Raw genomic sequence first — 54,979 nt, 5'->3', positions numbered from 1 at the left:
GGACCTGCCGACGCTGCAGGACGGTCGTGAGCGTGGACAGCTCTGGGTGGTGGATGGCGCCGGCGGCGGCATTGCCGGCTACCTGCTGGCCGGCGACCTGGCAGGCGAGTTCCATGTCCTGCAGATGGATGTGGATCCAGCGCACGCGCGTCGTGGCCATGGCCGTGCATTGCTGCGGCATGCCTTGGCGCAGGCCAGGGCCACCGGCTTTGCTGCAGCGGTGCTGACCACCTTGAGCGATGTGCCGTGGAATGCAGCCTTCTATGCCAGCGAAGGATTCGTTGAAGTGCCGGAGGCGGAGTGGAACGATGGCCTGCGCGCCGTCATGGCCGAAGAGGCCGCGCTCGGGTTTCCGATGCACCTGCGGGTGGCGATGCGGCGGGTCTGGTAGGTGCCGACCCTGGTCGGCACATCCACGCATGGCGTGGATCTACCCGATCGGCACGCTCACCCCACCGGCAACAGGATCGACACGCACAGCCCGCCATCACCGCGGTTCTGCAGCGACACCCGCCCACCGTGCGCCTCCACGATCTCGCGGGTCAGTGCCAGTCCCAACCCGGTACCGTTGCGCTTGGTCGAATAGAACGGCATCAGTGCGTTCTGCAGCACCTGCTCGTTCATGCCCTTGCCACGGTCCAGCACATCCAGGCGCAGCCATTGCGGCAACCGCGTCAGCTGCACCTGCACGTCATCATTGGGCGGATCGGCTTCGGCACAGGCTTCATGCGCGTTCTTCAGCAGGTTCAACAGCGCCTGCCCGAACTGCGCGATGTCGATCCGGCTGCTCAGTTCCTCGTCCGGTTCACGTTCCATGCTGAACGGAATCTGCTGGCGCAGGCTGGACAGGAAGGGCGCCCAGTGCACGGTCTGCAGTTGCGGTTGCGGCAGCTTGGCGAAGCGCGCATAGCCACGGATGAATCCTTCCAGGTGGCGCGCGCGGTCTTCGATGGTGGTGAAGATCTCCGGCAGCCGATCGAAGCGCTCGCGCTGCACCAGCACGCCACCGGAGTGGGCCAGCGAGGCGATCGGTGCCAGTGAGTTGTTGAGCTCGTGGCTGATCACCCGGATCACCTTCTTCCACGTCTGCACTTCCTGGCGGCGCAGTTCGGCGGTCAGCAGCCGCACCAGCAACAGGTCGTGCGGGCGGCCGTTGAGCTGGAACGCGCGGCGCGAGAGATGGTAGACCTGCTCGTCATCCTCGTCGCCGTCCTCGCCCTCGGCATGCACCGCGAACAGGCTGTCACCGCCACGGGCGATGGCATCGCGCAGTTCCACCGGCACCTGTTCCAGTACGTCCTCCAGGCGCTGGCCTTCCAGCTTCCAGCCGCCATGCAGCAGCTTGCGTGCCGCCAGATTGGAGAACACCACGCGGGCGATGCCATCACCGCCCGAGGCGATCAGCAGCATCGCCACCGGCGTGTTCTGCACCATCGTGTCCAGCAGCAGTTCACGCTGCACCAGGCCCTGCCGCTGCTCACGCAGTACATCGCCCAGTTCGCGGTGCGCCTGCACCAGGTCACCCAGTTCGTCGTTGCCCGGCCAGTACACACCGAAGTTGTACTCACCGTCGCGGTAGCTGCTGGTGGTGCCGGCCAAGGCGCGCATCAATGAACGTACCGGCGCGGTGGCACGGCGCAGGGTCCACCACATCAGCGACAGCAGGATCAGCGCCGACACCGTGGTCACCACCCAGCCGTGGTCCATCCAGTAGGCCAGCAGCCACGGCAACGCGGCGGCCAGCGCCAGCACCGGCAGCAGGCGCAGGAACAGGCGGAAGGTGAACGAGCGCCGTTTCATTCGCGTGGGATGCCGTGCCGGTCCATGCGCCGGTACAGTGCCTGGCGGCTCAGGCCGAGTTCGGCGGCGGCCTGGGCGATGACGCCGTGGTTGCGCGCCAGCACATCCTCGATGCGCGCACGGTCAGGATCATTGCCGGCACTGGCTGCCGGTCGCGGCGCAGGTGCGGCGCGCGGCAGGTTCAGGTCGGCCACTTCGATGCGGTTGCCGGTCGCCAGCAGCTCGGCCCGCTGGATCACGTTGCGCAGTTCGCGCACGTTGCCGGGCCAGGGGTGCCGTTGCAAGGCCGCGGTGGCGGCGCTGGAAAGTGGCTTGCCGGCGGTCAGGAAGCGCTCGGCCAGGGGCACGATGTCGCCCGGGCGCTCGGCCAATGGTGGCAGGACCAGTTCCACCGTATTGAGGCGGTAGTACAGGTCTTCGCGGAAGGTGCCGTCGCGGATCATCGCCGGCAGGTCGGCATTGGTCGCGCTGACCACGCGGACTTTGACCTGGCGCTCGCGATTGGAGCCAAGGCGCTCGAAGCGCCCTGTTTCCAGCACACGCAGGAGCTTCATCTGGCCGCCCAGCGACAGGTTGCCGATCTCGTCCAGGAACAGCGTTCCGCCGTCGGCGGCTTCGAACTTGCCCTCGCGTGCCTTGTTGGCGCCGGTATATGCGCCGGCCTCGGCACCGAACAGTTCGGCCTCGATCAGTTCCGAGGGCAGGGCGCCGCAGTTGACTGTGATGAACGGGCCCTTGGCCACCAGCGAGTTGGCCTGGATGATCTGCGCGATCTTCTCCTTGCCAGCGCCGTTGGGGCCGGTGATCAGCACCGGCAGTTCGGAGCGCGCGACCTGGCAGGCCAGCGCGATGATGCGCTCGCTGGCCGGATCGGCGAAGACCGCACCACACAGCTCGTACTTTTCTTCCAGCGCATTGCGCTGGCGCAGCTCACGGCTGCGGCGGCGGTCCAGCTCGCGCCGCGCCTCGGACAGCTCGAGCAGGTTGTTGACCGTGGTCAGCAGCTTGCGGTCGTCCCAGGGCTTGGCCAGGTAGTCGGCGGCGCCGGCCTTGACCAGGTCCACCGCACTGCTCAGGTGGGTCCAGGCGGTGAGCAGGATCACCGGCAGGTCCGGGTGGCGCGCGCGGATCTGTGCGAACAGGTCTTCGCCTTCTTCGCCGGAGGTGGTGTCCTCGCTGAAATTCATGTCCTGGATCACCAGGTCGACCGGCTGCGACTCGAGCAGGGCCAGCCCTTCGGCCGGGCTCTGCGCCTGCAGGGTGTCGATGTCATGCAGGGAGAACAGCACGTCCAGCGCGGTGCCCACGCTGGCGTTGTCGTCGATGATCAGGATCGAAGGCATCAAGCAGTTCTGCAGAAAGGGATGGGCGGCGCCGATGGAGCCGTGTTCGTATCCATACGCCGGGAGAGCCCGGCGCCACCCATCAAGCATAGCCAAAGCCGTGGCGACGAGGGCGGGCTGGTTTCAGCGCCGCGCTGGTGGAGGCGGTGGTGCCGGCGGTGGCGGAGCGACCAGCGCCAGCCGCCACGAGGCGGCGTCCACCGGGACGGTGAGCTCGCGTTTGTCGCGGCGCAGCAACAGGTACGCAGTCGGGGCAGTGGAATGCCGCAGCGCATCGGCAAGATGCTCGATCCGCCGCACAGCCGTATCGTCCAGGCGCAGGATGCGGTCGCCGCTGCGCATGCCGAAGCGGGCTTCCGGACGCGCGGCGTCCACCCGTACCTGGCCCTCGGTCGAGCGCAGCGCCAGGCGGGTATCATCCTGGCGCCATTCCAGCGTCTGCGAGCTGCCACCGTCGGCCAGCGCCGGCAGTGGCAGCAGTGCCATCAACAGCACCCGGCAGGCACGCATCTCACGCGCCCCGCGTGGCAACTGCGGGCGGGACCGCCGCCGCGCGCCGGGCCGGTCCGAACACCGCGACCTGGCCCAGCACCCACAGCAGCAGCGCGCCCAGCGGCAGGTAGTACAGGGGCATGCGTGGCAGCTCGTACAGGTTCATCAGTGCCAGATTGATCGCGTAGGCTGCCAGCATGCCCAGCACGATCCCCAGCGAGGCCAGCAGGAAGTTCTCGGTCTGGAAGTAGCGCAGGATCTGCCCGCGGGTGGCACCGAGTGCGCGGCGGATGCCGATCTGCTTGCTGCGCTGCTGCACCCAGAAGCTGGCCAGGCCGATGATGCCCAATGCGGTGACCACCAGCAGCGAGATGCTGACGGTGATCAGCAGGCCAACCATCGCGCGGTCGTTCTTGAAGAAGTCCTTGCGCTGGTCTTCATAGGTCAGCTTGTCGCGCATCAGCCGGTTGGGATCGTTGCGTTCCAGCGCGGCGGCACCGGCATCGAGGACCTCCTGGCGGCGCTCTGGCGAAGTGCGCAGCACATAGGTGCCACCTTCATCGAAGGTGCGCCGCATGGGCAGCAGCATCGAGTTGGTCCAGTTGTCATTCCAGCCATTGGGCGTGCTGAGCGTGTCGACGATGCCGACCACATGCAGCGGCTGCTTGCCCATGTAGTAGGTCTTGCCCAGCGCACTGCCGCTGGGTTCCATCTTGGCGGCGGTGGCCTGGGTGAAGATCACCGGAATCGCCTTTTCCTTGGCGCCGCCCTTGCTGGCGTCTTCGAAGTTCTGGTATTCGTCGGGCAGGAAATCGCGGCCTGCGATCAGGTTGATGCCCATCGTGGCCAGCCCGTTCTCGGACAGGGTGTACATCGAGGCGTTGGTGGTCGGCCGTTCCTGGTCGACCTCGCGCGAGATGCTGCTGCTGGAGGAGCCGTTGCGGAAGGGAACCTGGTTGATGATGGTGACGTTGCTGACGCCAGGAATTGCGCGCAGCGATGCCAGGTCCTCGCGGGTGCGGGCCATGGCATCGGTCTGCTTGCCGATGCCGCTGACGCGCAGCATCACCAGTTCGTTCTCGGCGATGCCGCTGGGCATGCTGATCTTCTCCACGCGCTGGCTGACCAGGAACAGCGCGTTGCAGACGATGGCGCAGGTCAGTGCGACTTCCAGCACGATCAGGGCAGCGGCAGTCTTGTGCCGGCGCAGCGTGCTGATGATGGGGCGGATGTCCATGGGAGTCCTCGTTCGGGTGCTTACTGCGACTTGAGCTGGATGGCCGGAGTGACCTGCATGGCGCGCCAGGCAGGCAGGAAACCGGCGGCAAGGCTGGCGAACAGGGTCAAGCCCAGCGCAAGCAGCAGCATGTTGCCGTCCAGGTGGGCCAGCTTTGCGTACTCCACCGGTTGCTGGCGCACCGCGAACAGGCCGAGCAGGGCCAGGCCGATGCCCAGCACGCCACCGACCACGCCGACCGCACCTGCTTCCACCAGGCATTGCAGGAAGATCTGGCCGCGGCTGGCACCGAGCGCGCGGCGTACGCCGATCTCACCGCTGCGACGCAGGAACTTGGCCAGCAGCAGGCCCACCGTGTTGACCAGGCAGACACCCAGGAAGCCCAACGCCAGCCACAGCTGCAGGCGCACGTCGCTGGGCACCGCGCCGTTGAAGTCCAGCCATTCCATCACGGTGCGCAGGCGCACGTTCGGCGGATGCTTGAAGCGGCCGGCCTCGCGCTGCTGGGTCGAGTAGTTCTCCAGGTAACGACGGTAGTCGCCAGCCTTGGCCGGGTCCATCTCCACCCAGTACTGCAGCCACGCGCACGGTGCGTTGAGCGAGTAGCTGTTGCCGTCCGGATTCTCGCCGAAGCAGTTCATGTTGCCGTTGCTGCCCAGTTTCAGGTCGAAGGAGGTGGAAATCGGCAGCAGCAGGTCCTCGTTCTTGCCGTAGCTGCCGGTGGTCAGGTCGTAGAAGTGCGGCTCCGGGCTCCACTCCTTCATCACGCCGACGATGCGATAGCTCTGGCCTTCCATGCGCAGGTCGCGGCCCACGCTGTTGGCGCCCTGGTACAGCTTGTCATTGAGCGCCTTGGAGATGACCACCACGCGCGCACGGCCTTCATCGTCCTCGCGCGTCCAAGGGCGGCCGTACTGCATGGGCACCTCGAACATCGGAAAGAAGTCGGCCGAGGTCCAGCGGGTGTCGATGCTGAAGGGCTTGAGGGTGCTGTTGTCCGGTTCGATGGTGCCGCCGCCGCCGCTCATCAGCGCCTGGCGCTCGCCCTTGGCTTCGCGCAGCAGGGCTTCACCGTCGAAGCGGGTCAGCTGGGTTTCCGGTTCCTCGCCGGCGACGTAGGCGCCGGTCGCGGCGTCGAGCTGGACGTAGAACAGGCGGTCGCTCTTGCCGGGAATCGGGTCACCGGACAGCACGTGGAACACGGTCAGGGTGGTCATCGAGGCGCCGATGCCGAGCGCGATGGCAACCACCATCAGCGCGGTCAGGACCTTGTTGCGGCGGAAGCTGCGCACCGCCAGTCGGGCGTAGTAGGCGAACATGGTGGGGCCCTCACTCGTTGACGGCGACGATGTGGCGCGGCGGCGTGGCCAGCACCGGCTCGCGCACCAGGTCGGTCACCTGGCCATCGACGATATGCACGTTGCGCTGCGCGCGCGCGGCCAGTTCCGGATCGTGGGTGACCATCACGATGGTGGTGCCGGCAGCGTTGATCTCCTCCAGCAGCTCCATCACGCCGCGGGCCATCTGCGTGTCCAGGTTGCCGGTCGGTTCGTCGGCCAGCAGCAGGCGCGGGCTGCCTGCCAGGGCACGTGCGATCGCCGCGCGCTGCTGCTGGCCGCCGGACAGCTCGTTCGGGTAGTGCTTCATGCGCGAGCCGAGGCCGACCTGGGTCAGCGCCTTCTCGATGCGTTCGCGGCGCTCGTTGGCGCTCATCTTGCGATAGCGCAGCGGCACGTCGACGTTGTCGAACAGGTTCAGGTCGGGGATCAGGTTGAAGCCCTGGAAGATGAAGCCGATCTTCTGGTTGCGCAGGCGGCTGCGGGCGTCATCGCCCAGCGTGCTCACATCCTGCCCGTCCAGCATGTAGGTACCGCTGGTGAAGGTTTCCAGCAGGCCGGCGATGTTGAGGAAGGTGGTCTTGCCGGAACCGGACGGACCGGTGACGGCGACGAACTCGCCTTCCTTGACCTGCAGTTCCAGCGAGCGCAACGCGTGGGTTTCCACCTGTTCGGTGCGGAAGACCTTGGCGACCGAACGCATTTCGAGCATGTACATGGGGTGTCCTCTCTCCAGGATTCAGGTATCAGTTGACGGAGACGCGTTCGGCGTCCTTGAACAGGTCGCTGCCGGAGACCACGATGCGGTCGCCCGGCTGCACACCCGACTTGATTTCCACTTCGCCCAGGCTGCTGACGCCCAGTTCCACCGGGCGGCGCACGGCGGTGCGGCCATCCATCACGTAGGCCATGCCGTTGCCCTGTTCGACGAACGGGCCGCGCTCGACCTTCAGCACGTTCTTGCGGGTATCGAGCAGCACGCGCACCGACATCCGCTGGCTCTGGCGCAGGCCTTCCGGCTGCGCGCTGGCGAAGCGCACGCGGGCGTTGACCTCGCCGTTGACCACTTCCGGCGACACCGCGCTGATCTCGCCCGGGAACGGCTGGCCGTTGCCACCGGTCAGCTGGGCGGGCATGCCGATCGCCAGGTCGCGGGCGAAGCTCTCCGGCACCTTGATCTCGACCTCGAACTTGGACAGGTCGACTACGCCCAGCACCGGCGCGTTGGCGGCCAGGTTGGTGGACTGCACGGCCTGCACCTGGCCGACCTGGCCATCGAAGGGCGCGCGCAGGGTCAGCGCATCGACCTGGCGCTGCACTTCGGCCACCACCGCTTTCTGGCGGTCGGCCAGCAGGCGCTTGTTGCGGGCATCCAGGTCGGCGCCCTGGCTCTGCAGGCGCGCATCGGTGGTGGCATTGGCCAGGGCGATGTCGGCTTTCTTCAGCGAATCCTTGGCCTTGGCCAGGTCGATCTGCGGTACCGCACCGCCGTCGTAACCGCGCTGGTAGCGCTGCAGGTCGCGGTCGGCGGCCTGCCGCTCGATGGTGGCCTGGTCGGTTTCCTTGCGCGACTTGGCGCGGGCCAGGGTGGCGTCCAGCGCGGCGCGGCTGGCCTCGGCTTCCAGGCCGGCCAGCGTTGCCTGTTCCTGGGCCAGCTTGCTGCGCAGTTCCGGACTGTCGATGATCGCCAGCTCCTGGCCCTTCTTGACCACGTCACCGGCGACGACCTTCAGGTCCACGGTACCGGCCGAGATCGCGTACAGGATCGGGCTGTTGGCGGCGATCACGCGGCCGTCGGCAGCGATGTCACGGACCAGGTCGCCCCGCTTCACCTCGGCGATGCGCACGCGGCTGCTGTCGAAGGAGCGACTGGCGTTGGACCAGGCGTGCACGGCCCAGCCGATGCCGGCGAGTAGCACGATGGCGCCCAGTGCCGGCCAGCGGTAGCGGTGCCAGCTTGCGCGGGTGGTGCCGGCCGGGGCGGAGGAAACGATCTGGTCCTGTGCGGAAGTGTCGCGGATCATCGGGTGCGTGCCTGACGGTGGTAGCCAGTACCAAGCAGGTTGCGTGCCAACTTTATTTCCTTTTGGTTCAACAGGTTGGATGAGGAGGCGAAGTGTCCGGGTGTCCGCGGACACCTTTCCGGACACTTTCATTAAGCGGACAGGAGGGCGACGCCGGACGCGCGGGCTAGAATGCGCTGATCGTCTTCAAGGAAACGCGTGACATGTGTGGAATCGTGGGTGCGATCGCTGATCGCGACGTGGTGCCGGTACTGATCGAGGGGCTGAAGCGTCTTGAATACCGTGGTTACGATTCCTCGGGTATTGCGGTAGTCGACCAGGGTGAGCGCCGCGATGTACGCCGCGTGCGTCGTACCGGCCGCGTGTCGGAAATGGCCATGGCGGCCGAGGCCGAGGGCTTCAATGCGGTGCTGGGCATCGGCCACACCCGCTGGGCCACCCACGGCGGTGTCACCGAGGCCAATGCACATCCGCACATCAGCCACGGTGTGGCCCTGGTGCACAACGGCATCATCGAGAACCACGAAGAGCAGCGCGAGAAGCTGCGCGCGCTGGGCTACACGTTTGAATCGCAGACCGATACCGAAGTCATCGCGCACCTGATCCATCATCATCTGAAGGATGGCGACGATCTGCTGGTGGCACTGCAGCACACGGTGAAGGAACTGACCGGTGCCTATGCGCTGGCCGTGGTCAGCCGCGCCGAGCCGGAGCGCTTCGTCTGCGCGCGCATGGGGTGCCCGCTGCTGATCGGCCTGGGCGAGGGCGAGAATTTCGTCGCCTCCGACGTCTCGGCGGTGATCTCGGCCACCCGCAAGGTGATCTTCCTGGAAGAGGGCGACACCGCCGAGATCCGTCGCGATGGCGTGCGCATCTTCGACGAGCATGACCAGCCGGTCGAGCGCGATGTGCACCTGTCCGACGTGTCGCTGGCCTCGCTGGAGCTGGGTCCGTACCGCCATTTCATGCAGAAGGAAATCCACGAACAGCCGCGTGCGCTGGGCGACACCATCGAAGCGGCTATCGACGCCGGTGGCTTCCCGGCCGAGCTGTTCGGCAAGAACGCCGAGGCGGTGCTGTCGGGCATCGAAGGCGTGCAGATCATTGCCTGCGGCACCAGCTACTACGCCGGCCTGACCGCGCGCTACTGGATCGAAGCCATCGCCGGCCTGCCGTGCAGCGTGGAAATCGCCAGCGAGTACCGCTATCGCGCGGCCTACGCGAACCCCAAGCATCTGATCGTGACCATCTCGCAGTCCGGCGAAACGCTGGATACGATGGAAGCGCTGAAGTACGCCAAATCGTTGGGCCACCAGCACACGCTGTCGATCTGCAACGTGCCGGAAAGTGCGATTCCGCGCGCCAGCGAACTGGTCTGCTACACCCGCGCCGGTGCCGAGATCGGCGTGGCCTCGACCAAGGCCTTCACTACCCAGTTGGCGGCACTGTTCCAGCTGACCGTGGTGCTGGGCAAGCTGCATGGCCGCATCGACGCGGCGCAGGAAGCGGACTACCTGGAACAGCTGCGCTTCCTGCCGGGCAGCGTGCAGCACGCGCTGAACATGGAACCGCAGATCGCCGCCTGGGCCGAGCGTTTCGCGCGCAAGAGCAGCGCATTGTTCCTGGGCCGCGGCCTGCATTACCCGATCGCGCTGGAAGGCGCGCTCAAGCTCAAGGAAATCTCCTACATCCACGCCGAGGCCTACCCGGCCGGTGAGCTGAAGCATGGTCCGCTGGCGCTGGTGGACGAGGACATGCCGGTGGTGGTGATCGCGCCGAACGACAGCCTGCTGGAGAAGGTGAAGTCGAACATGCAGGAAGTGCGTGCGCGTGGTGGCGAGCTGTTCGTGTTCGCCGACCAGGACAGCAACTTCAACGCGTCCGAAGGCGTACATGTGATCCGCACGCCGCGCCATGCGGGCGTGCTCAGCCCGATTGTGCATACCATCCCGGTGCAGCTGCTGGCCTACCACACCGCGCTGGCGCGCGGCACCGACGTGGACAAGCCGCGCAACCTGGCCAAGAGCGTGACGGTGGAGTAAGGCATTCCCGGATCTGTGGGATGCTGCATGCGAAAGGGGCCTGCGAGGCCCCTTTCGTTTGTGCCGGACGCAGTACGAAGTGGGACAGCCGCCGGGCGTTCTGTCCGTCGTCGGCAGCAGGCAATCATTCTTTAATGCGCGAAGCCGCCTGTATTCAGCGGCGGTTTCAGCCACGGTGCCATTCTCTGGATCGTCAGTTGGTTCCCACGACGAACTGTCCTATCGATGCCGGTAGTGACCGAGGGTCGCAGTCGTAGAATCGATCTGGCCGAGGTTCGGGTAGAGCGATTGAACCCGCCTCGTTCGCGTTGCAGCACATCGTCTGCCGAGTCATTCCAAGCGGCAGCCGGGTGCGCCAGACGTGCGCTGAAAGGTCTGTTCCCGGGGAGGGGGCGTATCGGAAGAGCACACTTTTTTGACTTCAGTGACCTGCACCAGGAAACAAGAATGAACGTCCGCGAACTCCTGCAATCCAAGAAAGAAGCTGTCATCACCATCGATGCCGAAGACACGATCGGTGCCGCCGCCCACAAGATGAGCGCGAACAGGATCGCTGCGCTGGTGGTGATGAAGGACGATGCCCCGGTCGGCATCATTTCCGAGAAGGACATCGTGCGCACCTTGGCCGACGACGGCCCGCAGGCCGGCCGCCGGGTGATTTCCAGCCTGCCGTCCACCGGTCTGGAGGGCATTGCGCCGGACGCCACGCTGAAACAGGCCATGTCGTTGATGACGTACTCGCGGCGCCGTCACCTGATGGTCACTGAAGGCACCCGCCTGGTCGGCATCCTCAGCCTGGGCGATATCGTGAAGAACCTGCTGGGCGAGCTGGAACTGGAAAAGGCAGTGCTGCAGGACATCTACATGGCCGCCCACTGAGGGCCGCAGCGCTGGAAGCAGAGAAGCCGGGCATAGCCCGGCTTCTTCGTTCACGGCGCCGGTGATATCAGAAAGTAACCTTCACCGAATCGGCGCTGTAGTTCGCCGGCCCGTGATAGACCACTTCGATGTTGTTGCCATCGGGGTCAAGCACGAAGGCGCCGTAGTAGCCCGGGTGGTAGGGGCGTTCGCCTGGCGCGCCATTGTCGGTACCGCCGGCGGCGATCGCGGCAGTGTGGAAGGCGTCAACAGTTGCGCTGTCGCGGGCCTGGAAGGCGAGATGGTGGCGGCCGGTCAACTGGCCGGCGGCGGCACGGCTGCTGGCGCTGGAAATGAACAGCTCGTCGGCCCAGAAGAAGTCCGGCCCTTCGCCGCCCAGTGGGATGCCGATCGTATCGAACACTGCCTGGTAGAAGCGGCGGCTGGCGGCCAGGTCACGCACCACCAGCTGGATGTGGTCGATCAGGCGGCCACGGTGCAGTTCCATCGTTTCCATACGAACCTCAAAAAGGGGACGGAGTCGGTAGCGCCGGGCCGTGCCCGGCGAGCGCGCAGCGCGGCCTGCTCAAGGCCGCCGGGCATGGCCCGGCGCTACCGGAATTGTGCCCCTTTCCGGGTCAGACGTTGGCGATGATCTCGACCCAGTAGCCGTCCGGGTCCTTGATGAAGGCCAGGTTCTTCATGCGGCCGTCGGTCAGGCGCTTCTGGAAGGTTACCCCGAGGTCCTCGAAGCGCTGGCAGGCCGCCTCGATGTCCGGCACCGACACGCAGATGTGGCCGAAGCCGCGCGGGTCGCTGTTGCCGTCGTGGTAGACCGCGCCGTCCTGGCTCTCGGTGCCGTGGTTGTGGGTCAGTTCCAGCACGCCCGGCAGGCCGGCCATCCACAGGCGGCGCTGGCTGTCATCTTCCGGAACCGCCACGCCAGCTGGGACGTAGGCCAGGAAGTACAGGCTGAACTGGGCTTCGGGAAAGTCGCGCTTGTCGATCAGCTGGTAGCCGAGCACGCGGGTGTAGAAGTCCAGCGAGGCGGTGATGTCCTTCACCCGCAGCATGGTGTGGTTGAACACGAAGCCGGTGGTTTCGGCCGGGGCCTGGGCGGCGACGCCGGGGACATCGCGCAGGGCGGGAATGGTCATGGGGGGAGGTCCTTCAGACAGGGCCGTTGCCGGCCGGATGGGGGCATTCTACCGGCCAGCACCTGACGGCACCGCGACGTACAATGGCCGGATCGCACCGTTCCGTCCTGACAACGATTGCCCGCCATGTCACAGCGTGAATGGGTGGCCGCCGCCATCCGCAAGATTGAAGCCGATTTCAACCGCTCCGCCGATACCCACCTGATCCCGCTGGCGCTGCCCGGGTTCGAGGGCATCGATGTGTACCTGAAGGATGAGTCGAGCCATCCCACCGGCAGCCTCAAGCACCGGCTGGCGCGCTCGCTGTTCCTGTATGCACTGGCCAATGGCTGGCTGCGCGAAGGGCGACCGGTGATCGAGGCGTCCAGCGGCTCGACGGCGGTGTCCGAAGCCTATTTCGCGCGCCTGCTCGGCCTGCCGTTCATTGCAGTGATCCCGGCCACCACCTCGCCTGAAAAGATCGCCGCGATCGAGTTCCAGGGCGGCCGCTGCCACCTGGTCGAACGCGCCTGCGACCTCAACTGTGATTCGGAAAAGCTGGCCCGTGAAACCGGTGGCCACTTCATGGACCAGTTCACCTACGCTGAGCGCGCGACCGACTGGCGTGCCAACAACAACATCGCCGAGTCCATCTTCAAGCAGATGGCCGAAGAGCCCAGCCCGGTTCCGGAATGGATCGTGTGCAGCCCCGGCACCGGCGGTACCGCCGCCACCCTGGGCCGCTATGTCAGCTACCGCCGCCACGACACCCGCATCCTGTGCGCGGACCCGGAAGTGTCGGTGTTCTTCGACGGCTACCGGGCCGCCGTGGCCGGTGAACAGGACTGGCGCGACCTGACCTGCAGTGGTGGCTCGCGCGTGGAAGGCATCGGCCGGCCACGGGTGGAGCCGAGCTTCATCCCGACCAGCGTCGATGCGATGGTCAAGGTACCCGACGCACTGAGCCTGGCCGCGATGCGCCATGTCAGCCGCCAGCTCGGCCGCCGTGTCGGCGGCTCGACCGGCACCAACTTCATCGGCGTGCTGCAGGCGGCGCAATGGATGCGCGAGGCGGGCCACCAGGGCAGCATCGTCAGCATCCTGTGCGACAGCGGCGAACGCTATGCGCAGAGCTATTACGACCCGGCGTGGTACCTGCGCCAGGGTATCGATGTCGACGGCGCCGATGCGCAGCTGGCCGCTGCGGTGGCCGGGCAGGGCTTGCCCGAGCTGCCATGGTGCAGCCTGGAAGCGCTGTAGCACGGACGACCCTCTCGCCGGGCCATGCCGGCGAAAGCGACGGTGTCTCAGTACCCCGCCGCGGTGAAGGCGTCGAGCACCGCGTCGCGCAGTGCATCGGGCAGCGCCTCGATGTCCATCGCACGATCATCCAGGTGCAGGGTGGGATCCAGGATGCTGGCGCGGCCCTGGGCCAATGCCTGCAACCACAGCAGCACGCAGATCACGAACTCGCGCTCATGGCCCAGCTGCAGCTGGCTGGCGCCGCGCTCGACCACTTCGAACGGGTACCACTCCTGGCTTTCATTGAACGTGCCGCCCTGCTGCAGCACCGCCTGCAACTGCTGCAGGTGGCGCGGGGCGTCGTCGCCGGCATCGCACAGCGCGGCGATCCAGGCCAGTTCGGCCGCGCTGGCAGACAGTGCCAGCGACCGCGCCGGTGAGGCGGATGCAACTGCAGCCAGACCATCCATGTAGGGCCTCGTTCGGTACGTGCCGCTGCGGACTCCCCCGCACCCAGAGCTTCGGGGGGCGTGCGTAAGGCCGATGTGAATGCCGTGCCCCCTTGTCAGCGATGCCTGGCAGCGCCATATCTACCGGGCTGCCCGCCTGCCGGGCCCGTACCCTGGAGACCTGCCGTGACCGTTGCCAACCCCCTGCTCGATTTTTCCGGCCTGCCGCGCTTCGAGGCGATCCGCCCCGAGCACGTGGCGCCGGCGCTGGATGTGCTGCTGGCCGAGGCCGAAGCCGCCGTCAGCGCAGCCGAGCAGGTGCAGCCGGTCACCTGGCAGACCTTCGTGACCCCGCTGGACGATGCCACCGAGCGCCTGTGGCGCGCCTGGGGCCTGGTCGGCCACCTGCAGGGCGTGGTCAACACCCCGGAGCTGCGCGAGGCCTACAACAGCAACCTGCCGCGGGTGACCCGCTTCGCCAGTGCGCTGGGGCAGAACCTGGCGCTTTACCGGCAGTACCAGGCGCTGGCCGCCAGCCCGGAGGCGGCGCATTTCGATGAAGCCCAGCGCAAGGTGCTGGACAACACCCTGCGCGACTTCCGCCTCGGCGGCGCCGAGCTGGCGCCCGAGGCCCAGCAGCGTTTTGCTGCGATCAAGGAAGAACTGTCGGCGCTGTCGGCGAAGTTCTCGCAGAACGTGCTCGACGCTACCGATGCCTGGTCGCTGATCATCGAAGACGAAGCGCGGCTGAAGGGCCTGCCGGAAGACGTGAAGGCCACCGCGCATGCCGCAGCACAGAAGGACGGCAAGGCCGGCTGGAAACTGACCCTGCAGATGCCGTGCTACCTGCCGGTGCAGACCTGGGGCGAGGACCGCGACCTGCGCGAGATCCTGTACCGCGCCAGCGCCCAGCGTGCGTCCGAATTCGGCGATGACGCACTGGACAACAGCGGCAACATCGACCGCATCCTTGCCCTGCGCGCCGAACTGGCTGCGTTGCTCGGCTTCGATTCGTACGGCCATTACTCGGTGGCGACCAAGATGGCGCAGGACCCGGCCGAAGTGCTCGGTTTCCTGCGTGACCTGGCCGCGCGTGCCAAGCCGTTCGCGGCCAGGGACCGCGCCGAGCTGGAGCAGTTCGCGCGCGAACTGCTCGGCATCGACAGCCTGCAGGCCTGGGACCTGGCCTTCGCCGCCGACCGCCTGAAGCAGGCGCGTTACAGCTATTCCGAGCAGGAGGTGAAGCAGTATTTCACCGAGCCGAAGGTACTGGGTGGCCTGTTCTCGGTGATCGAGCAGCTGTACGGCCTGCGCGTGCAGGAGGACAGCGCGCCGGTGTGGCACGAGGATGCGCGCTTCTTCCGGTTGGTCGATGCGCAGGGCGCGCTGGTTGGCCAGTTCTACCTGGACCTGTACGCCCGCGAGGGCAAGCGCGGCGGGGCGTGGATGGATGATTGCCGCAACCGTCGCGTGCGCACCGACGGCAGCGTGCAGACGCCGCTGGTCTACCTGGTGTGCAACTTCGGCCGCGGTGCCAACGGCAAGCCGGCCACCTTCAGCCACAACGAAGTGACCACGCTGTTCCATGAGATGGGCCACGGCCTGCACCAGCTGCTGACCCGCATCGGCGAGCTGGGCGTGGCTGGCATCAACGGCGTGGAATGGGATGCGGTGGAGCTGCCCAGCCAGTTCATGGAGAACTTCTGCTGGGAATGGGACCACCTGCAGGCGATGACCGCGCACGTGGACAGTGGCGAGCCGCTGCCGCGCGCGCTGTACGAGCGCATGCTGGCCGCGCGCAACTTCCACAGCGGCATGGCCACCGTCCGCCAGCTGGAGTTCGGCCTGTTCGACATGCTGCTGCACAGCCAGTTCGAACCAGCGCAGGACAGCGTGCTGGCGCTGCTCGACCGCGTGCGCGCGGAAGTGGCGGTGAACCACCCGCCGGCCTGGAACCGCTTCCCGCACCAGTTCAGCCACATCTTTGCGGGCGGTTACGCCGCGGGTTACTACAGCTACAAGTGGGCCGAGGTACTCAGCGCCGACGCCTATGCCGCCTTCGAGGAAGCGCCGCAGGCACTGGCTGAAACCGGCGCACGCTTCCGTGATGAGATCCTGTCGCGCGGTGGCAGCCGCCCGGCGGCGGACAACTTCAAGGCCTTCCGCGGCCGTGCGCCGCAGATCGATGCGCTGCTGCGCCACTCGGGCATGGCGTAAACGCAAAAAAACGCGGTGCATCCCGGTAGCGCCGGGCCATGCCCGGCGAGCGCGCAGCGCGGCGCGGCAAGAAGAGCCGCCGGGCATGGCCCGGCGCTACCGCACAGCGGTCATTCGGCGTAGATCATCTTCCGGGTCATGCCGCCGTCGACGATGAAATCCTGGCCGGTGCTGAAACCGGACAGTGATGACAGCAGGTACACGGCCAACGCACCGATGTCCTCCGGCTGGCCGACGCGGCCGACCGGGTGTTGCGCATGGTCGGTGGCCGAATACTCCGGTGCGTGTCGGCGTGAGGGTGCCTGCCACTCGCAGGTGCCGATCCAGCCGGGACTGATGCTGTTCACCCGCACCGCCGGGCCGCTGCTGATCGCCAGCGCATGGGTGAACGCCACCAGTCCGCCCTTGGCTGCGGCATAGGCTTCGCTGTGTGCTTCGGATTGCCAGGCGCGGGTCGAAGCGATGTTGATGATCGCACCGGCGGCGCTGGCGGTCAGCGCCGGCAACGCATGCTTGCTGCACAGGAACGCGCCGTGCAGCGAAGACAGCCGGCGCTGCCACTCGTCCCAGTCCATGTCCTGCAGCAGCGTGCCGTGCGGGCTGGCAATCCCCGCGTTGTTGACCAGGCCGTCGATGCGGCCGAAACGCTGCAGGGCCACGGCGATGAAGGCGCGCACGCTGGCTTCGTCGGCGATGTCCAGACGCTGGAACGCGGCATCCTCACCACGCTGCCATTCCGCCAGGCACGCCTCGCCGGCCTCCACGTCGAGGTCGCCGATCAGCACGCGGCCACCGGCGCCGAGCACGGCCTGCGCGATGCCACGGCCGATGCCGTTGGCGCCGCCGGTGACCAGCACCACCTTGCCCGACAGCGGCGCGGCCGGCCAAGCGGCAATCGGCGGCACCGTGCTCACGACAGGTCTTCGCCACGCAGGCGGCGATGCCAGCCGTCCACGCCGATGCGGTCCAGGGTCTGGATGTTGCGCTCGACGATCACGTCCGGATCCGGATAGACGTCCACCGCGCGCGCCACGCTGTCTTCGCGCAGCAGGTGCAGGGTGGGGAAGGGCGCGCGATTGGTGTAGTTGCTGGCGTCGTCCGCGGCCACGCCGTCGAACTGGTAGTCGGGGTGGAAGCTGGCCACCTGCAGGATGCCCTGCAGGTCCAGCGCCTCGATCGCCGCGTCGGCGTTGTCGAGGAAGTCGTTGTAGTCGAGGAAATCGGTCAGCACCTGCGGATGCACGATCAGCGTGGTATCGATCTGCTCGGCCGGCGTATCGCGCAGCAGGACCAGTTCCTCGGCCAGCTGCTCAACCAGGGCTTCCGTCGTGGTCGCATCGCTGAGCACGATGCGGACCTGGTCCTTCACGTAGACGGCCTTGGCGAACGGGCACAGGTTCAGGCCGATGACGATGCGTTCCAGCCACAGGCGGGTGGCGGCGATCGGGTCCTCGGTGGGCAGTTGGGCGTCGGTCATGGCGGGCACGTCGGCTGGCGGGGCGGACATTGTAGGCGCGTCGCTTGCAACGCGCCGTCGTACCGCAGGTGCCGGCGCCGGGCCATGCCCGGCGGCCAGATCAATCGCGGAAATTGTTGAACTGCAGCGGCAGTTCGAACTTGCCGGCCTTGAGCACGGCGATGGCGTCCTGCAGGTCATCGCGCTTCTTGCCCTGCACGCGCAGCTTGTCGCCATTGATCTGGCTTTCAACCTTCAGCTTGGCCTCCTTCAGCGCAGCGGCGATCTTCTTGGCGATCTTCTGCTCGATGCCCTGCTTGACGGTGATCTTCTGCCGGGCCTGGGCCAGGTTGGTCTCGATGTCGCCGAATTCGAGGCTGAGCACATCGATGCCGCGCGCGGCCAGGCGTGCACGCAGGATGTCGTTCATCTGCTTGAGCTGGAACTCGGTCGGCGCGAACTGGTTGATCACATCGCCATCGCGTTCGAACTTGGCATCCACGCCCTTGAAATCGAAGCGGGTGGCCAGTTCGCGGTTGGCCTGGTCGATGGCGTTGGTCAGTTCGTGGGTGTCGACTTCAGACACGACGTCGAAGGAAGGCATGGGCGATGCTCCGCAGGATTCAGTGGCAGCCATTCTATCGCGAGGGCCCCATGCCCGCCCTTTGTAGAGCCGAGCCCACGCTCGGCGGCTTTGTGAAGGGCAGCCGAGCGTGGGCTCGGCTCTACAGAAAGCGACGACCGGGCGATAATGGGCCATGAACGTGCAACGCTCCCCCTCGCGCGCAGTGGCCTGGATGGTCGCTGCGGTCGCCTGCTTCTCGCTGATGGATGCTGGCATGAAGCAGCTGTCGGCCAGCTACCCCACCCTGGAAGTAACCTTCCTGCGCGGCGCGGCCTCGTTGCCGTTCGTGCTGGTCTGGGTGCTGGCCAGCGCCGGGCCGCGTTCGCTGGTGCCGCGCCGCTGGGGGCTGCACCTGCTGCGTGGTGCGCTGGGCATGGCGATGATCGGCTGCTTCGTGTTCGCCCTGCGCGACCTGCCGCTGTCCACTGCCTACACCATCTATTTCGTTGCCCCGCTGCTGATCGCCGCATTGTCGGTGCCGCTGCTGGGCGAGCGGGTCGGGCCACGGCGCTGGGTCGCCATCGGGATTGGCCTGGTCGGTGTGCTGGTGGTGCTGCGGCCGGGCGTCGATGGCTTCATCTCGGTGCCGGGGCTGATGGTGCTGGCCGCGGCCACCGCCTATGCCGTAGCCGCGATCACGGTCAGCCTGTTGACCCGCACAGATACCTCGCAGTCGATGGTGGTCTGGTTCCTGGTGATCATGGCCATCGGTGCCGGGCTGCTGGCCCTTCCCGGCTGGGTGCCACTGCAGCTGGCACATGCGCCGCTGATCGGTGGCATGGGCCTGGCCGGGGCGCTGGGCCAGATCGCCCTGACCAGGGCCTTCCAGCTGGGCGAGGCCTCGATGATCGCGCCGTTGGAGTACAGCGGGCTGGTCTGGGTGATCGGTTGGGACCTGGCCTTCTGGGGCCAGCTGCCCGATGGCTATACCTGGGTGGGCGCGGCGATCATCGTGGCTTCGGGGCTTTACCTGCTGCACCGCGAGCGGGTGAACCGGCAGGAGCCGCCGAAGCCGTTGGATCATCCCTGAACCGGTTTGGCCGGGAAGCGGGGTCAGAGCCCCTGCGGGGATCCGACCCCGGAACCCGCGCCGGAGCAGGTACGTTAGAACCAAAAGGAATAACATTCTGGCCCATGGCGCGGGCGCGCGACCGCCTGCGCTGGTAGGCTGCACGCCCCCTTCCGTCACCCAGCCGGTGAGCCACGCCCGTGATCGAGTTCCAGCGCCTGCACAAATCCTATGCCGTTGCCGGCCGCGAGATCAGCGCGCTGCAACCGTTGGACCTGACCATCGAGGCCGGTGAGGTTTTCGGCATCATCGGCCATTCCGGCGCCGGCAAGTCGACCCTGATCCGCATGATCAACCGCCTGGAAGAACCCAGCGGTGGCCGGCTGCTGATCGGTGGTGAGGATGTCACCGCGCTGGACGCGGACGGCCTGCGCGCGCTGCGCCGGCGCATCGGCATGATCTTCCAGCATTTCAATCTGCTGTCGTCGCGCACGGTGGCGGGCAATGTCGCCTTCCCGCTGGAACTGGCCGGCACGCCGAAGGCGGAAACCGACGCGCGCGTGGCCGAGCTGCTGCAGACCGTGGGCCTGGAAGCGCATGCGCAGAAGTATCCGGCGCAGCTGTCCGGTGGCCAGAAGCAGCGCGTCGGTATCGCCCGCGCGCTGGCGACCCGTCCGCAGATCCTGCTGTGCGACGAGGCCACCAGTGCGCTCGACCCGCAGACCACTGCTTCGGTGCTGTCGCTGCTGTCGAAGATCAATCGCGAGCTCGGCCTGACCATCGTGCTGATCACCCACGAGATGGACGTGATCCGCCGTGTCTGCGACCGCGTTGCGGTGCTCGATGCCGGCCAGATGGTCGAAACCGGTCCGGTCACCCGGGTGTTCCTGCACCCGCAGCATCCGACCACGCGCCGGTTCGTCAGCGAGTCGGAGCATGTGGACGAGGGCGCGCTGCACCGTGATTTCGATGCCGTTGGCGGCCGTATCGTGCGCCTGACCTTCCTCGGTGGCGACACCTACGAACCCCTGCTCGGCAGCGTCGCGCGGCAGACCGGGGTCGACTACAACATCCTGTCCGGGCGTATCGACCGGATCAAGGACACCCCGTATGGCCAGCTGGTGGTCGCCCTGGTGGGCGGCGACCAGTCCGCCGCGCAGGCTGCCTTCGTGGCCGCCGGCGTGCACGTCGAGGAGCTGCGTCGATGATCATTGCTGCTGCTGGCGGCTTCTTCCGTCACCTGGATGCGGGCAAGTGGGCCGACATCGGCCAGGCCACCATCGACACCCTGCTGATGCTGCTCGGTTCGCTGCCGCTGACCCTGGCCATCGGCCTGCCGCTGGGCGTGCTGCTGTACCTGTTCGGCGCGCCACAGATGAAGCGGAGGCCGTTCGCCTATGGCGCGCTGGCACTGGTGGTGAACCTGCTGCGCTCGGTGCCCTTCATCATCCTGATGATCGTGCTGATTCCGGTCACGTTGTTCCTGATGGGAACCTCGCTGGGCGTGCGCGGCGCGATCGTACCGCTGGTGATCGGCGCAGCGCCGTTCTATGCGCGCCTGGTCGAGACCGCGCTGCGCGAAGTGGATCGAGGCGTCATCGAGGCGACCCAGGCGATGGGCGCCACCACCTGGCAGCTGGTGACCCGCGTGCTGCTGCCGGAAGCGCGCCCCGGCCTGATCGCCGGTGCCACCGTCACCACCGTGGCCCTGATCGGCTTCACTGCGATGGGCGGTGCGATCGGTTCCGGTGGCCTCGGCGACCTGGCGTTCCGCGATGGCTACCAGCGTTCGCACACCGACGTGGCCCTGGTCACCGTGGTCCTGCTGCTGGTCCTGGTGCAGCTGCTGCAGATGCTCGGCGACCGCCTGGTCGCGCATTACAGCCGCAAGTAACCCGGTGCCGGGCGTCGCCCGGCGTCGTTCGGGTAGCGCCGGGCCATGCCCGGCGGCGGCATGACGCAATCGATCCATTGAAAACCTGAATCACCGAACCGGGACTGGCAGCACATCCAGTTGCTTGGTATATTCCGTGTGACGTAATACGTTTTGCGGAATGATCCGGTCCTTCCGTTGCAAGCACACCCGCGCCTTGTTTGAAGGCCACTGCGTGCGCGCCTGGCTGCCGATTCGACGGGCAGCGGAACGCAAGCTGCAGATGCTTGACTCGGCACAGACGCTGGCGTTCCTGCGCAGTCCGCCCGGCAACCGGTTGGAGGCACTGGCTGGCGACCGCAAAGGGCAGCACAGCCTGCGAATCAACGATCAGTGGCGGCTGTGTTTCATCTGGACCGACAGCGGTCCGCAATCCGTGGAAATCGTTGACTACCACTGAGGCATTCGCCATGAAGCCAACCAACAATCGCATGCGGGCCATCCATCCCGGCGAGATCCTGCGAGAGGAGTTCCTTTCCCCGCTGGCTCTGAGCGTGAATGCACTGGCGAGGGAACTGGATGTTCCGGCCACCCGCCTGCATGCCATCGTCCATGGCGAACGTGCGATCACCGCCGACACTGCTGCCCGGCTGGCGCGCCATTTCGGAGGTGATGCCGCATCGTGGCTGGCGCTGCAGGCGACTTACGACTTGAAGACGCTGCCCACGCTTGGCGAGATCGAGCGCCGCGTGCAGCCGCGGGCGGCGTAAGGCACGTCACGTCCGCCGGGCATGGCCCGGTATCGTTCAGGTAGCGCTGGGCCATGCCCGGCGACGCTTTCTCAGCGCACGTTCGGGACTTCGTAGCCCAGCTTGCCGACCTGGTCGACGTGCTGCGGCACGCGCTTGAGCTTGTCGGTGTTCACGCCGTACTCGTCGCGCAGGCGCTCGGCCAGCTCCTTGTACAGGGCTTTGTCCATGTCCGGCGTGCGCGAGAAGATCCACGCCATCTCGCGGCCCGGGTAGCCGATCAGTGCCCACGAATAGTCCGGGGCGACGTCCAGCACCCGGGAGTGGGTCGGCACCACGCGGTAGAACCAGGTGCGCCAGCCGTGGTTGCCGCTGTCCGGGTCGACGCTGGCGCGTGCGCGGATCTCCTGCAGGGGTTCGCCGAAGCCGTCGCGGTAGCGGTAGGTGATGCCGACCTTGTGCTCGTCGCGCAACTCGTACTCGTTGACGCTGGCGACGTGCCCGCGTTCGATGAAGTTCGGCACGCGGCCGATCACGTACCAGGTGCCCATGAAGCGCTTGAGGTCGATCGGGGCATCCGGATCGGCGCGCGGGGCGCTGGCACGGGGTGATGGCGGCTCACCGACCGCCATGGCGGGGCCCGCCAGGGACAGGGCCAGCAACACGGCGCAGAGCGGGCGGATCGAAGTCATGCGGGAGCGGGCTCAGGAGGGCTTTGCCTGAGCATGGTCGACTGAGCGTGCGCGATCCGTCAATGGTGTCGCAATCTGTGAGAAGGGGCTTGCCCAAGCTGTGTTGCATTGTCTACCGGAGAAGGCCCATGAACACACGTTCCGTCCGTCACCCTGCAACTGAACGCATCATCGAACGCGCCGACCCGCGCCTGCTGCGTGGCGTGCGGCAACTGGTGCTGGCCGGACTGGCGCTGGTACTGGTCTGGCCAGCGGCACGTGGCAGCAGCGCGTGGTTGGGCTGGCTGCCGATGTGGCTGATCGGCATGCCGCTCGCGGCCTGGTGGGCGCTGTTGCGCTTCCCGCTGCCGCGCCTGTCGCGGCTGCCGAAGGTGCGGCGTACCGGTGGACAGGCGCGTCGCCGGCGCGGCCCGGCGGCCACGGCCTGACCTTCGACACGGGGGAGGCCGCGGCATTCCGTGCTAGCGTTCCACGGCTTATGACTGCCTGGAGCTGCAATGTCACGACTCGCTTCCGCCTGCCTGTTGGCCGGCATGATGACCGCTGCCTCGGTGGGGACCGCCGTGGCCGCTGAAGATACCGACCGCTACGCCTGGCTGGAGGACGTCACCGGCGACAAGCCGCTGTCCTGGGTCAAGGAACAGAATGCCAAGTCCGAGGCGCGCCTGGCGCAGACCCCGGCCTTCAAGCAGATGGAGACCCGCATCCGCGAGGTGCTCGACTCCGATGCCAAGATTCCGGGCGTGCAGAAGATCGGCGACTACTACTACAACTTCTGGAAAGACCAGCAGCACGAGCGCGGCCTGTGGCGGCGCACCACCCTGGCCGAGTACCGCAAGGCGTCGCCGCAGTGGGAGACCGTGCTCGACCTGGATGCGCTGAACAAGGCCGAGGGTGAGAACTGGGTCTGGCACGGCGCCGATTGCCTGCGCCCGGATTACAGCCGTTGCCTGATCGCGCTGTCGCGCGGCGGCGCCGACGCCGACGTCACCCGCGAGTTCGACCTGGCCAACAAGACCTGGATCAAGGACGGCTTCTTCCGTCCGGAGTCGAAGGGGGGCCTCAACTGGGTCGACCGCGACACCGTGTTCGTCTACACCGACTTCGGTGCCGGCACGATGACCACGTCCGGCTATCCGCGCGTGGCCAAGCTGTGGAAGCGCGGCACGCCGATGGCCTCGGCCACCGTGGTGTACGAAGGCAAGCCGGAAGACATGTACATCGCGGCGATGCACGATGACACCCCGGGCTTCGAGCGCAACCTGGTCAGCCGCACGCTGGCGTTCTACAACAACGAGCTTTACCTGCGTGGCGACGACGGCACGCTGACCAAGATCGACGCCCCGAACTCGGCCGAGAAGGGCCTGCACAAGCAGTGGCTGACCCTGGAACTGCGCGATCCGTGGACCGTGGGCGGCAAGACCTATGCCTCCGGTTCGCTGCTGGCCACCCAGCTGGACGACTTCCTGGCCGGCAAGCGCGACTTCGAGGTGCTGTTCACCCCGACCGCGACCACCTCGCTGGCCAGCGCCACCTGGACCAAGAGCCATCTTGTGCTGAACGTGCTGGACGACGTCAAGAACCGCCTGTCGGTGCTGACCCCGGGCGCAGATGGCTGGAAGACCAGCCGCTTCGTCGGCGCCCCTGCCTTCGGCACGCTGGGCGTGGCTGCAGTGGACAGCAATGACAGCGACGCGGTGTGGCTGACCGCCACCGACTACTTGACCCCGACCACGCTGGCGCTGGCCGAGATCGGCCAGGCCCCGGAAACGCTGAAGACCATGCCGGCCTTCTTCGACGCCAAAGGCAAGGTGATCGAGCAGCACTTCGCCACCAGCAAGGACGGCACCCGCGTGCCGTACTTCGTGGTGCACGACAGGGCGATGAAGCTCGATGGTTCCAATCCGACGCTGCTGTACGGCTACGGTGGCTTCGAGATCTCGCTGACCCCGAGCTATTCCGGTGGCATGGGCCGCGCCTGGCTGGAGAAGGGCGGCGTGTACGTGGTGGCCAACATCCGTGGTGGCGGCGAGTACGGCCCGCGCTGGCACCAGGCGGCGCTGAAGCAGAACCGCCACAAGGCCTACGAAGACATGGCCGCGGTGGCGCGGGACCTGGTCAAGCGCAAGATCACCAGCGCCAAGCACCTGGGCGTGCAGGGCGGCAGCAACGGTGGCCTGCTGACCGGCAACATGCTGACCCAGTACCCGGAGCTGTTCGGTGCGGTGGTGGTGCAGGTGCCGTTGCTGGACATGAAGCGCTACAGCCACCTGTTGGCGGGTGCCTCATGGATGGCCGAGTACGGCAACCCGGATACCAGTGACTGGGAGTTCATCAAGACCTTCTCGCCGTACCACCTGTTCAACGCGAAGAAGAACTACCCGCCGGTGCTGTTCACGACCTCGACCCGCGACGACCGCGTGCACCCGGGGCATGCCCGCAAGATGGCGGCGAAGATGATCGACGCCGGCAAGGACGTGACCTACTACGAGAACATCGAAGGGGGGCACGGCGGCGCCGCCAACAACGCGCAGGCCGCGCACATGTCGGCGCTGGCCTACAGCTTCCTGTGGGAGCGGTTGGGCGGCAAGTAAGCAGAACGGAAAACGCCGCCCCAGGGCGGCGTTTTCCGTTATCGGGTAGCGCCGGGCCATGCCCGGCGCGCGCGTAGCGCGGCAGGATGCCGCCGGGCATGGCCCGGCGCTACCGGAAATGCTTCAACCCACGCGCGATCCGCGCCACCGCCTCCTGCAATCGCGGCACCTCCTGGGTATAGGCCAGGCGCACGTGCTGGTTGGCACGATGGAAGCCGAAATCCAGGCCCGGGGTGAACGCCACGTGCTCGGTTTCCAGGAAATGCGCGCAGAATGCCTGCGCGTCGTCGGTGAATGCACTGACGTCGGCGTACAGGTAGAACGCGCCCTGTGGCTCGACTTCGATACGGAAGCCCAGCTCACGCAGTGCCGGCAGCAGGAAGTCGCGACGCTGGCGGAACGCGTCGCGGCGCTGCTCGAAGATCGCCATGGATTCCTCGCTGAAGCAGGCGAGCGCGGCGTGCTGGGCGATGCTTGAGGCGCTGATGTACAGGTTCTGCGCCAGCTTCTCCAGATCCGGTACTGCGGACGGCGGCGCCACCAGCCAGCCCAGCCGCCACCCGGTCATGCCGAAGTACTTGGAAAAACTGTTCAGTACGAATGCGTTGTCGTCCACCTGCAGCACGCTGGGCGCGTCCAGGCCGTAGGTCAGGCCGTGATAGATCTCGTCCACCACCAGGTGGCCGCCCCGCGCGTGCAGGGTCTGCGACAGTGCAGCCAGTTCGTCGGCGGAGAGCACCGTGCCGGTCGGGTTGGCCGGTGAGGCAACCAGCGCGCCGACGCTGTCGGCATTCCAATGCTGTTCCACCAGGGACGGCGTGAGCTGGTACGCAGTGTCCGGGCCGACCGGCACCAGCTGTGCGCCGCCTTCGACGAGGCGCAGGAAGTGGCGGTTGCAGGGGTAGCCGGGGTCGGCCAGCAGCCAGTGGCGGCCGGGATCGACCAGCAGGCTGCTGGCCAACAGCAACGCACCGGACCCACCCGGGGTGACCAGGATGCGTTCAGGATCGATGTCCAGACCGTAGTGGCTGCGATAGAAACCGCTGATCGCCTGGCGCAGGGCCGGCAGGCCACGTGCGGCGGTGTAGCGGGTATGGCCGGCGGCCAGTGCGGCCTGGCCGGCCCGCACGACCGGTTCGGCGGTAGTGAAGTCCGGTTCGCCGATTTCCAGGTGGATCACATCGTGGCCGGCCTGTTCCAGCGCCTGCGCGCGGGCCAGCAGGGACATCACATGGAACGGGGCGATTTCATGGCTGCGCCGGCTGTAGCCCGGCGTGTGGGGCAGGGTACTCATGGATCCATGGTACGCCGGTCGGCATGGCCCATGACGATCTGCAGGGTTGCCGCTTGGCTGCGATTGGGGTCAGATCCCTTTTCGGGAAAAGGGATCTGACCCCGCCGAAGACCATTGCATTGATGCGCCAGGAACCCTACTTCATGAAGTCCACCCTCTGCCTGTTGCTCGCCAGCCTGATGACCACGACTGCTACCGCCGCCACTCCGCCCGTTCCGCCGGACGCCGCCAGGCATCCGCACGTGGTCAAGGCGCCGTTCGGCGCGACCCGCAACGATGACTATTACTGGCTGCGCGATGACAAGCGCACGGACAAGGACATGCTGGCCTACCTGCAGGCCGAGAATGCCTACGCCGATCAGCTGCTGGCACCGCTGAAGCCACTGGAAGACACCCTGTACAAGGAGATCGTCGGCCGCATCAAGCAGGACGATTCCAGCGTGCCGGCGCGCGAGCGCGGCTACTGGTATTACAGCCGTTTCGAGACCGGCCAGGATTACCCCATCCACGCACGCCGCAAGGGCAGCATGGAGGCCGCCGAGGAAATCCTGCTGGACGTCAATACGATGGCTGCGGGCAAGGGCTACTTCAGCGTCGGCTCGATGGATGTCAGCCAGGACAACCAGTTGCTGGCCTGGGCCGATGATGATGTCGGCCGCCGCCAGTACACGATCCGCTTCAAGGATCTGGCCACCGGCAAGGTGCTGCCCGATGTGATCACCGGCAGCTCCGGCGACCTGGTCTGGGCCGACGACAACCGCACCGTGCTGTATGTCGAGAACGATCCGGAAACGCTGCTCACCGTGCGCGTGAAGAAGCACGTGCTGGGCACTCCAGCCAGCGCCGACACCGTCGTCTACGAAGAGAAGGACGACAGCTTCTACATGGGCATCGGCCGCACCCGCGACGATCGCTTCATCACCATCGGCGTGCACAGCACGGTGTCCTCGGAAGAGCGCTACGCACCGGCCAGCGATCCGACCACCTTCACCGTGCTGGCCCCGCGCCAGCGCGATGTCGAGTACGACGCCGACCACTACGACGGCCGCTGGGTGATCCGCACCAACGACGGTGCGAAGAATTTCAAGCTGGTCACCGCACCGACCGATGCCACCTCGCGTGCGCAGTGGAAGGACTGGATCGCGCATGACGATGCGGTGTTCATCGAAGGCTTCGAGCTGTTCGACAGCTACACCGCCATCGCCGAACGTTCCGAGGGCCTGGAGCGCATCCGCCTGCTGTTCAAGGATGGCCGCAGCGACTACGTGAAGGCTGATGAGCCGGCGTACTCGATGGGCCTGGGCGACAACACCGAGGCCGATACGCCGTGGCTGCGCTACGTCTACACCTCGATGACAACCCCGACCACCGTGTTCGAGCTGAACACCGCCACCGGTGAGCGTCGCCAGCTGAAGGTGCAGCCGGTGATCGGCTATGACGCCTCGAAGTACGAAACCGACCGCGTCTGGATCACCGCACGCGATGGCGTGAAGGTGCCGGTGTCGCTGGTCTACCGCAAGGGCTACCAGAAGGACGGCAAGGGCGCGCTGTTCCAGTACGCCTACGGCAGCTACGGCATGTCGATGGACCCGTACTTCAACCAGACGGCGGTGAGCCTGCTCGACCGCGGCGTGGTGTATGCCATCGCCCATATCCGCGGCGGCCAGGAAATGGGCCGCGACTGGTACGAGAACGGCAAGCTGCTGCACAAGCAGAACACCTTCAACGACTTCATCGACGTCACCCGCGGCCTGGTCGCACAGGGCTGGGCGGCGAAGGATCGTGTCGCCGCGTCCGGCGGCAGCGCCGGTGGCCTGCTGATGGGCGCGGTGGCCAACCAGGCCCCGCAGGATTACCGGGTGATGGTGGCGCAGGTCCCGTTCGTCGACGTGGTCACCACCATGCTCGACCCGACCATTCCGCTGACGACCAACGAATACGATGAGTGGGGCAACCCGGAGCAGAAGCCGTATTACGACTACATGCTGTCCTACTCGCCCTACGACAACGTGAAGCAGCAGGCGTACCCGGCGCTGTTCGTGGGTACCGGCCTGTGGGATTCGCAGGTGCAGTACTGGGAGCCGGCCAAGTGGGTGGCCAAGCTGCGTGATCACAACACCGGCCCCTACCCGATCCTGTTCCGCACCAACATGGAAGCCGGCCACGGCGGCAAGTCGGGGCGCTTCCAGCGCTACCGCGAGCTGTCCGAGTCGTACGCGTTCGTGCTGCAGCAGCTGGGCATCGCCCAGCCGTAACGGCGAAGGGGTGCCGGGCGTTGCCGGGCACCCCGAACCGTTATCCTTGCGGCCATGAGCCTGCCCGAGCCCTCCGCATCCCGCGATACCGCCACGCCACCGCGCGTGGTGCGTTTCCGCTGGGCGTGGTGGCTGCTGGCCTACGTCAGCCTGGGCACCGGCATCGTCGGCATCTTCGTGCCGGGCCTCCCGACCACCGTATTCATCCTGATCTCGGCGTGGGCTGCATCACGTGGGTCCGAACGCCTGCACACCTGGCTGCTGCAGCACCCGCGCTTCGGCCCGGCCATCGCCAACTGGCAGGCACATGGTGCGGTCAGCCGCTACGGCAAGTGGATGGCCACGATCACCATGGCGGTGTGCGCCTGCATCATGCTGTGGTGCGTGCCGGTCGCCTGGGTGAAGTGGTTCTCGATCGGCAGCATGACCGTGGTGGCGATCTGGCTGTGGACGCGGCCGTTGCCACCGCCCGCGGATTGAGCGCCTGCGGTAGTGCCGGCCGCTGGCCGGCAACCCGATCCCCTGCACGAACCGCTCAGCCGCCAATGGCTATACTCGGGGCATGAAGATCCCCCATCGAAACGCCATCCTGATTCCGCTGGCAGCGGCCTCGCTGCTGCTCCTCGCCGCCTGCGGCAACAAGGGCCCGCTGGTACTGCCGCAGAAGCCGGTGCCGGTGGAAGAAACCGTCGAACCGGCCGCCGAGCCCGCCACCGAGGCGACCCCGGCCGAGGCCCAAGGCGCCGTTGCCCCGGCCACGACCGTCGACCCGGCTGCAACGACCACCCAGCCGGCACCCGCGCCAGCGAAGAAGGCGGGCAGCGGGAATGAGTAAGGCCGGTTCCAGGGCCTTGCGCTTCAGCAAGATGCATGGCGCGGGCAATGACTTCGTAGTGATCGACCTGCGTGACGGCACTGCGCCGCCCACGCCTGAACTGGCCGCGCGCCTGGCCGACCGCCATACCGGCGTCGGCTGCGATCAGATCCTGACCATCGAGGCGCCGCGTGCGGAAGGCTCGGTGGCCTCGTACCGCATCTGGAACGCCGACGGTTCCAATTCCGAGCAGTGCGGCAATGGCGCGCGCTGCATCGCGGCCTGGCTGGTGCGCGAGGGCAGTGCGCAGGGCGATGCGTTCGTCATCGACAGCCCGCTGGCCAGCCATGAGGTGCGGGTGCTGGGCGAAGGGCAGTTTGCGGTGACGATGGGCGTGCCTGCTTTCGAGCCGGCCAACGTGCCGCTGATGGGCTTCGCCCACCCGCGCGAGGAATACCTGCTGCCGCTGCAGGGCGAGAGCGTCCGCTTTGCTGCGGTGTCGATGGGCAACCCGCATGCGGTGATCGAAGTGGGCCTGATCGATGCTGCACCGGTCGAGCGCGTCGGTGCGCTGCTGCAGCAGCACGCGTCGTTCCCGCGCTCGGTGAACGTGGGCTTCGCCCAGGTGATGGGCCCGGCGCACGCCCGCCTGCGCGTGTTCGAGCGCGGTGTCGGCGAGACCCTGGCCTGCGGCAGTGGCGCCTGCGCCGCCGCCGTGACCCTGATGCAGCGCGGCCGCCTGCAGCGCGATGCGCGCATCAGCCTGCCCGGAGGTGACCTGCGCATCCAGTGGCCGGGCGATGGCCAGCCGGTGGTGATGGCGGGCCCGACCGCATTCGTCTTCGAAGGGGAGTGGATGGCATGAGCGAAACCGTCGACAAGCTCGGGGCCCATGAAGTCGCTGCCTGGTTGCGGCGGCATCCCGGCTTCCTCAAGCAGTTCCCGGACCTGGCCCTGACCCTGGTGGTGCCGCGCGATGACGGCCCGACCGCATCGCTGGCCAGCTACCAGCTGGAAGTGCTGCGCGAGAAGAACCGCGAGCTGGCACGACGGTTGGCCGACCTGGGCGCCACCGCACAGGTCAATGAACGCCTGGCAGTGCGCACGCACCAGCTGACCCTGGCACTGATGAAGCAGGACAACGCGGCCGATACCCTGCGCGCGATGGCCGCATCGCTGCAGGAAGACTTCGCCGGCGACCTGGTGCGGCTGGTGGTGCATGCGCCGGTGGCCGGGCTGGAACAGGCCGACTGGCTGCAGGTGATTGCTGCCGATGATCCGCAACTGGGCCCGTTCCGCGATTGCCTGAACGACGGCGAGCCGATCTGCGGCCGCCTGCAGCCGGAAAAGAATGCCGTCCTGTACGGCGTGCGCAGCGAGGAAGTGCAGACCACCGCGCTGCTGCCGTTGCCGGGCGTCGGCCTGATCGCGGTCGGCAGCCACGACCCGAACCGCTTCTACCCGGGCATGGGCACGCTGTTCCTGCGCATGATGGGCGACGCCCTGGCCACTGGCCTGAAGCGCTTCCACGACTGAGCAGGACCGGACGACGATGAGCGCGGTACAGGCCTTCCTGCAGCACCTGCAGGTGGAGCGGCGGATGTCGGCGCATACGCTTGACGCCTACCGCCGCGACCTGGACGCGCTAGCGGTCTGGGCCGAACCGCGTGGCGTAGCGGTGGAGGCGCTCGATGCCGATGCGTTGCGCCAGTTCGTCGCCGACGAGCATCGCCGCGGCCTGTCGGCCAAGAGCCTGCAACGCCGCCTGTCGGCCTGCCGCAGCTTCTATGCCTGGCTGCTCAAGCACGGGCGCATCGAGGTCAGTCCGGCAGCGACGCTGAAGGCACCGCGCGCGCCGCGCCGGTTGCCGCAGGTCCTTGACGCCGATGAGGCGGTGCAGCTGGTCGAACTGGAGCCGGAAGGTGACCTCGGCCGCCGTGACCGTGCGCTGCTGGAACTGTTCTATTCCTCCGGCCTGCGCCTGAGCGAAGTCTGCGCGCTGACCTGGCGCGACCTGGATTTCGACAGCGGGCTGGTCAACGTGCTGGGCAAGGGCAACCGCCAGCGCCGGGTGCCGTTCGGGCGGCCGGCACGCGAAGCGCTGCAGGCGTGGCGCGCGGAAAGTGGCGGTGGTCCGGCATCGCCGGTGTTCCCCGGTCGCAACGGGCCAATCAGCCAGCGTGCGGTGCAGATCCGCATCCGCCAGCTGGCGCAGCGCCAGGGCCTGTTCAAGCAGGTGCATCCGCACATGCTGCGGCACAGTTTCGCCAGCCACATCCTGGAATCGTCCGGCGACCTGCGTGGTGTGCAGGAGCTGCTGGGCCATGCCGACATCGCCACCACGCAGATCTATACCCACCTCGATTTCCAGCACCTGGCCAAGGTCTACGACGCCGCGCATCCGCGCGCCAAGCGTCGACGCAGCAATGAGGGCAGCGGAGAAAGCTGAACGTTGCCCCTGCGTCAGCCGGTCGCGGGTGGCTTGAAGGGCGCAGCGCAGTCCCCACCTCTGGTTCTGTCACCCCGGAGGCATCATGGACCCCAGTCAGAACCCCAACGTTTTCCACGCCACCACCATCGTCTGCGTCCGTCGCGGCGAGCACGTGGCCATTGCCGGCGACGGCCAGGTCACGCTGGGCCACACCGTGATGAAGGGCAACGCGCGCAAGGTGCGCCGCCTTGGCCGCGACGGCCAGGTGCTGGCCGGTTTCGCCGGTGCCGCCGCCGATGCCTTCACCCTGTTCGAGCTGTTCGAGGCCAAGCTGGAAAAGCACGGCCAGCTGCAGCGCGCTGCGGTCGAGCTGGCCAAGGATTGGCGCACCGAGCGCCGCCTGGGCAAGCTCGAAGCTCTGCTGGCAGTGGCTGACAAGGAAACCTCGCTGATCATCAGCGGCACCGGTGATGTGATCGAGCCGGAGGACGGCATCATCGCCATCGGCTCCGGTGGTTCCTATGCACTATCGGCCGCGCGCGCGTTGATGGCGCACACCGAACTGGATGCACGCACCATCGCCAGCGAGGCGATCGGCATCGCCGGCGACATCTGCATCTACACCAACCGCAACGTGGTGGTTGAGGAGCTGTGACCGCTCTTCTGTAGTGCCGAGCCATGCTCGGCAGGGCTGCCCGTCAGCCGAGCATGGCTCGGCTCTACATGCATCTGAATCCGTGAGCACATCCATGTCGAAGATCGAAGTTTCCTCCGCCACCATGACCCCGCGCGAGATCGTGCAGGAACTGGACCGGCATATCGTGGGCCAGCACGACGCCAAGCGTGCCGTGGCCATCGCCCTGCGCAACCGCTGGCGCCGCATGCAGCTGGCGCCGGAGCTTCGCAATGAAGTGATGCCGAAGAACATCCTGATGATCGGCCCGACCGGTGTCGGCAAGACCGAGATCGCGCGCCGCCTGGCTACGCTGGCCAACGCGCCGTTCGTGAAGGTCGAAGCCACGCGCTTCACCGAAGTGGGCTACGTCGGCAAGGACGTCGAGCAGATCATCCGCGACCTTGCTGATACCGCGGTCAAGCTGTACCGCGAACAGGCCAAGGTGCGCGTGCGTACCCAGGCCGAGGAACGCGCCGAAGACCGTATCCTCGATGCGCTGCTGCCGCGCCGCAGCGGTGGCATCGGTTTCGATCCGGAAGCCGCCCGCAACGAGCCGTCGGCGCAGGACAACGAGACCCGCATCAAGTTCCGCAAGATGCTGCGCAACGGCGAGCTGGACGAGCGTGAGATCGAGCTCGACCTGGCCGCCAATGTCAGCATGGACATCATGACCCCGCCGGGCATGGAGGAAATGGGCCAGCAGCTGAAGTCGATGTTCGCCAACCTCGGCGGCGGCGCGAAGGCGCACAAGCGCACGCTGACCATCAAGGCTGCGCGCCCGCTGCTGATCGAGGAAGAAGCCGGCAAGCTGGTCAACGAAGACGATATCCGCACCGCGGCGATCGAGGCCTGCGAGCAGCACGGCATCGTCTTCATCGACGAGATCGACAAGGTTGCCAAGCGCGGCGACAACGTGGGCGGTGGCGATGTCTCCCGCGAAGGCGTGCAGCGCGACCTGCTGCCGCTGGTGGAAGGCTCGAACGTGTCCACCAAGTACGGCACGATCAAGACGGACCACATCCTGTTCATCGCGTCGGGCGCGTTCCACCTGGCCAAGCCCAGCGACCTCATTCCGGAGCTGCAGGGCCGTTTCCCCATCCGCGTGGAACTGGGTGCGCTGAGTAAGGGTGATTTCGTGCGTATCCTGACCGAGCCGAAGGCTGCGCTGACCAAGCAGTACGAAGCGTTGCTGGCCACCGAGGGCGTCAAGGTCAGTTTCACCGCCGATGCCATCGAGCGCCTGGCCGAGATCGCCTTCCAGGTGAACGAGCGCCAGGAAAACATCGGCGCGCGCCGCCTGCATACGGTGCTGGAGCGCCTGCTGGATTCGCTCAGCTACGAGGCACCGGACCGCGATGGCGAAACCCTGGCCATCGACAGCGCCTACGTCGATGCACACCTGGGTGAGCTGGTGCAGGACCCGGACCTGAGCCGCTACATCCTGTAACGCCCGATCCGGCCGGATCCCTCGCCACGGCGAGGGCCCTGACTCCATCCACTGCAACAGAAAAGGCCGCCGCAGGGCGGCCTTTTGCGTTGGCGCTCAGCACGATTGCCGGGCGCGGTAGGCCTGCAGCACCTGGTCGATCACCGCGCTGGTGCGGGCAGCACTTACGCCGGTCGAGGGCGAACGGCCGCTGCCGCGCAGCTCGTCCACCAGATGCGCGATCAACGGTTGCTGGATCGACGACGGGTTGGGGATGTCGAATGTCTGCACACCGGCTTCGGTCTCCAGCACCACCGGTACATCCTCGAAGGTGGCGAAACGCAGCTGGCCGCGGTCGCCGGTGATCTCGATCTCATCCTGGCGGCGGAACGCGCAGAAGCTCCATTGCGCGATGCCATGCACGCCTGGCCCGATGCGGAAGCACATCGAGACGCTGTCCTCGGCGGCGTAAGCGCCGGCCAATGAACTGGCCAGGCCGCGCACATCGCTCAGCGGCCCCAGTAGATGATCGAGCAGGTCCAAGGTGTGCGAGCCCAGATCGACGAACAGCCCGCCGCCGGAGATCGCGGGATTGGTCCGCCAGAAGTCCGGCGATGCGGCATTCACCGAATGCGGCCGATGCAGGGTGGCGCGAACGCTGCGCGGTGTACCGATCGCGCCGCTGTCCAGCAGCTGCTTCACCTGCGCGAATCGGGGCAGGGCGCGGCGGTAGTAGGCGACGAACACGGGCACGCCACGGCGTGCACTGGCTTCCAGGATGCGCTCGCATTCGGCGAGGTCCAGGGCCATGGGTTTCTCGATATAGACCGGCTTGCCCGCGGCGATCGCCTGCAATGCGTACTGCATGTGCGTGGAGGGCGGTGTTGCAACGTACACAGCGTTCACGTCCGGATCGCCGATCAGCGCGTCGGCATCCGTGTACCAGCGTGGCACCGCGTGGCGCCGCGCATAGTCTTCGGCCAATGCGGCATTGCGGCGCATGACCGCCGCCACCCGTGAGCCGGGTGTGTTGGCCAGGGCGGGGCCGCTCTTCTTCTCGGTGACGCTGCCGCAGCCGATGAAGCCCCACACCACGTTGTCCAGGATCATGCGTCTGTCCTCACATTGGGGCTGCGATGGCCACAGCGACCCCGCTCATGCCTCGGGCAGCGGCTCGGGCACGGTGCCGGGAACGAACACGCCGTCCTTCACGTAGGCGGCCAGGGTCATGTCCAGTGCGAGCATGCCATCGCGCTTGAGGTCCATCAGTTCCGGTTCGACCATCGCACCGTGCAGTACGCCCAGCACGGTGGCGTGCAGCATGCGTGCGGCGATCTTCGGGTCTGCACCCTCGCGCAGCTGGCCCAGATCGCGGGCGCGGCGCAGGGCGCGCTCCATCCGGTCCAACGCATCGCGGAAACCGGCCTGCTGCAGTTCGGTCAGCACCTTGGTGTCAGCCGACGCATCGCTGCGCAGCATGATCTCCATGGTCTTGCGCAGGCGCTCGTCCTCGGACAGTTCGATGAACGAGTGGATCATCACCGCGCGCAGGTCGTGCACCGGCGTGTCGCGCTGGTCGGTCGAGGTGCGCTCCAGCTCCTGCATGAAAGGCAGATGCACGCGCTCGACGATCGCGGCCAGCACCTCGCTCTTGTTCTTGAAGTGCCAGTAGACCGCACCGCGGGTATAGCCGGCGCGGGCACCGATCATCTCCAGCGTGGTACGGGCCACGCCGTGTTCATGGAAGCAGGCTTCGGCGGCGTCAAGGATGCCTTCCCGGGTTGCCTGGGTGTCCTCTTTGGTCTTGCGGGCCATGGATGGGTACGAGTGCGGGTGAAACGTGGCTGAATTGTACCGGTTTACAAACAAACAAGCATGTATGTATATTTCGCTCCCATCATTCCCGTCGTGTGCGTGGCAGGCCGGTCCGGCTCCCACTCCCCGCTGGTGAGCGTTGCCTGCTGGCGCTTTCGGCCTGTATCAGCGCGATTTGAGATTCCTTCCCCTAAGAGCCTTTCCGTCATGTTGCTGAGCCGAATCCGACCCTTTGCGCTGTCGCTGGCGATCGCCGCGACCGTGGCTGCCTGCGGCGGCCAACCCCAGGCCCCCGAGCAGGGCCCGGGTGACGTCACTGTGGTCACGCTGAAGTCCGAGACCGTGGGCCTGACCCGCGAACTGCCGGGCCGTACCAACGCCTTCCTGGTCGCCGAAGTGCGGCCGCAGGTCAATGGCATCGTCGCCAAGCGCCTGTTCACCGAAGGTGGCATGGTCAAGGCCGGCGAGCCGCTGTACCAGATCGAGGACGCCAGCTACCGCGCCCAGGCCAACAGTGCCCGCGCCCAGCTGGCCCGCGCCGAGGCCACCGCCAACGCCGCCCGGCTGAGCGCCAAGCGCATCACCGAGCTGGCCAAGGTCGATGCGGTCAGCCAGCAGGACCTGGAAAATGCCGTGGCCGCGCAGAAGCAGGCCGAGGCGGATGTCGGTGCCGCGAAGGCATCGCTGGACGCAGCCAACGTCACCCTGGGCTACGCCCGCATCACCGCGCCGATCAGCGGCCGCATCGGCAAGTCCAGCGTCACCCAGGGTGCGCTGGTCAGCGCCGGCCAGGCCAATGCACTGGCTACGGTGCAGCAGCTGGATCCGATCTATGTCGACCTGACCCAGTCCTCGGCCGAGCTGCTGCAGCTGCGCCGCGAACTGGCTGCCGGCCGCCTGCAGGACAACCAGACCCTGCCGGTCAGCATCCTGATGGAAGACGGCAGCACCTTCGAGCACAAGGGCACGCTGGAGTTCTCCGAAGTCAGCGTCGATCCGACCACCGGCAGCTTCGGCCTGCGCGTGAAGGTGGACAACCCGGACGGCCTGCTGATGCCGGGCATGTACGTGCGTGCGGTGATCGGCGGCGGCGTGCGCAGTGATGCCGTGCTGGTGCCGATGCAGGGCATCGCCCGCGATCCGAAGGGCGATACCACGGCGATGGTGGTCGGCAAGGACAACCAGGTCGAAGTACGCCCGGTCAAGGTCAGCCGCACGGTTGGCGACAAGTGGCTGGTCGAGGACGGCCTGAAGGCCGGTGACAAGGTCATCGTGGAAGGCCTGCAGAAGATCGGCCCCGGCATGCCGGTCAAGGCCACCGAAAAGGGCGACGTACCGGCCAAGCCGGCGGCCGCCGCCCAGCCTGCCGCCCCGGCCGGCGACGCGAAGTAAGCGGAGAACCCCATGGCACGCTTTTTCATCGATCGACCCATCTTCGCGTGGGTGATCGCCATCATCATCATGCTCGCCGGCGGCCTGGCCCTGTTCAAGCTGCCGGTCTCGATGTACCCCAACGTCGCGCCGCCGGCGGTGGAAATCAGCGCCACCTACCCGGGTGCATCGGCCAAGGTGGTCGAAGACTCGGTGACGCAGATCATCGAGCAGAACATGAAGGGCCTTGATGGCCTGATCTACTTCTCCTCCAACAGCTCGTCCAACGGCCAGGCCACCATCACCCTGACCTTCGAGAGCGGCACCAACCCGGACATCGCCCAGGTGCAGGTGCAGAACAAGCTGCAGCTGGCCATGCCGCTGCTGCCGCAGGAAGTGCAGCGGCAGGGCATCAACGTGGCCAAGTCCAGCTCGGGCTTCCTGAACGTCATCGCGTTCGTGTCCGAGAACGGCAGCATGGACGCCAACGACATCGCCGACTACGTCGGTTCCAATGTCGTCGACCGCCTCAGCCGCGTGCCGGGCGTGGGCAACATCCAGGTATTCGGTGGCAAGTACGCCATGCGCATCTGGCTGGACCCGAACAAGCTGCATACCTATGGCCTGTCCGTCGCGGAAGTGACTGCGGCGATCAAGGCGCAGAACGCCCAGGTGGCGATCGGCCAGCTCGGCGGTGCGCCGTCGGTGAAGGGCCAGCAGCTCAACGCCACCATCAACGCGCAGTCGCGCCTGCAGACCCCGGAACAGTTCCGCAACATCATCGTGCGCGGCGCGCAGGACGGTGCCGAGCTGCGCCTGGGCGACGTTGCCCGCGTCGAACTGGGTGCCGAGTCCTACGACTTCGTCACCCGCTACAACGGCCAGCCGGCCAGCGGCCTGGCGGTCACCCTGGCGACCGGCGCCAATGCGCTGGATACCGCTGCCGGCGTGGATGCTGCGCTGGACGACATGAAGAGCTTCTTCCCGGCCGGATTGAAGGCCGAGATCCCGTACGACACCACCCCCTTCGTGCGCGTGTCGATCAAGGGCGTGGTGCAGACCCTGCTCGAAGCGATCGTGCTGGTGTTCGTGGTGATGTACCTGTTCCTGCAGAACTTCCGCGCCACCCTGATCCCGACCATCGCCGTGCCGGTGGTGCTGCTGGGTACCTTCGGCGTGCTGGCGATGCTGGGCTTCTCGGTGAACATGCTGACCATGTTCGCGATGGTGCTGGCGATCGGCCTGCTGGTGGACGACGCCATCGTGGTGGTGGAGAACGTCGAGCGCATCATGTCCGAGGAAGGACTGTCGCCGCTTGAAGCGACCCGCAAGTCGATGGGCCAGATCACCGGTGCGCTGGTGGGTATCGGCCTGGTGCTGTCGGCGGTGTTCGTGCCGATGGCCTTCATGAGCGGATCCACCGGCGTGATCTACCGGCAGTTCTCGGCCACGATCGTCTCTGCAATGGCGTTGTCGGTACTGGTGGCGATCGTGCTGACGCCGGCACTGTGCGCGACCATGCTCAAGCCGTTGAAGAAGGGCGAGCATCATGTTGCCCACCGCGGCCTGGCCGGTCGCTTCTTCAACGGTTTCAACCGCGGCTTCGACCGCACCAGCGAAAGTTACCAGCGTGGTGTGCGCGGCATCATCCATCGTCCGTGGCGCTTCATGGGCATCGTGGCGGCACTGTTCGTGCTGATGGGCGTGCTGTTCGTGCGCCTGCCCAGCTCGTTCCTGCCCAACGAAGACCAGGGCGTGCTGATGGCGCTGGTGCAGGCCCCGGTCGGCGCCACCCAGGAGCGCACGCTGGAATCGATCGCGGCATTGGAGAACCACTTCCTGCAGAACGAGAAGGATGCGGTGGATTCGGTGTTCTCCGTGCAGGGCTTCAGCTTCGCCGGCATGGGCCAGAACGCCGGCATGGCGTTCGTCAAGCTGAAGGACTGGAGCGAGCGTGACGCCAACAATGGCGTGATGCCGATCACCGGTCGTGCGATGGCAGCCCTGGGCCAGATCAAGGATGCCTTCATCTTCGCCTTCCCGCCGCCGGCCATTCCGGAACTGGGTACCGCCTCGGGCTATACCTTCTTCCTGAAGGACAACAGCGGCCAGGGCCACGAGGCACTGGTGGCCGCACGCAACCAGCTGCTCGGCCTGGCCGCCGGCAGCAAGAAGCTGGCCAACGTGCGCCCGAACGGCCAGGAGGACACGCCGCAGTTCCGCATCGACATCGACGCGGCCAAGGCGACCTCGCTGGGGCTGTCGATCGACCAGATCAACGGCACGCTGGCCGCTGCGTGGGGCAGCTCGTACATCGACGACTTCGTCGATCGTGGCCGCGTCAAGCGCGTGTTCGTGCAGGCCGACCAGCCGTTCCGCATGGTCCCGGAGGACTTCGACCTCTGGTCCGTGAAGAACGACAAGGGCGAGATGGTGCCGTTCAGCGCGTTCGCCACCAAGCACTGGGATTACGGTTCGCCGCGCCTGGAGCGCTACAACGGTGTGTCGGCGATGGAGATCCAGGGCGAACCGGCCCCGGGTGTTGCCTCCGGCGATGCCATGGCCGAGATCGAGCAACTGGCCAAGCAGCTGCCTGCGGGCTTCGGCATCGAGTGGACGGCGATGTCCTACCAGGAACGCCAGGCGGGCTCGCAGACGCCGTTGCTGTACACGCTGTCGCTGATGATCGTGTTCCTGTGCCTGGCCGCGATGTACGAAAGCTGGAGCGTGCCGACGGCGGTGCTGCTGGCGGCCCCGCTGGGTATCCTCGGCGCAGTGCTGGCCAATACCTTCAAGGGCCTGGAGCGCGACATCTATTTCCAGGTGGCGATGCTGACCACGGTAGGCCTGACCAGCAAGAACGCGATCCTGATCGTCGAGTTCGCCAAGGAAAACCTGGAGAAGGGCGCGGGCCTGATCGAGGCGATCATGCATGCGGTGCGCGACCGCCTGCGCCCGATCGTGATGACCTCGCTGGCCTTCGGCATGGGCGTGGTACCGCTGGCGATCTCCACCGGTGCCGGCTCCGGCGCCAAGCAGGCGATCGGCACCGGCGTGCTCGGCGGCATGATCGTCGGCACCGTGCTCGGCGTGTTCTTCGTACCGCTGTTCTTCGTGGTGGTGCAGCGCGTGTTCAAGCGCAAGACCGCCGAGTGATGAAATCCGGTAGCGCCGGGCCATGCCCGGCGGATGCCTCACCGCGTAGCCGCCGGGCATGGCCCGGCGCTACCACCGTGACCCCCAAGGTGTCGCCATGAAATTCTCTTCTCTTGCTGTATCCCTGGCCGGCGTGCTCGCGCTCGTCGGCTGTTCCACTCTGGTGCCGAAGAACACCGCCGTTGCGCCCGCCATCCCGGCGCAGTGGCCGGCCGAGGCTGCACAGGGCCAGGTGGCTGATGTCGCCGCCGTCGGCTGGCGCGATTTCTTCACCGATGCGCGCCTGCAGCAGGTGATCGAGCAGTCGCTGCAGAACAACCGCGACCTGCGCGTGGCCGTGCTCAACGTTGAACGCGCGCGCGGCCAGTACCGCGTGCAGCGCGCCGACCGCGTGCCCGGCGTGGCCGTCACCGGCCAGATGCAGCGCCAGGGCACCGACGCTGGCGTCACCGAGCAGTTCACCGCCGGTGTCGGCGTGGCCGAGTTCGAGCTGGACCTGTTCGGCCGCGTGCGCAACCTCAGCGAAGCGGCACTGCAGCAGTACTTTGCCGTAGCTGCCAATCGTCGCAACGCGCAGCTGAGCCTGGTGGCTGAGACAGCGACGGCGTGGCTGACCTACGGTGCCGATGCCCAGCGTCTGAAGATCGCCGATGCCACGCTGAAGACCTACGAGGATTCGTTGCGCTTGGCCGAGGCCCGCCACGAGCGTGGTGGCAGTTCGGCACTGGAACTGACCCAGACCCGCACGCTGGTCGAGACCGCGCGCACTGATGCAGCGCGCCTGCGTGGCCAGCTGGCCCAGGACCGCAACGCGCTGGCGCTGCTGGCCGGTGGCCAGTTGGATCCGGCGCTGCTGCCGGACGGCATCGAACCGCAGTTGCTGGCACTGGCGCCTCCGCCGGCCGGCCTGCCCAGCGATGTGCTGCTGCAGCGCCCGGACATCATGGCCGCCGAACACCAGCTGCTGGCCGCCAATGCCAACATCGGCGCGGCACGTGCCGCGTTCTTCCCGAGCATCTCGCTGACCGGTAGCATTGGCAGTGGCTCCAGCGAATTGTCCAGCCTGTTCGACAGCGGCACTCGCGTATGGAGTTTCCTGCCGAAGATCACCCTGCCGATCTTCCAGGGCGGCAAGCTGCGCGCCAACCTGGCCGTCGCCAACGCTGATCGTGATATCGCACTGGCGCAGTACGAGAAGTCGATCCAGGTGGGCTTCCGCGAAACCGCCGATGCGCTGGCGTTGAATGTCAGCCTGGATGAACAGGTGAGTTCACAGCAGCGCCTGGTGGAAGCGGCCGAACAGGCCAACCGCCTGTCGCAGGCACGTTACGACGCCGGCCTGGACAGCTTCGTGACCCTGCTGGACGCACGACGTACTGCCTACAACGCGCAGCAGACCCAGTTGCAGGCGCAGTTGGCCCAGCAGGCCAACCGCATCACCCTGTACAAGGTACTGGGCGGCGGCTGGCACGAGCGCGGCTGAGCAGCAATTCGATACCGGTAGCGCCGGGCCACGCCCGGCGGCTTTTCGTTCCTGCATGCCTGACGTCTGGGCGGACCGCACTTCGTGCTCGCCGGGCATGGCCAGGCGCTACCGCATGGGCCAACGGCACCATGCAAACGGATATTCATCGAGATGCAGGGTCAACCCTGCTCGGATGGGGTTGCCCAGGATGTACAACGCATGGCGCCTCAAGGCTTCCTCGCTGCGTACCGCGTGATCGAAATAGCTCGGCTGCCACAAAGGCGTCTGTATGCCGAACTGCTGCCCCAGCAACCGGCTGCTGCGGGATTTCACCGTTCCCATCATGCGCGCCAGTGATCCGTCGCGCAGCTGCATCAGCCAGTGCAGATGGTCAGGCATGACGACCCAAGCAAAGGACCGACTGAGGCCCGTGCGTTCAACATACCTCAATGCACCCACAAGACACGTTGCACAACGTGGATCTTCAAAGACCGGACGCCGGTGGCGTACGACCGTGGTGAGGACGTAGTAGCCCCCGATACGGGAGTGGCGGCCGCGTTCCAGCTGACGGCTGGACATGGCGCCAGTCTGCACTGATGGGATGTCCGCCGTTATCAGCCGAGGGCGATGGCCCGTGTGGGATTCTTCCGGGTATCGCGCTCGCCGGGCATGGCCCGGCGCTACCGTCAGATCGCTTCATCGTCGCGCCGCGCTGCATGGCAGGCGCGCACCCGCGCGAGCGCATCGCCGGCTTCGCGCGCCATCTGCTCGTACTCGGCGCGGATCTCTTCCAGGCGTGCCTCGTCCAGTTCTTCCAGATCCAGCAGCTCGTTGTTGGCCTCGGCGGTTGCCCGGATCAGCTCGTCCAGCTTGATCTGCATCGCGGCGGTGTCCGCGTTCTGCGTGTGCTGGATCAGGAACACCATCAGGAAGGTGATGATGGTGGTGCCGGTGTTGATCACCAGCTGCCAGGTGTCGTTGAAGCCGAACACCGGGCCACTGATGCCCCAGATCACCACGATCGCCACTGCAGCCAGGAAGGTCCACGGCGAGCCCGTGGCGGCCGCGGCCTTCTTGGCGATCGTATTGAACAGGTTTCGTGCTTTCATCGTCGTCGTCCCACTCAGGTGACGAGGATGATCGGCAGTGGCGCGTGGAGGCGCCGTGCAGCGGCCGTCAGGCGCGCATGCGTTGCAGTCGTGGCGCCTGCAGGCTGCGCACCGGGCTGCTCTGATAGACGTGCTGCCAGCAGAGGTCGACGAACTCGCGGGCCTGTGCTTCGCTCAGCCGCGGCATGATCTGCAGGGCGTACTGGGTCTGGAACATTTCGTCACGTTCGGCCTCGCTGGCGCGCGGCTGGGTGATCAGCGAATCACAGGCGAACTTGATCCACGGCACGTAGGAGCCGAACGAGTTGTGCGGCAGTGCGCCCTCGGCATGCTGGCGGCGCCAGTGGTCAAGCTCGGCGTCTACGTTGATGACCGGGGGAATGGTGGGGACTTCAGCGTGCATGACAATCCAGTTCGGTTGAGTGGAAAGGGAGTGGGGGTTCATCGGAGTGTGGCGTATCTGCCGGTGCATGCCGCGTCAGCGGGATGTGGAGCCGGTGTGGCGATTGCTGATCAGTTGCGCGTGCTCGACCGCCCCCATCTGCTCGGCCATGGTGGCCATCGCGTTGCACAGTCGCTCGTGATCGCGCGGCTGGCCGCGCACCAGTTCCAGCTGCAGGCCCTGGTAGGCACTCCAGAACGACGCACTGCGCCGGTGCAGCGCGAAGTGCTGCTGCAGGCGTTCGCGGATGGATTCGAGGATCGGGTCGGGCGTAGGTCGTACGGCGTGCGCGCACATGGCTGGCTCCGCCGGGGAAACGAGCCCCGGTAACCCCACCCTAGGCGTGTCAGCCGGGTGGGGTGTTACCGCAGTGTGTGCACGCAGTCCAGCTGACTGTGCGCGCGGTCACGGCAATGGCCGCAAACGCTGTCCGCACTAAGAGGTGGCGGCACTGAAGCGTTCATTAAACGGGTTCAACGGATGACGGTGTGTGGCTCATTCACCGATGTCTTCGTTCCAGATGTCCGGATGGCGGCTGATGAAATCGCCGAGCAGGTCAACGCATTCCTGGTTGTCGAGGTCGATCACGTTGACGCCGTTCTCGCGCAGCCAGTCGATGCCGCCCTGGAACGTGCGCGATTCGCCCACCACCACGGTGCCGATGTTGAACTGGCGCACCAGGCCCGAGCAGTACCAGCACGGTGCCAGGGTGGTGACCATGATCGTGTCCTGGTAACGGCGCTGGCGGCCGGCCTTGCGGAACGCATCGGTCTCGCCGTGCACCGACGGGTCGCCTTCCTGCACGCGGCGGTTGTGGCCGCAGCCAAGCAGGCGGCCGTCGTTGTGGTACAGCGCCGCGCCGATCGGGACGCCGCCCTCGGCCAGGCCCTGGCGGGCTTCGGCGATGGCGGTCTGCAGCAGGGCCTGGTAGTCGGGCGTGGTGATCATGCGGGGGCTCCGGTCAGTCGTGGCCCGCCATGATACGGGCAGGGGGTGCCGCTGGCCCCCGGCGGTGCGATAATCGGGGCCATGAGCGAATCCCCCTACAAAGCCGGTACCACCCATTTCGGGTTCCGCGACGTCGCCGCCAAGGACAAGCAGAAGCTGGTCGGCCAGGTGTTCACCTCGGTCGCGCGCAACTACGACCTGATGAACGACCTGATGAGCCTGGGCGTGCACCGGGCGTGGAAGCGCTACTACGTGGCGACCGCGCAGGTGAAGCCGGGCGACCGCGTGCTCGACCTGGCCGGCGGCACCGGCGACATCGCCGCCCTGCTGAAGGAGCGCGTCGGCGCCGAGGGCTCGGTGGTGCTGGGCGACATCAACGCCGGCATGCTGTCGGTCGGCCGGGACCGCCTGACCAACCGCGGCCTGGTGCTTGGCCTGGACTACGTGCAGTGCAACGCCGAAGCCCTGCCGTTCCCGGACAACAGCTTCGACCTGGTCACCATTGCCTTCGGCCTGCGCAACGTGACCGACAAGGACGCCGGCCTGCGCGAGATGTACCGCGTGCTGAAGGTGGGCGGCCAGGCCCGCGTGCTGGAGTTCTCCGAAGTCACTGCCGACTGGTTCAAGCCGATCTACGACTTCCACTCGTTCAAGATCCTGCCCAGGCTGGGCAAGTTGTTCGCCAACGATTCGGACAGCTACCAGTACCTGGCCGAGAGCATCCGCAAGCATCCGCCGCAGGACGAACTGAAGGCGATGATGGGGCAGGCCGGCTTCGAGCGCTGCCACTACAAGAACCTGACCGGCGGCATCGTCTCGATCCACTCCGGCTACAAGCTGTAAGCCCGGTGTTCCGGTAGTGCCGGCCGCTGGCCGGCACCTGCGCGGGCAACCACCGGGCGACGGGGTTGCCGGCCAGCGGCCGGCACTACCGGCGCTGTGCCGGCCATTACCCCGCACCGCGCAACGCCTGCCGGGCCGGAGGGAGGTACCATTGGGGTTTGATCCCCGTAACGGTCCCGATTCATGCGTAATCCGCTGATGCTCCTTCCGCTGGCCGTGGCCCTGGCCGCCGGCTGCTCCCAGGAGGCGGCCGCGCCCGCCGCCGCCCCGACTGCCGCAAAGGCCCCTGCCGCCCCCGTGAACGCCGAGAACCGCAGCCACGACGAGAGCTCGTACGCCGAGCCGGACAAGGTCGTCATCAAGGACATCGCGCTGGATCTGAAGCTGGACTTCGACCAGAAGCAGATCGGCGGCACCGCCACCTACACCCTGGAATGGAAGCAGAAGGACGCCAGGCAGCTGGTGCTCGACACCCGCGAGCTGACCGTGTCCAAGGTCGAGGCCGTCGCCGCCGATGGCGCGCGCAGCCCGCTGAAGTTCGAACTGGCCCCGGCCGACAAGGTGTTCGGCAGCAAGCTGACCATCGAGGCCCCGGAACAGCCGGCCAAGGTGGAAGTGAGCTACCACACCGCGCCGACCGCATCGGGCCTGCAGTGGCTGGCACCGTCGATGACCGAGGGCAAGAAGCTGCCCTTCATGTTCAGCCAGTCGCAGGCCATCCATGCCCGTTCATGGGTGCCGCTGCAGGACACCCCGAGCGTGCGCTTCACCTACAGCGCGCACGTGGTCTCGCGCCCGGACGTGATGGTGCTGATGAGCGCCGACAACGATCCGAAGGCCGCGCGTGATGGTGACTACACCTTCAAGATGCCGCAGCCGATTCCGTCCTACCTGCTGGCCATCGCCGCTGGCGACCTGGTGTTCGAGCCGATCTCCGGCCGCTCCGGCGTCTGGGCCGAACCGACCATGGTCAACAAGGCCGCCAAGGAATTCGAGGACACCGAGAAGATGATCGGTGCCGCCGAGAAGCTGTACGGCGAATACCGCTGGGGCCGCTACGACATGCTGGTGCTGCCGCCGTCGTTCCCGTTCGGTGGCATGGAGAACCCGCGCCTGACCTTCGCCACCCCGACCGTGATCGTCGGCGACAAGTCGCTGGTCTCGCTGGTCGCCCACGAACTGGCGCACAGCTGGTCGGGCAACCTGGTGACCAACGCCAGCTGGAAGGACATCTGGCTCAATGAAGGCTTCACCACCTACGTCCAGGGCCGCATCACCGAAGCCCTGTACGGCAAGGAAATGGCCGAGATGGAGAAGCAGATCGACCAGACCGACCTGCTGGCCGAAGTGAAGGACATGAGCCCGGCCGACCAGGCGCTGGCGCTGCCGCCGCTGAACGAGCGTGATCCCGACGAAGCGCTCAGCCAGGTGGCCTACGTCAAGGGTGCGTGGTTCCTGGAATTCCTGGAGCAGCGCTTCGGCCGCGAGACCTTCGATCCGTTCCTGCGTGGCTGGTTCGATGACCATGCTTTCCAGAGCGCGAACACCGACCAGTTCGTCGACTACATGAAGAAGAACCTGCTGCCGAAGAATCCGTCGGCAGTGACCGAGGCCGAACTGAAGGCATGGCTGGACGAGCCGGGCATTCCGGCGTTCGCGGCCAAGGCGCAGTCGCGCAACTTCAGCAGCGTCGATACCGCGCGCATCGCCTTCGCCAGCGCCGGCACCGTGCCGAGCAGCCAGGTCATCGCCGACTGGAGCACGCAGGAATGGGTGCGCTTCATCGATGGCCTGGGCGCGACCCAGCCGCTGGACAAGCTGGCCACGCTGGACAAGGCCTTCCACTTCACCGGCACCCCGAATGGCGAGATCGCCATGCGCTGGTACCCGCTGGCGATCCGCAGCGGCTACGAGCAGGCCAATGAAGGCGCGGCGGCATTCATCGAGCGCGTCGGCCGTCGCAAGCTGATCCTGCCGATCTATGCCGAACTGGTGAAGACGCCGAAGGGTCTGGAGCTGGCCAAGCAGGCCTTCGAAAAGGCCAAGCCGGGCTACCACCCGATCACGACCGCCTCGGTCCAGGACATGCTGGCCAAGGCTGAAGCCAAGTAAGCGGTAGTGCCGGTCGCTGGCCGGCAACCGGTCACTGCTTCACCACCAACGGCGGGGAAACCCGCCGTTGGTGTATCCGCTTTTCGCTGCCGATAGAATCGGGATGCACTCGCAAAGGACCTCCGCCATGAAACGACTGATCCTGCTCACCGCCTGCACCCTGGCCCTGGCCGCCTGCAGCAACCCGGAAGAGGAACGCAAGGCGCAGGAAGCCGCCGCGGCCGCCGTGCAGGCGCAGAAGGAAGGCAAGGCCGAGGACGTCGCCAAGCAGTACGACATGGCTGTGGCCGCGCAGGACTGGGAACGCGCGCGCCTGCATGGTGCCTCGCTGCTGGACCAGTACAAGGACACCGCCGCCGCCGAGCGCATCGCCGCCGGTTTCGATGAAGTAAAGGCCAAGGGCGATGCCGCGCGCGACCTGCGCCGCATGCAGGGGCTGTGGCAGTACAACCAGATTCCGGTCGGCAGCAAGGGCAGCCAGGTCTCGGCGTCGATCTACAGCAAGGAACGGGTGGACGTGGACGGCAGTGGTGCCAAGCCGGTGCAGCTGGTGTTCCGCGATCACCCGGAGTGGAAGCGGCACGCCTACCTGGTGCTGCAGGCTGGCGATTTCCGCTGCCCGCAGTGCACGGTGAAGGTGACCGTGGACGATGGCAAGCCGGTGTCGATGGCGGCCTGGCGCCCAAAGACCGATGAGGCCATCGCCCTGTTCATCACCGACCAGAAGGCGCTGTGGAAGCTGGCGCGCAAGGGCAGGTCGATCAGCATCGAGTTCCCGGTCAAGGCCGGCGGCACCCGCACGGCGGTGTTCGAAACGGGTGGCGTCGACGCCAGCCGCATGCCGCAGTGGTGGCAGTGACGGGGGCGGCGGGCAGCGCAGTGCACGCGTTGTCCGCGATCCGGCACTGGGTGTTCGACATGGATGGCACGCTGACTGTGGCCGTGCATGATTTCGCCGCGATCCGCCGCGCATTGCAGATTACGGCCGAGGAAGACATCCTCGACCATATCGCGGCGTTGCCGGATGCGCCGGCGCAGGCCAAGCGTGAGTGGTTGCTGGATCATGAGCGCGCGCTGGCCGAGGACGCACTGCCGGCACCGGGTGCGGTGAAGCTGCTGCGCGCGCTGGCGGCGGCCGGGTGCCGGCTGGGCATCCTGACCCGCAATGATCATGCGCTGGCGAAGCTGACGCTGGAGGCGATCGGGGTCGGGGCGTTGTTCGACGATGCCGACATCATTGGTCGCGATGAAGCGGTGCCCAAGCCCTCGCCGGAGGGGCTGCAGCAGCATCTCCGGCGATGGGGCATCGGGCCTGCGCAGGCGGTGATGGTCGGCGACCACGCCTATGACCTGGAGTGCGGCCGTGCCGCAGGCACGCACACCGTGCTGGTCAACCTGCCGGAAAATCCGTGGCCGGGCCGTGCCGACTGGCATTTCGCCGATTGCCGCGCCTTGTTGGCTGCCTGGCAGGGCGCCTGATGATGTAGAGCCGAGCCCACGCTCGGCTGCTCTCCGGTCAGATCGCGCTGGCGCGCGCAAGCCGAGCATGGCTCGGCTCTACAGAGAGCAGGCCACGTGTCAGTCGGAGGTTCCGGTAGTGCCGGCCGCTGGCCGGCAGTGTCGACCAAGGTCGACACCCACCGATCAGATGTGCGGGCAGTTCGGTTTACGCGCTTAGCGCGTAACCGAACTGCTGCTTGAACTGCTCGTTGAACTCATCGAAGGTGAAGCGCTGGTTCTGCGTGCCCGGATGCTCGACCTTCAGCGCGCCCATCAGGTTGCCCATGCGGCCGATGGTCAGCCAGTCGTAGCCTTTCTGGATGCCGTAGATCAGGCCGGCGCGGAAGGCGTCGCCACAGCCGGTCGGGTCGACCACGCGGCGCTCGTGCGCCGGCGGGATGTCATAGCTCTTTTCCGGGGTGTGGATGACCGCGCCCTTCGGGCCGCGGGTGGTGATGTAGGCCTTGACCCGGCTGACGATCTCCTTTTCGTCCCAGCCGGTGCGCTCCTGCAGCAGGTTCGACTCGTAGTCGTTGACCACCACGTAGTCGGCCTGCTCGATGAAGGCGCGCAGTTCCGGGCCGTTGAACAGCGGCATGGCCTGGCCCGGGTCGAAGATGAACGGGATGCCGTCTTCGTGGAATTCCTGCGCGTTCTGGATCATGCCTTCGCGGCCGTCCGGGCCGACCAGGCCCAGGGTCACGCCCGGCACCCCACGCACGTGGTTCTCGTAGGAACGCATCATCGCGCCCGGGTGGAAGGCGGTGATCTGGTTGTTGTCGTGGTCGGTGGTGATGAACGCCTGCGGGGTGAACAGCTCATCGATCACGCGCACGCGCGACAGGTCGATGCCCAGGCCTTCGAAGTATTCGCGGTACGGGCCGAAGTCCGAACCCACGGTGCCCATCGGGATCGGCTGGCCGCCCAGCAGGTGCAGGTTGTAGGCGATGTTGCCTGCGCAGCCGCCGAACTCGCGGCGCATGCGCGGCACCAGGAAGGACACGTTCAGGATGTGCACCTTGTCCGGCAGGATGTGATTCTTGAACTGGTCCGGAAACACCATGATGGTGTCGAAGGCAAGAGAACCACAGATCAGAGCGGACATCGATGTAAGCCTATGCGGTGAATTTTGGGGTGGGCCGGCCCGGTTCAGCGGGCAAGCAAACGGCGCCCTTGGGCGCCCGACGGCGCAAAGGTTACCCGCTGGTGCCGCTCAGGGCCAGAACCGGGTGAGACCCGATCAGGCCGAAAGCCTGTGAAGACGCGGGTTCAGCTAGTTTTTTCCTTGCTCGGCGGCAGGCGGGTTGCTAGGCTTGTCGGCCTCGATTTCTGCCCATTTTTTCGCCATCCCGCGGCGGGCACGACACCCCTCAGGACTCCTTCCTCAGATGTTCAAGAAACTCCGTGGCATGTTCTCCAACGACCTGTCCATCGACCTGGGCACGGCCAACACCCTCATCTACGTGCGCGGGCAGGGGATCGTGCTGAACGAGCCGTCGGTCGTGGCCGTGCGCCAGGACCGTGCCATCGGTGGCACCCGCTCGGTGGCAGCCGTCGGCGCCGAAGCCAAGCAGATGCTGGGCCGTACCCCGGGCCACATCACCACCATCCGCCCGATGAAGGACGGCGTCATCGCCGACTTCACCTATACCGAGGCGATGCTCAAGCACTTCATCAAGAAGGTGCACAAGTCGCGCGTGCTGCGCCCGAGCCCGCGCGTGCTCGTCTGCGTGCCGGCCGGCTCGACCCAGGTCGAGCGCCGCGCGATCAAGGAATCGGCCGAGGAAGCCGGTGCCCGTGACGTGTTCCTGATCGAAGAACCGATGGCCGCCGCGATCGGCGCCGGCATGCCGGTCACCGAAGCCCGTGGCTCGATGGTCATCGACATCGGCGGTGGCACCACCGAAGTGGCGGTCATCTCGCTCAACGGCATCGTCTATTCGGCCTCGGTCCGCATCGGCGGCGACCGCTTCGACGAGTCCATCACCAACTACGTGCGCCGCAACCACGGCATGCTGATCGGTGAAGCCACCGCCGAGCGCATCAAGGTCGAGCTGGGCTGCGCCTACCCGCAGGCGGAAGTGATCGAGATGGAAATCTCCGGCCGCAACCTCGCCGAGGGCGTGCCGAAGATGATCAAGATCAGCTCCAACGAAGTGCTCGAGGCCCTGCACGAACCGCTGTCGGGCATCGTCAGCGCGGTCAAGCTGGCGCTGGAGCAGACCCCGCCGGAACTGTGCGCCGACGTCGCCGAGCGCGGCATCGTGCTGACCGGTGGTGGCGCCCTGCTGCGCGACCTGGACCGCCTGATCTCCGAGGAGACCGGCCTGCACGTGCAGGTGGCCGACGATCCGCTGACCTGCGTGGCCCGCGGTGGCGGCCGTGCGCTGGAGCTGGTGGACATGCACGGCAACGAGTTCTTTGCGCCGGAATAAGCCGTCCCGGCCGTTCCTGCCCGCCGCGCCCTTCCGGGGTGCGGCCCGCCGTGATGGCGGGCCGGCACCGGCGGGGCGCCCGCGTGTTTCCCTTCCGCCTTCTGCCAGTTGAATCGTTGCCGTGCCGCCCTACGCCGGTCCTCCCGTCGCCTCCCGATCCGGTGATGCCGCCAGTCCCCTGCGGTTGCTGGCCTATCTCGCGTTGGCCATCACCCTGATCGTGCTCGATGACCAGGCCGGCTGGCTGGCACGCCTGCGCGAGCAGGCCAACAGCCTGGTACAGCCGGTGTGGGCACTGGCTGGCCTGCCCGGCAAGCTCGGCAACCAGGTCAAGGATTCCGCCGCCAGCCATACCCAGCTGGTCGCCGAAAACCGTGAGCTGCGCAACCAGCTGCTGCTGGCCAACGCGCGCCTGACTCGCCTGCAGACCGCCGCGCTGGACAACGCCCAGCTGCGCGAACTGCTGAACGTGGCCGAGCGCAGTGGCCTGGACGTGCAGCTGGCGCCGATCCTGGACATCGACCTGGACCCGGTGAAGCAGCGCCTGGTGCTCGACGCAGGCAGCCGCGAGGGCGTGCACGTCGGCCAGGCGGTGATCGACGCCGGCGGCCTGATGGGGCAGGTGATCAGCGTGACCGGCGGCACCTCCACCGTGCTGCTGCTGACCGATCCCGACCACGCGGTGCCGGTCACCGTGGCCCGCAACGGCGTGCGCCTGATCGTCTACGGCCGCGGCGACACGCTGGAGCTGCGCGATATTCCGCTCAGCGCCGGGGTGGAAGTGGGCGATGAGATCGTCACCTCCGGTCTTGGCGGGCGTTTCCCGGCCGGCTTCCCGGTCGGCACCATCACCGGCCTGCGCCCGGACGACACCCATGCGTTCCTGGTCGGCGAACTGAAGCCGGCCGCACAGCTCGACCGCGGCCGCGACGTGCTGCTGCTGCGCCCGGGCGCGGCGATTCGCTTGCCTGCGGCCAGCGAACCGCAGCCGACTGCACCTTCGGCGCAACCGGCCCGCGCATCCTCCCTTACCCCCGCGCCGTTGGCGCGCCCCCCTCAACAAGAGGGGGGCTCTCCACCCGCCGGGTCCCCGGTAGTGCCGGCCGCTGGCCGGCAACAGCCCTCGTCGCAAACGAGGACTGTTGCCCCCGCATCCTCCCTTAACCCCGCGCCGTTGGCGCGCCCCCTTGAACAACAAGGGGGCTCCACCCCAGCCGGCGCTACGGTAGTGCCGGCCGCTGGCCGGCAACCGACCGCGCCGGAGGGCCAGCGATGAGCCGCCTGCGCGACAACCCGTGGGTGCTGCCGGCCAGCCTGGTGGTGGCGCTGCTGCTGGGCCTGCTGCCGCTGCCGGCGCTGCTGCAGCCGCTGCGCCCATACTGGCTGGCGCTGGTGCTGGCGTACTGGGTGATCGAAGCTCCCGAACGCGTCGGCCTGGGCATCGCCTTCGCCAGCGGCGTGGTGGCCGACCTGCTGTACGGCGGCGTGCTGGGCGAACAGGCACTGCGGCTGGTGATGCTGGCCTTCATCCTGCAGCGCTTCCGTGCCCGCATCCGCTTCTTCCCGATGTCCCAGCAGATGCTGGCCATCGGCGGCCTGCTGTTCAACGATCGCATCGTCAGCGCGCTGGTCCACATCGTGGTGGATGAGCCAACGCTGCCCTGGTCGTACTGGTGGGCGCCGCTGCTGGGCATGGGCCTGTGGCCGCTGGTGTTCGTGCTGCTGGACGCGGTGCGCTTCGGCAAGCGCGGGCGCTGAGCCATGATCCCGCGCCGCCAGGTCAAGAACCCGCACGCCGAAGCCGAACAGTTCCGCCGTCGTGCGGCGCTGGGTTTCCTGGGCGTGCTGGTCTGCCTGCTGGGCCTGGGCGGCTGGTACTTCAAGCTGCAGGTGCTGGACCACGACGTCTACGCCACGCGCTCGGAGGCCAACCGCATCAAGCCGCGGCCGGTGGTGCCGGGGCGCGGCATGATCTACGACCGCAACGGTCGCCTGCTGGCCGAAAACGTGCCGGCCTTCCGCCTGGACGTGACCCCGGACAAGGTCAAGGACATGGATGCCACCCTGGAAGGGCTGGCGAAGATCATCAACATCAGCCCGGAAGAGCTGGAAGCATTCAACAGGTCGCGCAAGGCGCGCCGCAAGTTCCTGCCGGTCACGCTGAAGCTGCGCATGAGCGACGAGGAGATGGCGCGCTTCGCCGTCGACCGCTGGCGTTTCCCAGGCGTCGAGCTCGAACCCTACCTGACCCGGCGCTATCCCTATGGCGATCTGTTCGCGCACATCATCGGCTACGTCGGTCGCGTCGATGACAAGGATCTGGAGATCCTCGGCGAAGGCAATGCCGCGCTGACCCACATCGGCAAGTCCGGCCTGGAGCGCTATTACGAGCAGCAGCTGCGCGGCAAGGTCGGCTACGAGCAGGTCGAGACCAACGTGCAGGGCCGCGCGATCCGCACCATCGGCCGCGTCGCCGCGCAGTCCGGCGCCGACCTGCGGCTGTCGATCGACGCCGACCTGCAGCGCGCGATGGTGGCCGCGTTCGGCGACCAGGAGGGTTCGGCGGTGGCGATGGATCCGCGCACTGGCGAAGTGCTGGCGATGGTCAGCCTGCCGTCCTACGACCCCAACCTGTTCGTCAACGGCATTTCCCATGCCGACTTCAAGGCCTTGAACGAAAACCCGTCGCGGCCACAGTTCAACCGCCTGGTGCTCGGTGGCGTCGCTCCCGGTTCCACGCTGAAGCCGCTGATCGGCCTGGCGGGACTGGACTCCGGCGTGCGCCGCCCGGAAGACAAGGTGCTGTCCACCGGCATGTTCTACCTGCCGGGCACCTCGCGCGGCTGGGGTGACGCCCACCGTGGCGGCCACGGCTGGACGGATCTGCGCAAGTCCATCGCCGAATCGGTCAACACCTATTACTACAAGCTGGCGCTGGACCTGGGCATCGAGCGCTTCGACCATTACATGGAGTACTACGGCTTCGGCCAGCCGACCGGCATCGACCTCACCGGCGAGATCGGCGGCATCCTGCCTTCGCCGGCCTACAAACGGAAGACCCGCAAGGAAGCCTGGTATCCCGGCGATACGGTCAACATCAGCATCGGCCAGGGTGACTGGAAGGTCACCCCGCTGCAGCTGGCGCGCGGCGTCAGCGGCCTGGCCGACGGTCAGCTGCGCACCCCGCACCTGGTGATCCAGCAGCGCGACGGCTTCGACAGCGACTGGACGGCAATGCCGGCCGGCGAAAGCAAGCCGGTCAGCCCCAATCCCAACAACGTGCAGGCCGTGCGCGAGGGCATGATGGCAACCATGCGGCCCGGCGGCAGCGGCTGGCGCGTCGCGGTCGGTGCGCCGTACGTGATGGCCGGCAAGACCGGTACCGCACAGGTCATCAGCCGCAAGGGTACCGCCGCCGTGAACCCGAAGAGCCTGCCGATGCACCTGCGCCACCGCGCGCTGTTCGTTGGCTTCGCGCCGGTCGAAAACCCGGTCATCGCAATTGCGGTGGCAGTGGAAGGTGGTGGCTATGGTGGTTCGGCCGCGGCGCCGATCGCGCGCAAGGTGTTCGACGCTTACCTGTTGGGCAAGATGCCCGAAGGCATGCAGCCGCTGGACAGCGAGCGCGGCACCACCGCCATCGGCGCCACCGCGTTCGACAACGAAGACGCGGGCGCACGTCAGGCCGGTGACCTCGCCGCTGCACAGGTGG

The 54,979-nt window shown here is 66.9% G+C and carries 54 protein-coding genes (2 of these 54 only partly in view); 31 read left to right on the top strand and 23 right to left on the bottom strand.

Annotation, left to right across the window (positions count from 1 at the left end):
* Positions 1-391: the 3' portion of a GNAT family N-acetyltransferase gene (locus AC2A1N_RS16285; RefSeq protein WP_061479884.1), read on the top strand. It extends 143 nt beyond the left edge of the window; the window shows 391 of its 534 coding nt (coding positions 144-534); its start codon lies off the left edge, out of view; it ends in the stop codon at positions 389-391.
* 56 nt (positions 392-447) lie between these two features.
* Here AC2A1N_RS16285 and AC2A1N_RS16280 read toward each other — a convergent pair whose 3' ends face one another.
* The 7 genes from AC2A1N_RS16280 to AC2A1N_RS16250 form a co-directional block, all read right to left on the bottom strand.
* Entirely contained in the window at positions 448-1,800 is a 1,353-nt protein-coding gene (locus AC2A1N_RS16280) for a sensor histidine kinase (RefSeq protein WP_242893599.1), read from the bottom strand.
* The gene (locus AC2A1N_RS16275) at positions 1,797-3,143 is read right to left on the bottom strand and encodes a sigma-54-dependent transcriptional regulator (protein WP_180867774.1); all 1,347 of its coding nucleotides are present in this window, start codon (positions 3,141-3,143) and stop codon (positions 1,797-1,799) included. Before AC2A1N_RS16275 ends, AC2A1N_RS16280 begins: the two co-directional genes overlap by 4 nt.
* 123 nt (positions 3,144-3,266) lie before the next feature.
* The gene (locus AC2A1N_RS16270) at positions 3,267-3,653 is read right to left on the bottom strand and encodes a hypothetical protein (RefSeq protein WP_484372870.1); all 387 of its coding nucleotides are present in this window, start codon (positions 3,651-3,653) and stop codon (positions 3,267-3,269) included.
* A 1-nt stretch (position 3,654) separates the two neighbouring features.
* Positions 3,655-4,872 carry an ABC transporter permease gene (locus tag AC2A1N_RS16265; protein WP_061479880.1) on the bottom strand — a complete coding sequence of 406 codons (1,218 nt, stop codon included), beginning with the start codon at positions 4,870-4,872 and terminating at the stop codon, positions 3,655-3,657.
* A 20-nt stretch (positions 4,873-4,892) separates the two neighbouring features.
* Entirely contained in the window at positions 4,893-6,191 is a 1,299-nt protein-coding gene (locus AC2A1N_RS16260; RefSeq protein WP_242893595.1) for an ABC transporter permease, read from the bottom strand.
* Between the two features lie 10 nt (positions 6,192-6,201).
* Complete coding sequence (locus tag AC2A1N_RS16255) at positions 6,202-6,927, bottom strand: ABC transporter ATP-binding protein (RefSeq protein WP_014038558.1); 726 nt, start codon at positions 6,925-6,927, stop codon at positions 6,202-6,204.
* A gap of 28 nt (positions 6,928-6,955) precedes the next feature.
* Positions 6,956-8,233, bottom strand: coding sequence for an efflux RND transporter periplasmic adaptor subunit (locus tag AC2A1N_RS16250; RefSeq protein ID WP_061479879.1), 1,278 nt, complete (start codon positions 8,231-8,233; stop codon positions 6,956-6,958).
* A gap of 203 nt (positions 8,234-8,436) precedes the next feature.
* Here AC2A1N_RS16250 and glmS point away from each other — a divergent pair, with 203 nt between their 5' ends.
* Both glmS and AC2A1N_RS16240 read left to right on the top strand, forming a co-directional pair.
* Positions 8,437-10,275, top strand: coding sequence for a glutamine--fructose-6-phosphate transaminase (isomerizing) (gene glmS / locus AC2A1N_RS16245; protein WP_242893592.1), 1,839 nt, complete (start codon positions 8,437-8,439; stop codon positions 10,273-10,275).
* A gap of 447 nt (positions 10,276-10,722) precedes the next feature.
* A complete protein-coding gene (locus tag AC2A1N_RS16240; protein WP_033834978.1) occupies positions 10,723-11,154 on the top strand; it encodes a CBS domain-containing protein in 432 nt (143 codons plus the stop codon).
* A gap of 67 nt (positions 11,155-11,221) precedes the next feature.
* On the opposite strand, the gene AC2A1N_RS16235 is transcribed toward AC2A1N_RS16240, so the two are convergent.
* Both AC2A1N_RS16235 and gloA read right to left on the bottom strand, forming a co-directional pair.
* Positions 11,222-11,650 (bottom strand): VOC family protein, encoded by a 429-nt coding sequence (locus AC2A1N_RS16235; protein WP_019660719.1) that lies wholly within the window; start codon positions 11,648-11,650, stop codon positions 11,222-11,224.
* A 121-nt stretch (positions 11,651-11,771) separates the two neighbouring features.
* On the bottom strand, positions 11,772-12,290 hold the full coding sequence (gene gloA / locus AC2A1N_RS16230; protein WP_033834977.1) for a lactoylglutathione lyase: 519 nt from the start codon (positions 12,288-12,290) through the stop codon (positions 11,772-11,774).
* A gap of 126 nt (positions 12,291-12,416) precedes the next feature.
* Here gloA and AC2A1N_RS16225 point away from each other — a divergent pair, with 126 nt between their 5' ends.
* Positions 12,417-13,529: a PLP-dependent cysteine synthase family protein gene (locus AC2A1N_RS16225; RefSeq protein WP_065178017.1), complete on the top strand. Its 1,113-nt coding sequence runs from the start codon at positions 12,417-12,419 to the stop codon at positions 13,527-13,529.
* A 47-nt stretch (positions 13,530-13,576) separates the two neighbouring features.
* Here AC2A1N_RS16225 and AC2A1N_RS16220 read toward each other — a convergent pair whose 3' ends face one another.
* Complete coding sequence (locus tag AC2A1N_RS16220) at positions 13,577-13,981, bottom strand: hypothetical protein (protein ID WP_061479872.1); 405 nt, start codon at positions 13,979-13,981, stop codon at positions 13,577-13,579.
* Between the two features lie 165 nt (positions 13,982-14,146).
* On the opposite strand from AC2A1N_RS16220, the gene AC2A1N_RS16215 reads away from it, so the two are divergent.
* The gene (locus AC2A1N_RS16215; RefSeq protein WP_242893589.1) at positions 14,147-16,177 is read left to right on the top strand and encodes a M3 family metallopeptidase; all 2,031 of its coding nucleotides are present in this window, start codon (positions 14,147-14,149) and stop codon (positions 16,175-16,177) included.
* Between the two features lie 110 nt (positions 16,178-16,287).
* Here the strand turns inward: AC2A1N_RS16215 and AC2A1N_RS16210 are convergent, their stop codons facing one another.
* From AC2A1N_RS16210 to AC2A1N_RS16200, 3 genes are all read right to left on the bottom strand, one after another.
* Positions 16,288-17,091: an SDR family oxidoreductase gene (locus AC2A1N_RS16210; RefSeq protein ID WP_242893586.1), complete on the bottom strand. Its 804-nt coding sequence runs from the start codon at positions 17,089-17,091 to the stop codon at positions 16,288-16,290.
* Positions 17,088-17,654, bottom strand: coding sequence for a DUF1415 domain-containing protein (locus tag AC2A1N_RS16205; RefSeq protein WP_061479870.1), 567 nt, complete (start codon positions 17,652-17,654; stop codon positions 17,088-17,090). Before AC2A1N_RS16205 ends, AC2A1N_RS16210 begins: the two co-directional genes overlap by 4 nt.
* Before the next feature lie 100 nt (positions 17,655-17,754).
* A complete protein-coding gene (locus tag AC2A1N_RS16200) occupies positions 17,755-18,237 on the bottom strand; it encodes a YajQ family cyclic di-GMP-binding protein (RefSeq protein WP_005419468.1) in 483 nt (160 codons plus the stop codon).
* 154 nt (positions 18,238-18,391) lie between these two features.
* Between AC2A1N_RS16200 and AC2A1N_RS16195 the strand changes: the two genes are divergently transcribed.
* The 5 genes from AC2A1N_RS16195 to AC2A1N_RS16175 all read left to right on the top strand — a co-directional run bounded on the left by AC2A1N_RS16195 (position 18,392) and on the right by AC2A1N_RS16175 (position 21,910).
* Positions 18,392-19,288: a DMT family transporter gene (locus AC2A1N_RS16195; protein WP_019660712.1), complete on the top strand. Its 897-nt coding sequence runs from the start codon at positions 18,392-18,394 to the stop codon at positions 19,286-19,288.
* 179 nt (positions 19,289-19,467) lie between these two features.
* Positions 19,468-20,475 carry a methionine ABC transporter ATP-binding protein gene (locus AC2A1N_RS16190; RefSeq protein ID WP_242893583.1) on the top strand — a complete coding sequence of 336 codons (1,008 nt, stop codon included), beginning with the start codon at positions 19,468-19,470 and terminating at the stop codon, positions 20,473-20,475.
* A complete protein-coding gene (locus AC2A1N_RS16185) occupies positions 20,472-21,161 on the top strand; it encodes a methionine ABC transporter permease (RefSeq protein WP_242893581.1) in 690 nt (229 codons plus the stop codon). The genes AC2A1N_RS16190 and AC2A1N_RS16185 overlap by 4 nt, the downstream gene beginning before the upstream one ends.
* Before the next feature lie 214 nt (positions 21,162-21,375).
* On the top strand, positions 21,376-21,600 hold the full coding sequence (locus AC2A1N_RS16180) for a type II toxin-antitoxin system RelE/ParE family toxin (RefSeq protein ID WP_429001060.1): 225 nt from the start codon (positions 21,376-21,378) through the stop codon (positions 21,598-21,600).
* 10 nt (positions 21,601-21,610) lie between these two features.
* Positions 21,611-21,910 (top strand): HigA family addiction module antitoxin, encoded by a 300-nt coding sequence (locus tag AC2A1N_RS16175; RefSeq protein ID WP_061479867.1) that lies wholly within the window; start codon positions 21,611-21,613, stop codon positions 21,908-21,910.
* Positions 21,911-21,981: 71 nt separating this feature from the next.
* Here AC2A1N_RS16175 and AC2A1N_RS16170 read toward each other — a convergent pair whose 3' ends face one another.
* The gene (locus AC2A1N_RS16170) at positions 21,982-22,581 is read right to left on the bottom strand and encodes a lipocalin family protein (protein ID WP_061479866.1); all 600 of its coding nucleotides are present in this window, start codon (positions 22,579-22,581) and stop codon (positions 21,982-21,984) included.
* A 128-nt stretch (positions 22,582-22,709) separates the two neighbouring features.
* Here AC2A1N_RS16170 and AC2A1N_RS16165 point away from each other — a divergent pair, with 128 nt between their 5' ends.
* Complete coding sequence (locus AC2A1N_RS16165) at positions 22,710-23,009, top strand: hypothetical protein (protein ID WP_061479865.1); 300 nt, start codon at positions 22,710-22,712, stop codon at positions 23,007-23,009.
* Between the two features lie 69 nt (positions 23,010-23,078).
* The gene (locus AC2A1N_RS16160) at positions 23,079-25,175 is read left to right on the top strand and encodes a prolyl oligopeptidase family serine peptidase (protein ID WP_134968368.1); all 2,097 of its coding nucleotides are present in this window, start codon (positions 23,079-23,081) and stop codon (positions 25,173-25,175) included.
* A gap of 109 nt (positions 25,176-25,284) precedes the next feature.
* Here the strand turns inward: AC2A1N_RS16160 and AC2A1N_RS16155 are convergent, their stop codons facing one another.
* Positions 25,285-26,469: a pyridoxal phosphate-dependent aminotransferase gene (locus AC2A1N_RS16155; RefSeq protein ID WP_061479706.1), complete on the bottom strand. Its 1,185-nt coding sequence runs from the start codon at positions 26,467-26,469 to the stop codon at positions 25,285-25,287.
* A 143-nt stretch (positions 26,470-26,612) separates the two neighbouring features.
* On the opposite strand from AC2A1N_RS16155, the gene AC2A1N_RS16150 reads away from it, so the two are divergent.
* The 8 genes from AC2A1N_RS16150 to hslU all read left to right on the top strand — a co-directional run bounded on the left by AC2A1N_RS16150 (position 26,613) and on the right by hslU (position 34,092).
* Complete coding sequence (locus AC2A1N_RS16150; protein ID WP_061479709.1) at positions 26,613-28,724, top strand: S9 family peptidase; 2,112 nt, start codon at positions 26,613-26,615, stop codon at positions 28,722-28,724.
* Between the two features lie 54 nt (positions 28,725-28,778).
* Positions 28,779-29,204, top strand: a complete 426-nt coding sequence (locus tag AC2A1N_RS16145) for a YbaN family protein (RefSeq protein WP_061479705.1) — start codon at positions 28,779-28,781, stop codon at positions 29,202-29,204.
* An 82-nt stretch (positions 29,205-29,286) separates the two neighbouring features.
* Positions 29,287-29,559 (top strand): LPS translocon maturation chaperone LptM, encoded by a 273-nt coding sequence (gene lptM, locus AC2A1N_RS16140; RefSeq protein ID WP_061479704.1) that lies wholly within the window; start codon positions 29,287-29,289, stop codon positions 29,557-29,559.
* The gene (gene dapF, locus AC2A1N_RS16135; protein WP_061479703.1) at positions 29,552-30,403 is read left to right on the top strand and encodes a diaminopimelate epimerase; all 852 of its coding nucleotides are present in this window, start codon (positions 29,552-29,554) and stop codon (positions 30,401-30,403) included. The genes lptM and dapF overlap by 8 nt, the downstream gene beginning before the upstream one ends.
* Positions 30,400-31,074: a DUF484 family protein gene (locus AC2A1N_RS16130; protein WP_049414366.1), complete on the top strand. Its 675-nt coding sequence runs from the start codon at positions 30,400-30,402 to the stop codon at positions 31,072-31,074. The genes dapF and AC2A1N_RS16130 overlap by 4 nt, the downstream gene beginning before the upstream one ends.
* A gap of 16 nt (positions 31,075-31,090) precedes the next feature.
* On the top strand, positions 31,091-31,987 hold the full coding sequence (gene xerC / locus AC2A1N_RS16125; protein ID WP_134968364.1) for a tyrosine recombinase XerC: 897 nt from the start codon (positions 31,091-31,093) through the stop codon (positions 31,985-31,987).
* 85 nt (positions 31,988-32,072) lie between these two features.
* Positions 32,073-32,624, top strand: coding sequence for an ATP-dependent protease subunit HslV (gene hslV, locus AC2A1N_RS16120; RefSeq protein WP_005411093.1), 552 nt, complete (start codon positions 32,073-32,075; stop codon positions 32,622-32,624).
* A gap of 94 nt (positions 32,625-32,718) precedes the next feature.
* Complete coding sequence (gene hslU, locus AC2A1N_RS16115) at positions 32,719-34,092, top strand: ATP-dependent protease ATPase subunit HslU (RefSeq protein WP_061479701.1); 1,374 nt, start codon at positions 32,719-32,721, stop codon at positions 34,090-34,092.
* 96 nt (positions 34,093-34,188) lie between these two features.
* On the opposite strand, the gene AC2A1N_RS16110 is transcribed toward hslU, so the two are convergent.
* Positions 34,189-35,181, bottom strand: coding sequence for a Gfo/Idh/MocA family protein (locus AC2A1N_RS16110; protein WP_061479700.1), 993 nt, complete (start codon positions 35,179-35,181; stop codon positions 34,189-34,191).
* 45 nt (positions 35,182-35,226) lie between these two features.
* A complete protein-coding gene (gene smeT, locus AC2A1N_RS16105; RefSeq protein WP_061479699.1) occupies positions 35,227-35,886 on the bottom strand; it encodes an efflux transporter SmeDEF transcriptional repressor SmeT in 660 nt (219 codons plus the stop codon).
* A 207-nt stretch (positions 35,887-36,093) separates the two neighbouring features.
* Between smeT and smeD the strand changes: the two genes are divergently transcribed.
* The 3 genes from smeD (at position 36,094) to smeF (ending at position 41,896) form a co-directional block, all read left to right on the top strand.
* Positions 36,094-37,278 (top strand): multidrug efflux RND transporter periplasmic adaptor subunit SmeD, encoded by a 1,185-nt coding sequence (smeD, locus tag AC2A1N_RS16100; protein WP_061479698.1) that lies wholly within the window; start codon positions 36,094-36,096, stop codon positions 37,276-37,278.
* Between the two features lie 12 nt (positions 37,279-37,290).
* Positions 37,291-40,413 carry a multidrug efflux RND transporter permease subunit SmeE gene (gene smeE / locus AC2A1N_RS16095; RefSeq protein ID WP_061479697.1) on the top strand — a complete coding sequence of 1,041 codons (3,123 nt, stop codon included), beginning with the start codon at positions 37,291-37,293 and terminating at the stop codon, positions 40,411-40,413.
* A 97-nt stretch (positions 40,414-40,510) separates the two neighbouring features.
* Positions 40,511-41,896 carry a multidrug efflux RND transporter outer membrane subunit SmeF gene (gene smeF, locus AC2A1N_RS16090; protein WP_061479696.1) on the top strand — a complete coding sequence of 462 codons (1,386 nt, stop codon included), beginning with the start codon at positions 40,511-40,513 and terminating at the stop codon, positions 41,894-41,896.
* Positions 41,897-42,004: 108 nt separating this feature from the next.
* Here smeF and AC2A1N_RS16085 read toward each other — a convergent pair whose 3' ends face one another.
* From AC2A1N_RS16085 to AC2A1N_RS16065, 5 genes are all read right to left on the bottom strand, one after another.
* A complete protein-coding gene (locus AC2A1N_RS16085; RefSeq protein WP_082783342.1) occupies positions 42,005-42,457 on the bottom strand; it encodes an REP-associated tyrosine transposase in 453 nt (150 codons plus the stop codon).
* 107 nt (positions 42,458-42,564) lie between these two features.
* The gene (locus AC2A1N_RS16080) at positions 42,565-42,987 is read right to left on the bottom strand and encodes a low affinity iron permease family protein (RefSeq protein WP_019660693.1); all 423 of its coding nucleotides are present in this window, start codon (positions 42,985-42,987) and stop codon (positions 42,565-42,567) included.
* 67 nt (positions 42,988-43,054) lie between these two features.
* Positions 43,055-43,390, bottom strand: a complete 336-nt coding sequence (locus tag AC2A1N_RS16075) for a hypothetical protein (protein WP_021203904.1) — start codon at positions 43,388-43,390, stop codon at positions 43,055-43,057.
* A 75-nt stretch (positions 43,391-43,465) separates the two neighbouring features.
* Positions 43,466-43,726, bottom strand: coding sequence for a hypothetical protein (locus AC2A1N_RS16070; RefSeq protein WP_021203905.1), 261 nt, complete (start codon positions 43,724-43,726; stop codon positions 43,466-43,468).
* Positions 43,727-43,924: 198 nt separating this feature from the next.
* Positions 43,925-44,377, bottom strand: a complete 453-nt coding sequence (locus tag AC2A1N_RS16065) for a nucleoside deaminase (RefSeq protein ID WP_005419409.1) — start codon at positions 44,375-44,377, stop codon at positions 43,925-43,927.
* An 81-nt stretch (positions 44,378-44,458) separates the two neighbouring features.
* Between AC2A1N_RS16065 and ubiE the strand changes: the two genes are divergently transcribed.
* The 4 genes from ubiE (at position 44,459) to AC2A1N_RS16045 (ending at position 48,811) form a co-directional block, all read left to right on the top strand.
* On the top strand, positions 44,459-45,220 hold the full coding sequence (gene ubiE / locus AC2A1N_RS16060; protein ID WP_005419407.1) for a bifunctional demethylmenaquinone methyltransferase/2-methoxy-6-polyprenyl-1,4-benzoquinol methylase UbiE: 762 nt from the start codon (positions 44,459-44,461) through the stop codon (positions 45,218-45,220).
* A 183-nt stretch (positions 45,221-45,403) separates the two neighbouring features.
* Positions 45,404-47,332 (top strand): M1 family metallopeptidase, encoded by a 1,929-nt coding sequence (locus tag AC2A1N_RS16055; RefSeq protein WP_171952615.1) that lies wholly within the window; start codon positions 45,404-45,406, stop codon positions 47,330-47,332.
* Between the two features lie 127 nt (positions 47,333-47,459).
* Positions 47,460-48,191, top strand: a complete 732-nt coding sequence (locus AC2A1N_RS16050; RefSeq protein ID WP_484372855.1) for a hypothetical protein — start codon at positions 47,460-47,462, stop codon at positions 48,189-48,191.
* The gene (locus tag AC2A1N_RS16045; RefSeq protein WP_061479693.1) at positions 48,179-48,811 is read left to right on the top strand and encodes an HAD family hydrolase; all 633 of its coding nucleotides are present in this window, start codon (positions 48,179-48,181) and stop codon (positions 48,809-48,811) included. Before AC2A1N_RS16050 ends, AC2A1N_RS16045 begins: the two co-directional genes overlap by 13 nt.
* Before the next feature lie 187 nt (positions 48,812-48,998).
* On the opposite strand, the gene AC2A1N_RS16040 is transcribed toward AC2A1N_RS16045, so the two are convergent.
* Positions 48,999-49,937, bottom strand: a complete 939-nt coding sequence (locus tag AC2A1N_RS16040; protein ID WP_061479692.1) for a carbohydrate kinase family protein — start codon at positions 49,935-49,937, stop codon at positions 48,999-49,001.
* A gap of 283 nt (positions 49,938-50,220) precedes the next feature.
* On the opposite strand from AC2A1N_RS16040, the gene AC2A1N_RS16035 reads away from it, so the two are divergent.
* The 4 genes from AC2A1N_RS16035 to mrdA form a co-directional block, all read left to right on the top strand.
* Positions 50,221-51,267, top strand: coding sequence for a rod shape-determining protein (locus tag AC2A1N_RS16035; protein ID WP_005419402.1), 1,047 nt, complete (start codon positions 50,221-50,223; stop codon positions 51,265-51,267).
* Positions 51,268-51,388: 121 nt separating this feature from the next.
* The gene (gene mreC, locus AC2A1N_RS16030; protein ID WP_061479691.1) at positions 51,389-52,543 is read left to right on the top strand and encodes a rod shape-determining protein MreC; all 1,155 of its coding nucleotides are present in this window, start codon (positions 51,389-51,391) and stop codon (positions 52,541-52,543) included.
* Positions 52,540-53,025, top strand: coding sequence for a rod shape-determining protein MreD (mreD, locus tag AC2A1N_RS16025; RefSeq protein WP_005419400.1), 486 nt, complete (start codon positions 52,540-52,542; stop codon positions 53,023-53,025). The genes mreC and mreD overlap by 4 nt, the downstream gene beginning before the upstream one ends.
* A gap of 3 nt (positions 53,026-53,028) precedes the next feature.
* Positions 53,029-54,979 carry the 5' portion of a penicillin-binding protein 2 gene (gene mrdA, locus AC2A1N_RS16020; RefSeq protein WP_188217720.1) on the top strand. Its footprint extends 122 nt past the window's final position, so 1,951 of the gene's 2,073 nt are visible here — the first part of the coding sequence; the start codon lies at positions 53,029-53,031; its stop codon lies beyond the right edge, outside the window.

This window comes from Stenotrophomonas maltophilia group sp. SKK55 (assembly GCF_057179845.1).
Note: the sequence above shows the minus strand (reverse complement) of the source record. Positions and strands in the feature narration are given on the sequence as shown.

Bases quoted from the DNA above. Each gene is read 5' to 3' on its own strand.
- AC2A1N_RS16280 (WP_242893599.1), bottom strand. From the start codon at position 1,800: ATGAAACGGCGCTCGTTCACCTTCCGCCTGTTCCTGCGCCTGCTGCCG.
- AC2A1N_RS16275 (WP_180867774.1), bottom strand. From the start codon at position 3,143: ATGCCTTCGATCCTGATCATCGACGACAACGCCAGCGTGGGCACCGCG.
- AC2A1N_RS16270 (WP_484372870.1), bottom strand. From the start codon at position 3,653: ATGCGTGCCTGCCGGGTGCTGTTGATGGCACTGCTGCCACTGCCGGCG.
- AC2A1N_RS16265 (WP_061479880.1), bottom strand. From the start codon at position 4,872: ATGGACATCCGCCCCATCATCAGCACGCTGCGCCGGCACAAGACTGCC.
- AC2A1N_RS16260 (WP_242893595.1), bottom strand. From the start codon at position 6,191: ATGTTCGCCTACTACGCCCGACTGGCGGTGCGCAGCTTCCGCCGCAAC.
- AC2A1N_RS16255 (WP_014038558.1), bottom strand. From the start codon at position 6,927: ATGTACATGCTCGAAATGCGTTCGGTCGCCAAGGTCTTCCGCACCGAA.
- AC2A1N_RS16250 (WP_061479879.1), bottom strand. From the start codon at position 8,233: ATGATCCGCGACACTTCCGCACAGGACCAGATCGTTTCCTCCGCCCCG.
- glmS (WP_242893592.1), top strand. From the start codon at position 8,437: ATGTGTGGAATCGTGGGTGCGATCGCTGATCGCGACGTGGTGCCGGTA.
- AC2A1N_RS16240 (WP_033834978.1), top strand. From the start codon at position 10,723: ATGAACGTCCGCGAACTCCTGCAATCCAAGAAAGAAGCTGTCATCACC.
- AC2A1N_RS16235 (WP_019660719.1), bottom strand. From the start codon at position 11,650: ATGGAAACGATGGAACTGCACCGTGGCCGCCTGATCGACCACATCCAG.
- gloA (WP_033834977.1), bottom strand. From the start codon at position 12,290: ATGACCATTCCCGCCCTGCGCGATGTCCCCGGCGTCGCCGCCCAGGCC.
- AC2A1N_RS16225 (WP_065178017.1), top strand. From the start codon at position 12,417: ATGTCACAGCGTGAATGGGTGGCCGCCGCCATCCGCAAGATTGAAGCC.
- AC2A1N_RS16220 (WP_061479872.1), bottom strand. From the start codon at position 13,981: ATGGATGGTCTGGCTGCAGTTGCATCCGCCTCACCGGCGCGGTCGCTG.
- AC2A1N_RS16205 (WP_061479870.1), bottom strand. From the start codon at position 17,654: ATGACCGACGCCCAACTGCCCACCGAGGACCCGATCGCCGCCACCCGC.
- AC2A1N_RS16200 (WP_005419468.1), bottom strand. From the start codon at position 18,237: ATGCCTTCCTTCGACGTCGTGTCTGAAGTCGACACCCACGAACTGACC.
- AC2A1N_RS16195 (WP_019660712.1), top strand. From the start codon at position 18,392: ATGAACGTGCAACGCTCCCCCTCGCGCGCAGTGGCCTGGATGGTCGCT.
- AC2A1N_RS16185 (WP_242893581.1), top strand. From the start codon at position 20,472: ATGATCATTGCTGCTGCTGGCGGCTTCTTCCGTCACCTGGATGCGGGC.
- AC2A1N_RS16175 (WP_061479867.1), top strand. From the start codon at position 21,611: ATGAAGCCAACCAACAATCGCATGCGGGCCATCCATCCCGGCGAGATC.
- AC2A1N_RS16170 (WP_061479866.1), bottom strand. From the start codon at position 22,581: ATGACTTCGATCCGCCCGCTCTGCGCCGTGTTGCTGGCCCTGTCCCTG.
- AC2A1N_RS16165 (WP_061479865.1), top strand. From the start codon at position 22,710: ATGAACACACGTTCCGTCCGTCACCCTGCAACTGAACGCATCATCGAA.
- AC2A1N_RS16160 (WP_134968368.1), top strand. From the start codon at position 23,079: ATGTCACGACTCGCTTCCGCCTGCCTGTTGGCCGGCATGATGACCGCT.
- AC2A1N_RS16155 (WP_061479706.1), bottom strand. From the start codon at position 26,469: ATGAGTACCCTGCCCCACACGCCGGGCTACAGCCGGCGCAGCCATGAA.
- AC2A1N_RS16150 (WP_061479709.1), top strand. From the start codon at position 26,613: ATGAAGTCCACCCTCTGCCTGTTGCTCGCCAGCCTGATGACCACGACT.
- AC2A1N_RS16145 (WP_061479705.1), top strand. From the start codon at position 28,779: ATGAGCCTGCCCGAGCCCTCCGCATCCCGCGATACCGCCACGCCACCG.
- lptM (WP_061479704.1), top strand. From the start codon at position 29,287: ATGAAGATCCCCCATCGAAACGCCATCCTGATTCCGCTGGCAGCGGCC.
- dapF (WP_061479703.1), top strand. From the start codon at position 29,552: ATGAGTAAGGCCGGTTCCAGGGCCTTGCGCTTCAGCAAGATGCATGGC.
- AC2A1N_RS16130 (WP_049414366.1), top strand. From the start codon at position 30,400: ATGAGCGAAACCGTCGACAAGCTCGGGGCCCATGAAGTCGCTGCCTGG.
- xerC (WP_134968364.1), top strand. From the start codon at position 31,091: ATGAGCGCGGTACAGGCCTTCCTGCAGCACCTGCAGGTGGAGCGGCGG.
- hslV (WP_005411093.1), top strand. From the start codon at position 32,073: ATGGACCCCAGTCAGAACCCCAACGTTTTCCACGCCACCACCATCGTC.
- hslU (WP_061479701.1), top strand. From the start codon at position 32,719: ATGTCGAAGATCGAAGTTTCCTCCGCCACCATGACCCCGCGCGAGATC.
- AC2A1N_RS16110 (WP_061479700.1), bottom strand. From the start codon at position 35,181: ATGATCCTGGACAACGTGGTGTGGGGCTTCATCGGCTGCGGCAGCGTC.
- smeT (WP_061479699.1), bottom strand. From the start codon at position 35,886: ATGGCCCGCAAGACCAAAGAGGACACCCAGGCAACCCGGGAAGGCATC.
- smeD (WP_061479698.1), top strand. From the start codon at position 36,094: ATGTTGCTGAGCCGAATCCGACCCTTTGCGCTGTCGCTGGCGATCGCC.
- smeE (WP_061479697.1), top strand. From the start codon at position 37,291: ATGGCACGCTTTTTCATCGATCGACCCATCTTCGCGTGGGTGATCGCC.
- smeF (WP_061479696.1), top strand. From the start codon at position 40,511: ATGAAATTCTCTTCTCTTGCTGTATCCCTGGCCGGCGTGCTCGCGCTC.
- AC2A1N_RS16085 (WP_082783342.1), bottom strand. From the start codon at position 42,457: ATGTCCAGCCGTCAGCTGGAACGCGGCCGCCACTCCCGTATCGGGGGC.
- AC2A1N_RS16080 (WP_019660693.1), bottom strand. From the start codon at position 42,987: ATGAAAGCACGAAACCTGTTCAATACGATCGCCAAGAAGGCCGCGGCC.
- AC2A1N_RS16075 (WP_021203904.1), bottom strand. From the start codon at position 43,390: ATGCACGCTGAAGTCCCCACCATTCCCCCGGTCATCAACGTAGACGCC.
- AC2A1N_RS16070 (WP_021203905.1), bottom strand. From the start codon at position 43,726: ATGTGCGCGCACGCCGTACGACCTACGCCCGACCCGATCCTCGAATCC.
- AC2A1N_RS16065 (WP_005419409.1), bottom strand. From the start codon at position 44,377: ATGATCACCACGCCCGACTACCAGGCCCTGCTGCAGACCGCCATCGCC.
- ubiE (WP_005419407.1), top strand. From the start codon at position 44,459: ATGAGCGAATCCCCCTACAAAGCCGGTACCACCCATTTCGGGTTCCGC.
- AC2A1N_RS16055 (WP_171952615.1), top strand. From the start codon at position 45,404: ATGCGTAATCCGCTGATGCTCCTTCCGCTGGCCGTGGCCCTGGCCGCC.
- AC2A1N_RS16050 (WP_484372855.1), top strand. From the start codon at position 47,460: ATGAAACGACTGATCCTGCTCACCGCCTGCACCCTGGCCCTGGCCGCC.
- AC2A1N_RS16040 (WP_061479692.1), bottom strand. From the start codon at position 49,937: ATGTCCGCTCTGATCTGTGGTTCTCTTGCCTTCGACACCATCATGGTG.
- AC2A1N_RS16035 (WP_005419402.1), top strand. From the start codon at position 50,221: ATGTTCAAGAAACTCCGTGGCATGTTCTCCAACGACCTGTCCATCGAC.
- mreD (WP_005419400.1), top strand. From the start codon at position 52,540: ATGAGCCGCCTGCGCGACAACCCGTGGGTGCTGCCGGCCAGCCTGGTG.